Origin of the sequence: uncultured Ilumatobacter sp. (assembly GCF_963980585.1) — a bacterium.
Taxonomy (GTDB): Bacteria; Actinomycetota; Acidimicrobiia; order Acidimicrobiales; family Ilumatobacteraceae; genus Ilumatobacter_A.
Window position 1 is genome coordinate 1 of record NZ_CAXCAM010000014.1, and the last position, 57,671, is coordinate 57,671.

At 64.0% G+C, this 57,671-nt stretch carries 50 protein-coding genes (1 of these 50 running past the window's edge); 25 read left to right on the top strand and 25 right to left on the bottom strand.

The window, feature by feature from the left end:
• A partial coding sequence (locus ACH2DW_RS06390; RefSeq protein ID WP_394928892.1) for a flavin-containing monooxygenase occupies positions 1 to 1,193 on the bottom strand: 1,193 nt, incomplete at its 3' end.
• Positions 1,194 to 1,295: 102 nt separating this feature from the next.
• Here ACH2DW_RS06390 and ACH2DW_RS06395 point away from each other — a divergent pair.
• Both ACH2DW_RS06395 and ACH2DW_RS06400 read left to right on the top strand, forming a co-directional pair.
• Positions 1,296 to 2,570 (top strand): MFS transporter, encoded by a 1,275-nt coding sequence (locus tag ACH2DW_RS06395; protein ID WP_394928893.1) that lies wholly within the window; start codon positions 1,296 to 1,298, stop codon positions 2,568 to 2,570.
• Positions 2,571 to 2,968: 398 nt separating this feature from the next.
• Entirely contained in the window at positions 2,969 to 3,397 is a 429-nt protein-coding gene (locus tag ACH2DW_RS06400) for a hypothetical protein (protein ID WP_394928894.1), read from the top strand.
• 377 nt (positions 3,398 to 3,774) lie between these two features.
• Here the strand turns inward: ACH2DW_RS06400 and ACH2DW_RS06405 are convergent, their stop codons facing one another.
• From ACH2DW_RS06405 to ACH2DW_RS06415, 3 genes are read right to left on the bottom strand one after another with little or no spacing between them, the layout of a single operon-like run.
• Positions 3,775 to 5,565, bottom strand: coding sequence for an ABC transporter substrate-binding protein (locus ACH2DW_RS06405; RefSeq protein ID WP_394928895.1), 1,791 nt, complete (start codon positions 5,563 to 5,565; stop codon positions 3,775 to 3,777).
• A 29-nt stretch (positions 5,566 to 5,594) separates the two neighbouring features.
• Complete coding sequence (locus ACH2DW_RS06410) at positions 5,595 to 7,856, bottom strand: arylsulfatase (protein WP_394928896.1); 2,262 nt, start codon at positions 7,854 to 7,856, stop codon at positions 5,595 to 5,597.
• Positions 7,857 to 7,870: 14 nt separating this feature from the next.
• A complete protein-coding gene (locus tag ACH2DW_RS06415; protein ID WP_394928950.1) occupies positions 7,871 to 8,707 on the bottom strand; it encodes an MBL fold metallo-hydrolase in 837 nt (278 codons plus the stop codon).
• A gap of 129 nt (positions 8,708 to 8,836) precedes the next feature.
• Here ACH2DW_RS06415 and ACH2DW_RS06420 point away from each other — a divergent pair, with 129 nt between their 5' ends.
• The 4 genes from ACH2DW_RS06420 to ACH2DW_RS06435 are packed head-to-tail and all read left to right on the top strand — an operon-like array spanning position 8,837 to position 12,847.
• The gene (locus tag ACH2DW_RS06420) at positions 8,837 to 9,595 is read left to right on the top strand and encodes an SDR family NAD(P)-dependent oxidoreductase (RefSeq protein ID WP_394928897.1); all 759 of its coding nucleotides are present in this window, start codon (positions 8,837 to 8,839) and stop codon (positions 9,593 to 9,595) included.
• The gene (locus tag ACH2DW_RS06425; protein WP_394928898.1) at positions 9,595 to 10,821 is read left to right on the top strand and encodes an alkyl sulfatase dimerization domain-containing protein; all 1,227 of its coding nucleotides are present in this window, start codon (positions 9,595 to 9,597) and stop codon (positions 10,819 to 10,821) included. Before ACH2DW_RS06420 ends, ACH2DW_RS06425 begins: the two co-directional genes overlap by 1 nt.
• Positions 10,818 to 12,257 (top strand): sulfatase, encoded by a 1,440-nt coding sequence (locus tag ACH2DW_RS06430; protein ID WP_394928899.1) that lies wholly within the window; start codon positions 10,818 to 10,820, stop codon positions 12,255 to 12,257. The genes ACH2DW_RS06425 and ACH2DW_RS06430 overlap by 4 nt, the downstream gene beginning before the upstream one ends.
• Positions 12,254 to 12,847 carry a TetR/AcrR family transcriptional regulator gene (locus tag ACH2DW_RS06435; protein WP_394928900.1) on the top strand — a complete coding sequence of 198 codons (594 nt, stop codon included), beginning with the start codon at positions 12,254 to 12,256 and terminating at the stop codon, positions 12,845 to 12,847. Before ACH2DW_RS06430 ends, ACH2DW_RS06435 begins: the two co-directional genes overlap by 4 nt.
• A gap of 234 nt (positions 12,848 to 13,081) precedes the next feature.
• Here ACH2DW_RS06435 and ACH2DW_RS06440 read toward each other — a convergent pair whose 3' ends face one another.
• The 3 genes from ACH2DW_RS06440 to cysS form a co-directional block, all read right to left on the bottom strand.
• Positions 13,082 to 14,302, bottom strand: coding sequence for an acyl-CoA dehydrogenase family protein (locus ACH2DW_RS06440; RefSeq protein ID WP_394928901.1), 1,221 nt, complete (start codon positions 14,300 to 14,302; stop codon positions 13,082 to 13,084).
• A 62-nt stretch (positions 14,303 to 14,364) separates the two neighbouring features.
• Entirely contained in the window at positions 14,365 to 15,576 is a 1,212-nt protein-coding gene (locus ACH2DW_RS06445; RefSeq protein WP_394928902.1) for a Rieske 2Fe-2S domain-containing protein, read from the bottom strand.
• An 82-nt stretch (positions 15,577 to 15,658) separates the two neighbouring features.
• Positions 15,659 to 17,008, bottom strand: coding sequence for a cysteine--tRNA ligase (cysS, locus tag ACH2DW_RS06450; protein ID WP_394928903.1), 1,350 nt, complete (start codon positions 17,006 to 17,008; stop codon positions 15,659 to 15,661).
• Positions 17,009 to 17,158: 150 nt separating this feature from the next.
• Here cysS and valS point away from each other — a divergent pair, with 150 nt between their 5' ends.
• The 3 genes from valS (at position 17,159) to ACH2DW_RS06465 (ending at position 21,948) form a co-directional block, all read left to right on the top strand.
• Positions 17,159 to 19,702, top strand: a complete 2,544-nt coding sequence (valS, locus tag ACH2DW_RS06455) for a valine--tRNA ligase (RefSeq protein ID WP_394928904.1) — start codon at positions 17,159 to 17,161, stop codon at positions 19,700 to 19,702.
• An 83-nt stretch (positions 19,703 to 19,785) separates the two neighbouring features.
• Entirely contained in the window at positions 19,786 to 20,502 is a 717-nt protein-coding gene (locus ACH2DW_RS06460) for a L,D-transpeptidase (RefSeq protein ID WP_394928905.1), read from the top strand.
• 69 nt (positions 20,503 to 20,571) lie between these two features.
• Positions 20,572 to 21,948 carry an LCP family protein gene (locus ACH2DW_RS06465; RefSeq protein ID WP_394928906.1) on the top strand — a complete coding sequence of 459 codons (1,377 nt, stop codon included), beginning with the start codon at positions 20,572 to 20,574 and terminating at the stop codon, positions 21,946 to 21,948.
• A 57-nt stretch (positions 21,949 to 22,005) separates the two neighbouring features.
• Here ACH2DW_RS06465 and ACH2DW_RS06470 read toward each other — a convergent pair whose 3' ends face one another.
• From ACH2DW_RS06470 to ACH2DW_RS06480, 3 genes are all read right to left on the bottom strand, one after another.
• Entirely contained in the window at positions 22,006 to 22,809 is an 804-nt protein-coding gene (locus ACH2DW_RS06470) for a VWA domain-containing protein (protein WP_394928907.1), read from the bottom strand.
• A 161-nt stretch (positions 22,810 to 22,970) separates the two neighbouring features.
• The gene (locus ACH2DW_RS06475; RefSeq protein ID WP_394928908.1) at positions 22,971 to 23,939 is read right to left on the bottom strand and encodes an AAA family ATPase; all 969 of its coding nucleotides are present in this window, start codon (positions 23,937 to 23,939) and stop codon (positions 22,971 to 22,973) included.
• The gene (locus ACH2DW_RS06480; protein WP_394928909.1) at positions 23,932 to 25,095 is read right to left on the bottom strand and encodes an NDMA-dependent alcohol dehydrogenase; all 1,164 of its coding nucleotides are present in this window, start codon (positions 25,093 to 25,095) and stop codon (positions 23,932 to 23,934) included. The genes ACH2DW_RS06475 and ACH2DW_RS06480 overlap by 8 nt, the downstream gene beginning before the upstream one ends.
• A gap of 92 nt (positions 25,096 to 25,187) precedes the next feature.
• On the opposite strand from ACH2DW_RS06480, the gene ACH2DW_RS06485 reads away from it, so the two are divergent.
• Positions 25,188 to 26,312, top strand: coding sequence for a trans-sulfuration enzyme family protein (locus ACH2DW_RS06485; RefSeq protein ID WP_394928910.1), 1,125 nt, complete (start codon positions 25,188 to 25,190; stop codon positions 26,310 to 26,312).
• A gap of 24 nt (positions 26,313 to 26,336) precedes the next feature.
• On the opposite strand, the gene ACH2DW_RS06490 is transcribed toward ACH2DW_RS06485, so the two are convergent.
• Complete coding sequence (locus ACH2DW_RS06490) at positions 26,337 to 27,452, bottom strand: NDMA-dependent alcohol dehydrogenase (protein WP_394928911.1); 1,116 nt, start codon at positions 27,450 to 27,452, stop codon at positions 26,337 to 26,339.
• Positions 27,453 to 27,578: 126 nt separating this feature from the next.
• On the opposite strand from ACH2DW_RS06490, the gene ACH2DW_RS06495 reads away from it, so the two are divergent.
• Positions 27,579 to 28,157, top strand: a complete 579-nt coding sequence (locus ACH2DW_RS06495) for a hypothetical protein (RefSeq protein WP_394928912.1) — start codon at positions 27,579 to 27,581, stop codon at positions 28,155 to 28,157.
• Positions 28,158 to 28,166: 9 nt separating this feature from the next.
• On the opposite strand, the gene ACH2DW_RS06500 is transcribed toward ACH2DW_RS06495, so the two are convergent.
• Complete coding sequence (locus tag ACH2DW_RS06500) at positions 28,167 to 31,166, bottom strand: M16 family metallopeptidase (protein WP_394928913.1); 3,000 nt, start codon at positions 31,164 to 31,166, stop codon at positions 28,167 to 28,169.
• A 98-nt stretch (positions 31,167 to 31,264) separates the two neighbouring features.
• Between ACH2DW_RS06500 and ACH2DW_RS06505 the strand changes: the two genes are divergently transcribed.
• Positions 31,265 to 32,125, top strand: coding sequence for an ABC transporter ATP-binding protein (locus tag ACH2DW_RS06505; protein ID WP_394928914.1), 861 nt, complete (start codon positions 31,265 to 31,267; stop codon positions 32,123 to 32,125).
• Positions 32,122 to 33,738, top strand: coding sequence for a hypothetical protein (locus tag ACH2DW_RS06510; protein ID WP_394928915.1), 1,617 nt, complete (start codon positions 32,122 to 32,124; stop codon positions 33,736 to 33,738). The genes ACH2DW_RS06505 and ACH2DW_RS06510 overlap by 4 nt, the downstream gene beginning before the upstream one ends.
• Here the strand turns inward: ACH2DW_RS06510 and ACH2DW_RS06515 are convergent.
• Positions 33,735 to 34,463 carry an MOSC domain-containing protein gene (locus tag ACH2DW_RS06515; protein WP_394928916.1) on the bottom strand — a complete coding sequence of 243 codons (729 nt, stop codon included), beginning with the start codon at positions 34,461 to 34,463 and terminating at the stop codon, positions 33,735 to 33,737. The genes ACH2DW_RS06510 and ACH2DW_RS06515 overlap by 4 nt on opposite strands.
• A gap of 94 nt (positions 34,464 to 34,557) precedes the next feature.
• On the opposite strand from ACH2DW_RS06515, the gene mftA reads away from it, so the two are divergent.
• Genes mftA through mftC form a run of 3 tightly spaced genes read left to right on the top strand, consistent with a single transcriptional unit; the run spans position 34,558 to position 36,099 of the window.
• The gene (gene mftA / locus ACH2DW_RS06520; protein WP_394928917.1) at positions 34,558 to 34,695 is read left to right on the top strand and encodes a mycofactocin precursor MftA; all 138 of its coding nucleotides are present in this window, start codon (positions 34,558 to 34,560) and stop codon (positions 34,693 to 34,695) included.
• Positions 34,696 to 34,723: 28 nt separating this feature from the next.
• Positions 34,724 to 34,975 (top strand): mycofactocin biosynthesis chaperone MftB, encoded by a 252-nt coding sequence (gene mftB, locus ACH2DW_RS06525; RefSeq protein ID WP_394928918.1) that lies wholly within the window; start codon positions 34,724 to 34,726, stop codon positions 34,973 to 34,975.
• Positions 34,972 to 36,099, top strand: coding sequence for a mycofactocin radical SAM maturase (gene mftC, locus ACH2DW_RS06530; protein ID WP_394928919.1), 1,128 nt, complete (start codon positions 34,972 to 34,974; stop codon positions 36,097 to 36,099). The genes mftB and mftC overlap by 4 nt, the downstream gene beginning before the upstream one ends.
• A gap of 33 nt (positions 36,100 to 36,132) precedes the next feature.
• Here the strand turns inward: mftC and ACH2DW_RS06535 are convergent, their stop codons facing one another.
• On the bottom strand, positions 36,133 to 36,756 hold the full coding sequence (locus tag ACH2DW_RS06535; RefSeq protein WP_394928920.1) for an MSMEG_1061 family FMN-dependent PPOX-type flavoprotein: 624 nt from the start codon (positions 36,754 to 36,756) through the stop codon (positions 36,133 to 36,135).
• Between the two features lie 39 nt (positions 36,757 to 36,795).
• Positions 36,796 to 38,739 (bottom strand): HelD family protein, encoded by a 1,944-nt coding sequence (locus ACH2DW_RS06540; RefSeq protein WP_394928921.1) that lies wholly within the window; start codon positions 38,737 to 38,739, stop codon positions 36,796 to 36,798.
• 116 nt (positions 38,740 to 38,855) lie between these two features.
• Here ACH2DW_RS06540 and ACH2DW_RS06545 point away from each other — a divergent pair, with 116 nt between their 5' ends.
• Positions 38,856 to 39,455 (top strand): glycerol-3-phosphate acyltransferase, encoded by a 600-nt coding sequence (locus ACH2DW_RS06545; protein ID WP_394928922.1) that lies wholly within the window; start codon positions 38,856 to 38,858, stop codon positions 39,453 to 39,455.
• A 6-nt stretch (positions 39,456 to 39,461) separates the two neighbouring features.
• Entirely contained in the window at positions 39,462 to 41,357 is a 1,896-nt protein-coding gene (locus ACH2DW_RS06550; protein WP_394928923.1) for a mycofactocin system FadH/OYE family oxidoreductase 1, read from the top strand.
• 64 nt (positions 41,358 to 41,421) lie between these two features.
• Here the strand turns inward: ACH2DW_RS06550 and ACH2DW_RS06555 are convergent, their stop codons facing one another.
• Positions 41,422 to 42,414: a 1-aminocyclopropane-1-carboxylate deaminase/D-cysteine desulfhydrase gene (locus ACH2DW_RS06555; protein ID WP_394928924.1), complete on the bottom strand. Its 993-nt coding sequence runs from the start codon at positions 42,412 to 42,414 to the stop codon at positions 41,422 to 41,424.
• A 20-nt stretch (positions 42,415 to 42,434) separates the two neighbouring features.
• On the opposite strand from ACH2DW_RS06555, the gene ung reads away from it, so the two are divergent.
• A complete protein-coding gene (gene ung / locus ACH2DW_RS06560) occupies positions 42,435 to 43,133 on the top strand; it encodes a uracil-DNA glycosylase (RefSeq protein ID WP_394928925.1) in 699 nt (232 codons plus the stop codon).
• 6 nt (positions 43,134 to 43,139) lie between these two features.
• The gene (locus tag ACH2DW_RS06565) at positions 43,140 to 44,024 is read left to right on the top strand and encodes a YihY/virulence factor BrkB family protein (protein WP_394928926.1); all 885 of its coding nucleotides are present in this window, start codon (positions 43,140 to 43,142) and stop codon (positions 44,022 to 44,024) included.
• 42 nt (positions 44,025 to 44,066) lie between these two features.
• On the opposite strand, the gene ACH2DW_RS06570 is transcribed toward ACH2DW_RS06565, so the two are convergent.
• From ACH2DW_RS06570 to ACH2DW_RS06580, 3 genes are read right to left on the bottom strand one after another with little or no spacing between them, the layout of a single operon-like run.
• Complete coding sequence (locus ACH2DW_RS06570; RefSeq protein WP_394928927.1) at positions 44,067 to 44,606, bottom strand: DinB family protein; 540 nt, start codon at positions 44,604 to 44,606, stop codon at positions 44,067 to 44,069.
• Positions 44,603 to 45,679 (bottom strand): flavin monoamine oxidase family protein, encoded by a 1,077-nt coding sequence (locus ACH2DW_RS06575; RefSeq protein WP_394928928.1) that lies wholly within the window; start codon positions 45,677 to 45,679, stop codon positions 44,603 to 44,605. Before ACH2DW_RS06575 ends, ACH2DW_RS06570 begins: the two co-directional genes overlap by 4 nt.
• A 28-nt stretch (positions 45,680 to 45,707) precedes the next feature.
• Entirely contained in the window at positions 45,708 to 46,967 is a 1,260-nt protein-coding gene (locus ACH2DW_RS06580) for an alpha/beta fold hydrolase (RefSeq protein WP_394928929.1), read from the bottom strand.
• Positions 46,968 to 47,100: 133 nt separating this feature from the next.
• Here ACH2DW_RS06580 and ACH2DW_RS06585 point away from each other — a divergent pair, with 133 nt between their 5' ends.
• On the top strand, positions 47,101 to 48,960 hold the full coding sequence (locus ACH2DW_RS06585; protein WP_394928930.1) for a cation:proton antiporter: 1,860 nt from the start codon (positions 47,101 to 47,103) through the stop codon (positions 48,958 to 48,960).
• 7 nt (positions 48,961 to 48,967) lie between these two features.
• Here the strand turns inward: ACH2DW_RS06585 and ACH2DW_RS06590 are convergent, their stop codons facing one another.
• A complete protein-coding gene (locus tag ACH2DW_RS06590) occupies positions 48,968 to 50,227 on the bottom strand; it encodes a DUF3179 domain-containing protein (protein WP_394928931.1) in 1,260 nt (419 codons plus the stop codon).
• A 133-nt stretch (positions 50,228 to 50,360) separates the two neighbouring features.
• Between ACH2DW_RS06590 and ACH2DW_RS06595 the strand changes: the two genes are divergently transcribed.
• Positions 50,361 to 50,744 (top strand): gamma-glutamylcyclotransferase, encoded by a 384-nt coding sequence (locus tag ACH2DW_RS06595; protein WP_394928932.1) that lies wholly within the window; start codon positions 50,361 to 50,363, stop codon positions 50,742 to 50,744.
• A 14-nt stretch (positions 50,745 to 50,758) separates the two neighbouring features.
• Here the strand turns inward: ACH2DW_RS06595 and ACH2DW_RS06600 are convergent, their stop codons facing one another.
• Entirely contained in the window at positions 50,759 to 51,502 is a 744-nt protein-coding gene (locus ACH2DW_RS06600) for a DJ-1/PfpI family protein (protein WP_394928933.1), read from the bottom strand.
• A 40-nt stretch (positions 51,503 to 51,542) separates the two neighbouring features.
• Between ACH2DW_RS06600 and ACH2DW_RS06605 the strand changes: the two genes are divergently transcribed.
• A complete protein-coding gene (locus ACH2DW_RS06605; protein WP_394928934.1) occupies positions 51,543 to 52,442 on the top strand; it encodes a TIGR03620 family F420-dependent LLM class oxidoreductase in 900 nt (299 codons plus the stop codon).
• Between the two features lie 33 nt (positions 52,443 to 52,475).
• On the opposite strand, the gene ACH2DW_RS06610 is transcribed toward ACH2DW_RS06605, so the two are convergent.
• Both ACH2DW_RS06610 and ACH2DW_RS06615 read right to left on the bottom strand, forming a co-directional pair.
• On the bottom strand, positions 52,476 to 53,954 hold the full coding sequence (locus tag ACH2DW_RS06610) for an ATP-binding protein (protein ID WP_394928935.1): 1,479 nt from the start codon (positions 53,952 to 53,954) through the stop codon (positions 52,476 to 52,478).
• A complete protein-coding gene (locus tag ACH2DW_RS06615; protein ID WP_394928936.1) occupies positions 53,951 to 54,613 on the bottom strand; it encodes a response regulator transcription factor in 663 nt (220 codons plus the stop codon). The genes ACH2DW_RS06610 and ACH2DW_RS06615 overlap by 4 nt, the downstream gene beginning before the upstream one ends.
• A gap of 172 nt (positions 54,614 to 54,785) precedes the next feature.
• Between ACH2DW_RS06615 and ACH2DW_RS06620 the strand changes: the two genes are divergently transcribed.
• Positions 54,786 to 55,592 (top strand): hypothetical protein, encoded by an 807-nt coding sequence (locus ACH2DW_RS06620; RefSeq protein ID WP_394928937.1) that lies wholly within the window; start codon positions 54,786 to 54,788, stop codon positions 55,590 to 55,592.
• Between the two features lie 106 nt (positions 55,593 to 55,698).
• Positions 55,699 to 56,517, top strand: coding sequence for an alpha/beta hydrolase (locus ACH2DW_RS06625; RefSeq protein WP_394928938.1), 819 nt, complete (start codon positions 55,699 to 55,701; stop codon positions 56,515 to 56,517).
• Positions 56,518 to 56,544: 27 nt separating this feature from the next.
• Here ACH2DW_RS06625 and egtD read toward each other — a convergent pair whose 3' ends face one another.
• On the bottom strand, positions 56,545 to 57,555 hold the full coding sequence (gene egtD, locus ACH2DW_RS06630) for an L-histidine N(alpha)-methyltransferase (protein WP_394928939.1): 1,011 nt from the start codon (positions 57,553 to 57,555) through the stop codon (positions 56,545 to 56,547).
• A 9-nt stretch (positions 57,556 to 57,564) separates the two neighbouring features.
• Positions 57,565 to 57,671, bottom strand: the final stretch of a protein-coding gene (gene egtB, locus ACH2DW_RS06635) for an ergothioneine biosynthesis protein EgtB (protein WP_394928940.1). It continues 1,180 nt past the right edge of the window; the window shows 107 of its 1,287 coding nt (coding positions 1,181-1,287); the start codon falls outside the window, past its right edge; it ends in the stop codon at positions 57,565 to 57,567.

Below are 57,671 nucleotides of genomic sequence, written 5' to 3' on the forward strand. Positions count from 1 at the left end.
CGCTTGCAGAACTGGCGGTAATACGGCTTGAGCGACTCGGCCACGTTTGGGTCATCGACGATCTCTTGTGCCCGACGGCGCACCGTCTCCATCTTCCGGTAGTCGGCCATCTCCATCAGCTCGCCACGCTCGGCAGGCGTGAGCCTCCGACCGAGCTTCTTCGACGCAGTCTTCGCGGCAATGCCGGTGAGATTGCGCATGATGTCGGTCCAGCCATCGTTGACCAGATCCTCATCCTGGTCGGCACCGGTGACCAGCTTGTTGAAGTTCTCCATCCGCCGGTACTGCCAGCCGGACTCTTGCCCTGCGAGGAAGTCGTCGGGGGTCTCGCGGTTGTTGCGCACGTCAACCGACGACGGCGTGCGTTGGAAGACGTACAGCTCCTTGGCCGACGCACCGAGATGCGGAACGCACTGCACAGCGGTGGCGCCGGTGCCGATGATGCCAACGCGCTTGTCAGCGAGGCCATCGAGACCACCCTCGTTGGTTCCGCCGGTGTAGTCGTAATCCCAACGGCTGGTGTGGAAGGTGTGGCCCTGGTAGTCGTTGATGCCGTCGATACCCGGCAGCTTGGGCCTGTTGAGCGGACCATTTGCCATGGCGATGACGCGGGCGGTCATCTTGTCGCCCCAGTCGGTATCGATGACCCAGTGACCGGCGTCGTCGTCCCATTCCACGTGAGTGACCGCAGTCGACAGCAGAGCGTTGTCGTACAAGCGGTAGTGGCGGGCGATGTTCTTCGAGTGCTCCATGATCTCAGGAGCGAAGGAATACTTGTGCTTCGGGAGATAGTCGAGCTCCTCGAGCATCGGCAGATAGCAATACGACTCGACGTCACACATCGCACCCGGGTAGCGATTCCAGTACCAGGTGCCGCCGAAGTCGCCGCCCTTCTCGATCAAACGGATGTCGTTGAAGCCGGCTTCACGCAAGCGGCCGCCCATCAGCAACCCACCGAAGCCACCGCCGACGACCACCACATCCACGTGATCGAACACAGGCCCGCGATCCGCTGCTCGTTCATACGGGTCGTCGACGAAGTCGGAGAAGTCGCCAGTGACCTCGATGTACTGCTCGTTGCCATCGGTCCGGAGCCGCTTGTCGCGCTCGGCAAGGTACTTACGCTTCAGTTCATCGGGGTCGAAGTCGATCCCACCCAGCGTCTCAATCAGCACGTCTTCGAATTCGGCCATTGCCCACGATGCCATCGCACCCGCCACATCTGCGAGCCGGATGAAAACCGTCGGCGCCGTCCGCCCGCGGGCAGCGTCGCAGGCGATGGATAGGTTGGCGCAGTGACCAACGCAGACGCGGAGACCGGTCTGCTCCAGAATCACTCGGTCCGCCGATACCTCGCTTCGAGCGCGCTCTCGACGACCGGCATCTCGCTGATGCTTGCCGTCCTCTTCAAGCAGGCGTTCGACATCACCGGCGATGCGTTGACGATCGGCATCATCGGGCTCCTGCAGTTCATCCCTGCCGTACTGCTCGTCATGGTCAGTGGCTACGTGGCCGACCGTTTCGACCGACGGCGCGTCACCGCGTTGATGACGGTCGGGCGTGTCGCCTGCGCCATCGCGTTTGTCCTCTACAGCCGAGACGTGGGCGACGTATCGGATGGGTCCAACGCAGCGATATGGCCGATGTTCTTGATCCCACTCGTTTTCGGCGCGTTCGACGCCATCGCCATTCCAGCCCGTCATGCCATCGCCCCACTCGTTGTCACGCGCGAGTTCCTGCCGAACCTGGTCGCGGCGGCTGCAGTCACCAGGGTGCTCGCCACGATCGTCGGTCCGGTCGCCGCTGGATTTCTCTACACGGTGGGACCCGACCTCGCCTACTTCGCTGTTGCCGTCCTCTTCGCAGCATCGATTCCACCGATGCTGCGGACCGGCTACGCCGTCACGCCAACCAGGCTGACCGACCGACCGTCGTTGAAACTCGCATTGGAGGGCCTCCGATTCATTCGGCGGTCACCGATCGTCTTGTCCGCGATCTCACTCGACATGTTTGCGGTGTTGTTCGGCGGCGCGATCGCCTTGATTCCGGTGATCGCCGAAGAACAACTCGACGTCGGCGACATCGCGTACGGCTGGCTTCGTGCCGCACCTGGCATCGGCGCAGGCTTAATGGGCCTCGTGCTCGCACGACGGCCCGTGACCCGGCGCGTCGGACCGACCTTGCTCGCCGTCGTTGCAACGTTCGGCGCGTTCCACGTCACGCTTGCAATGACGACCAATTACGTGGTCGCATTCGTCTCGCTCGTCATCGCCGCAGGCGCTGACATGGTCTCGATGACCATCCGTTCGACGCTGGTGCCACTCGCCACGCCAAACTCGCAGCTGGGTCGCGTGACAGCAGTCGAGAGCGTATTCATCGGCGCCTCGAACGAATTGGGCGCGTTCGAGAGCGGCGTCGCTGCCCGCGCGATCGGGGTGCCGTGGGCCATTGCCGGCGGAGGCATTGCAACGATGGCGATCGCCGCCGGGTTCGCCGCGTTCGTTCCAGCGCTGCGCAACATCGACACGTACAACGATGTCCGGCCTGTCCAAGCACCACCGAGAACTTAAAGGACCCCGTTGGCAGCTGTTTCTCGGTTACTGCTGGCAGCAGGAGCTGGCTGAGCAGCAATATCCGAGTCGCACGCTGAAAGCAGACTTGCTACGACGAGCGCTGCACCACAACGCGATGTCCACCTGTGCTGGCTACATTCGCCGTAGCGCGACGGGCTGGCGAAGCTTCTCACGTGTTGTGACAGGGTGTCTGTGAATTTGATCAGCTCAGTTTTTTCAGGTGGTGCTTTGGACCGACTCGTCTTTCCACCACAAAAAAGCCTAGCCAGCCGTTACGTCAAAGCCTTAGAACCCAACTTGTTAGTCTTTAGGAAATGGTAATGAGACTGACCTTTGCGACCGAGACAACCGAGGTTGGGCCACTCGGCGGTCCGACGTACAAAGTCCCAACCGAGGTGAACATCACCATCAGAGAGACCGACACTTACGACGTTGATCTCCAACTCAAATGGAGTTCACGTGAAAGCAAACTGGTCCCGACCAGGGTCACCTTCACCTCGGACCCTAACGGTGAGCCAATAAGCGTCAGTCGCATTGCAAGGATCTCAATGCGTCAGGCCATTCAAACCGACCTTGAAATCAAGCTTCTTGGCGAAGGCGGTTGGCAAGGAATCGTGAAAGATAACGAAGGCTCCGACCCGTTTGCAGTCGACGCACTGGTCTACTTAATCGCCATAGCTGTAGACAGCCCACATCCGTCGGCAACAGTCGCCACAGCACGGGGACTAGCGCCGTCGAGCGGGCCGAAGCGAGTGAGCGACGCCCGTAAACGGGGTCTCATCCCGCTGACCAAGCCAGGCAAAGCGTCAGCCTCATCTGTCTGAACGAATCAGTCCAGCCTACGAACATCGTGCCACCGATCCTGGATGTCGGGCGCCGCCGCCTTATCAACGGGTGCCGACGTGGTGGAGTTCGAATCGGAGGATGCGCGGGTCGGCGACTAAGTCGTCGTCGACTTCTCCCTGCGACCGGGCGAGTACATCAACGCCAGGTCCGGGTGACTCCGTTTCCCACGCCGCGTGACGAACTCGTCCCCCACCGGGCCACACAGGACCCCGCCGTGGTCCCCTACGGCGGCGCGACAATTTAGGGTCGCTCTGCCGCAGCCTTGACACTGTGGTTGTTGATCCCGCAGCCGGGCTGTGAGGGCGGGAGCAGCAACTGAACCGGATCGCCTCAACTTTGCCATGACGGCGATCGGTCAGTCGCTGAGCCAGACCGAATCGAACCAGTTGACTCCGTTGACGACGCACCGCAGTGGTACACCATCGGGTGACGTGCGCTCGCACACACCGCGAACCGACTCGCTGAACGCGTTGTCCCAGATGGTGTGGACGAGGAAAATGCGGGTGGAGGCGTCGTTCATGTCCTGAACAACCGCCTGCCAATTAGCGGCGCGGTCCGCTTTGTCGGGCTGGGCCTGGGCGTCGAGAATCAGGTCGTCGCGCTCCTCGGAGCAGAACCTTGTCCCGTTGAGCGAGATGCCTTCGCCGATCGTGCGACACATCAACGTCTGGCGGTTCGTCGCCGGCTCGAGGGACCCGAACCCTCGCCACAGCGTTGCCTGATACTGACCCAACACGGTTTGCACGATGTGTTGGTCTTGGGCGAGTTCGTCGAAGTTGACGTTGAACGCCGCGCTCCACCCCTGGTCGAGGATGTCGGCCTGGCGCGCCCCGACCACCCCGGCGGCAGGAAATTGGAACTCGACGTCGATCCGTCCGTCAGAGCAGCCGTCGGGCACGTCGGCGCAGTATTGCGCGGAGAGGGCGGCCGCTGCGGCGGGATCGTCACCCTGCTGCACGACGTCGGGATTGTAAAAGTCGCTCCCTGGAACGAACATCTGGTCGGCGTCGCGGGCGATGCCCAACCCGATCAGATCGCGGTAGTCCCGCAACGGGGTTGCGAGCGCCAAGGCCCGCCGAGCCCGCACGTCGTCGAACGGCGGCGAGGACGTGTTGAGTTGGACGAACTGTTCCTGACCGGTCTCGTCGACGATGTTCTGCGCGCTGTCTTCGTCGCGTAGATCGCCCACGGTGGCGGGGTCCGTGGTGTGGAGGCCTTCAACGTTGCCCGAGAAGAAGAGATCAGCGCGAGTCGATGCGTCGGGGATGGGTCGGAACTCCAACGCGTCGAGGTGGACGTCGCCACCCCACCATCCGCCGTGGCGGACGAGCCGGGTGACCGAGTCCAGCGAGCGAGACTCGAAGACGAACGGTCCGGTGCCGACCGGTTCCTGGTTCAGCGTCGGATCTGCGGCGGCCGCCGCAAGCCAATCCGGTGAAGCAACCATGCCGAGCTGCGTCGACAACCAGGCAGGGAACACTGCGTTCGGCTCGAGCATCGAGAACTCGATCGTCCGCTCGTCGACCACGGTCGACGGTCCTTCGGCCGGGTAGAACGGGCGCTGGGCCAGCCCGACAATCGGGCTCGCCAGCTGGGCATCGAAGTTCGCCTGCACCGCCTGGGCGGTGAGGGGCGCGCCGTCGTGGAATGTGATCCCCTCCCGCACGACGACCCGCCACCTCGTCAGGTCGCCGTCGACCGGCTCGACCGACTCGGCCAGATACGGCACGACGTTGCCGTCGACGTCCAACGCGGTCAGCGTGTCGAACACCGCGAGGGCCATCATGCGGCCGGGTGCCGACAGAGACGAGGTCGTCGGGTTCAGCCCATCGACATCGGCCTCAAGGGCGAACCGCAACGTGCCACCCGGAATCGGTCCGGCCTCCTCATCAATGTCCTCGTCCTCGGCAACGTCCTCGACGATCTGCCCCTCGCTGACGACAGGAGCGACGGTTGCGGCTGGCGCATCAGTGGCAGCCACGTCGTCGCTCCCCGCTGGCTCGCCACCACCACTCACCGTCGCCCGCGGGCCTTCGGATGCGCTGTCGCTGCTCGCGGAGCCACCACTGCACGCTGCGGCGACGACCGCCAAACAAGCGAACGCGGCAACGGCCATCGTCGCCAGTGGAAGTCGTGTTCTGGTCATGGGAGCTCCAGTCGAGATTGTGCGTTTCGTCATTGGCGCGACCATTCGCGAGCGGCGATGACCTCATCGGCGTCAGCGTCGCGCCCGTCAGGGAGTTGGACGGAGACGTCGTGCAGCGTGCCGCTGTAAGCGAAAGGCGCTGAGTATCGAGCCGATACGGCCGATCGGTGGTCCTCGCCGACGCTGATCCCAACGGAGGTGAACGTCACCAAGTACCGCGGCACCGTCTCTCGACCACAGGCCTGCCCGTCGATCAACACCTCGACGAACCCGTCGATACCGGTGCGCTCGAGGTGGACACCTAGCGTGCAATCACCCGCAGGCACCTGGATATTTGACTCGACGATCGTGTGGTCGCCGAACGCGTTGTAGTCGACGATGAGCTTGCCGTCCTGCACGAACACCGAACAGCCGGAGTTCTCGTTGCCCGTCGCGATGAGCACTCCCGCTGCGTCAGCCGTCCCGGTCACTCGGGCGGTGATGTCGACTTGCGTATCAGTCAGCGAGGCGGAGGTTCGCGTGGGGATCTGGGTCATCGGCGTCCGGTACACGTACCGACGGTCGGGTCGATGCACCGAGTGCTCGTCCAAGCGGGGAATGAACAACTCGATGCGACGCTCGTCGAGCGGAAGCACCCCGTGGACCTCCGCCTCCTGCCACCACAGCTCGATCAGCTGCGCCAAGCGATCTGGCTCGGCCTCCGCAAGGTCGTGGCACTCCGACGGGTCGGCCGAGAGATTGAACAACTCCCACGGTTCGGTCTCGAAGTCGGCGCCGGGGAAGTGCCGGGCAACCGCCTTCCACAGCACACCATCGAGATCGGCAACGAGAGCGCGGTTCCCGGCGAACTCGAAGTACTGGAGCGTGTTCGTCGCAGGGGCGTCAGCATCGTCGAGGATCGACGCAAACGAATGTCCGGTCACCGGCATTTGTTCGACCCCTCGGTACACCTCGGGTGGCGTCACGCCGAGCAGTTCATAGATTGTCGGCACCACGTCGGAGATGTAGGTGAATTGGTTACGCTTCGTGCCGGCGTGCTCGCCGAGACCGGCGGGCCAATGCACGACCATCGGCACGTGCACGCCGCCCTCGTGCGTATGTGTCTTGTACCAACGGAACGGAGAGTTGCCGCACTGCGACCAACCCCACGGATAGTTCGTGTGGCTGTTCGGCCTGCCGATGTCGTCGATCTTCTCGACCGCTTCGTCGGGCGATTCGACGATGCCTTGGAAGTGCTTCATCTCGTGCATCGTCCCCGCGGCACCGCCCTCCTGGGAAGCGCCGTTGTCGGACATCAGCACGAAGATCGTGTTGTCGAGCTCACCCATCGCTCGGAGCCCATCGACGAACCGGCCGATCTGATCATCGGTGTGATCAAGGAACGCGGCGAAGGCTTCTTGCAGGCGAGCGGCGAGCAGCTGCTGATTGTCCGACAGGTCGTCCCACGGCTCGACACCTGGGTTGCGTGGCGCGAGCGAGGTATTCGACTCGACCACGCCGAGCTCGACCTGACGCTCGTACCAGCGCTGGCGCACCACATCCCAGCCTTCGTCGTACCGGCCGCGGTACTTCTGCAGGTACGCATCGGGTGCCTGGTGCGGCGCATGCGTCGCACCGAAGGGCAGGTAAGCGAAGAATGGCCGATCGGGGCGCAACCCTTTGTTGTCGTTGACCATCAGCAGTAATTGATCAACCAGGTCTTCGGAGAGGTGGTATCCCTCGTCCGCGCTAGCCGGCGGATCGATGAAGCTGTTGTCGCGCACCAACTCAGGGTTGAACTGATCGGTCTCGCCCGGCAAGAACCCGTAGAAGCGCTCGAACCCGCGGCCTAACGGCCACTGGTCGAACGGACCCGCTGCAGAGATGTGCGTGCCCGGCATCAGGTGCCACTTGCCCGCACACAACGTTGCATACCCCTCGTCGCGCAGCACCTCGGCGACAGTTGCCGCAGCGTTCGAGATGTGGCCCGTCGCGTGAGGGAACCCGGTAACCCAGCCCGACAGGCCACGCATCCCGACCGCGTGCTGCGACCGACCGGTGAGGAGCGCTGCACGCGTGGGCGAGCACACTGGCGTCACGTGGAAGTTGGTGAACTGCACGCCGCCGGTTGCGAGTGCGTCGATGTTCGGTGTGTCGATGTCCGAGCCGTAGCAGCCGAACTGTGCGTACCCGAGGTCGTCGAGCAGCACGATCACCACGTTGGGCGCACCACGACCGGGATGGGGTCGCTCGTCGAAGTGCGGAACAGAATCGGCCAACGTGCGGCCGATGGTTCCCTTGAAGTCGTTCATGCGAAGTCCCTCTCTCAGTTGTGGTGCTCAACGATGATCGTGGTGAGGTCGTTGCCGATGACGATCTCACCGTCGTAGTGCTCGGCGGCCAGGGCGATCCACTCGGGGTACTGCTCGGGCGTCGGCGCCGGGACCATGTGGGTCAGTGCGAGTCGCTTCGCGCCGACACGCGCCGCAGTCTGTGCCGCTTCGACGACACCCGAGTGGTACTCGAGGATGTCCTGGGCCATCTCGCCTGGCAGCAGTTCGACGATGTCCTTGCGGAGGACGGTCTGCACATAGACGTCAGCACCGGCGGCGAGCTGATCGACGCCGTCGCACGGAATCGTGTCGCCCACGAGTGCCGCAACTGCGCCCTCGTGTTTGAGTCGGAATCCGATCGTCGGGTGGACCGGCGCGTGCTGCGTCGCTGCGGTGATGATATCGACGTCACCGATGCGGAACTCGTCGCCGGGCTGCAGCTCGGTGACCTCGACCTGCGGGCCGCGCACGAGCGGGTCATGGTGTTCCACCCGGTAGCCGATGTCGTCCTCCAGTGCGTGCAGTTGCCGCTCGACGAACCGCGCGATGCCCACCGGTCCGAAAATCTTCAACGGTGTGATTTCGCGGGTTCTGACCCAGTGCGTGGTGATCACGTCGTTAAGCGCGCAGATGTGGTCGCTGTGCAGATGGGTGATCAGCACACCCGCGAGCAGAGCGGGATCTGACCCTGCTGCCGCCAGGCGCATAACGACACCTCGACCTGCGTCGACAAGGATGTGCGTGCCGTCCGCCTTCACGAGACTCGATGGGCCGGCGCGGTTTGGGTCGGGCAACGGCGATCCGGTTCCGGTCAGGATGATTTCCATCAACGCGGAACCTAGCATGTTAATTTCACAGTATATGAAACTATATTTCGCAGGGAAGAAGCTGGCCCCAGTCGTGCGTATCCGCGGTGAGCGCGACGGTGTGTTCAAGATCCAACCAGAACCGGAGACCGTATGACCACCACCCCACATGAGATGGGCCGCCGTGTCGCACTCATCGCGAACACGAGCTTCTACGTCGGCCCGCCCCTAGCGCGTGAACTCGCTCGGCGGGGCCATGACCTGGTCATCGGGGATCCGGAGCCCGGTCTCGTCGACGAGCTCGAGGCCCTCGGTGCCACCGTTGCGGTCGCCGAGCACGTCTGGGAACTCGCCGACGTGGAGGTCGCCGAGCGGCTCGTGCAGACCGGCCTCGATCGATTTGGTCGTATTGACGCGGCCACTGCATTCACTGGTGAGATCGTCACCGGTCGCTTACTGAAGTCGACTACGGCCGACCTTCACAAGCTCGAACGCGGCCTGATCGACGCCCCGTACCAGTTCATGAAGGCGGTGCTGCCCTCGATGATCGAGCGCGGCGAAGGACAGGTGCTGATGATCACCAGCTCGGCCGGCAATCGGGTGTTGCCGGCGGCGCCGCTCTACTCGGCGCTGCGCGCAGGGGCCACCCACCTCGTGAAGAATGTCGCCGCAGATGTGGCCCGCCACGGCGTTCAGGTCAATGCGCTCGGCACCAATTTCATGGACTTCGACGGGTTCATCGCGGCCAACGGGGCCGATACGCCCGAGGGGCTCGAGAAGGTCGTCTCGCGAGTCCCGATGAAGCGCCTGGGTTCGGTCGAGGAATGCGCGGCGCTGTGTTGTGCATACCTCGACGGCACGTGCGGATTCGTCACCGGGCAGTTCGTCGCCCACGATGGAGGTTGGTCCTGATGAGTGCAGCAACTCCGCAAGCAACTCCGGTGACGCCCGGCGTCTGGGTACTGCCGTCGCAAGGCAATGGATTCGCCGTCGACACGCCCGACGGCGTGGTGGTGGTCGACACCGGGCCGGGCGGGCGCAAGACCGACAACATGATTGCTGCGTTGCGGGTAGTCACCGACTCGCCGGTGAGCGCGATCTGTTACTCGCACGGTCACTTCGGCTACAACTTCGGCGTCCCACAGTGGCTCGAGCACAACGCAGAGCGTGGCGACGCGGCACCCCGGCTCATCGCACACCGCAATTTGCCGCTGCGCTACGAGCGGTATCGCGAGACCGAGGGCTACCAGATGATCCTCAACGAAATGCAGTTCCCCGGCATCTCGGCGCGATTCGACCCGGTGCGGCACGATCCGACCGAGACGTTCGACGACCATCTAGTGCTGCGCGAAGCCGAGCCGCGCATCGAGCTGCTGTGGGTGCCTTCCGAGACCGATGACGCTCTGGCGATGTGGCTGCCCGAGACCAGCACGCTGTTCACCGGCGCGGCCGTGCCCGCCGAGTTCATCCCCAACGTCGGGACCCCACAGCGGTCGCTGCGCCTGACCGGACGTTGGGCCGACACGATCGACCGGCTTGCCGAGTTGCGACCTGAGATTCTGGTGATTGAGTTCGGCGACTTCGTCGTCGGCGCGGAACTCAACCTCAAACGGATGACCACCACATCACGGGCACTGCGCTGGCTCCGAGCAGAGGTGATCGACCGCCTCAACCATGGGATGAACGAGCGCGATATCCTCGCCGACATCTCCTACCCGCCCGAGATCTTCGACTACCCATGGCTCAGCCACGCCTACGGCAGCCCCGACTACATCGTCCGCGACCTGATCCGCGAGGAGAGCGGCTGGTGGGACCGCAACCCCACCTCGCTGCACCCATCAGCACCGGCCGAGGTGGCTCGCGTCACGTTCGATGCCATCGCCGACCCTGATGCCGTGATCGCTCGAGCCGAAACGCTGGCCGCCGACGGGGACCCACAGCTGGCGATGCACGTGATCGACCTCGTCGCTCTTGGCCCCGACGACGAACCAGCGGTCATCCGGGCACGAAAGATCAAGTCCGACCTCTGCCGCGCTCGCTCCAAAGAGATTGCCCCGTATCCGAGCAAGGGGTTGTACAAGTCAAGCGGCATCCGTCTCAAGCAGGGGATCATCTCGTGGGAGGGTGTGGTGCAATGAGCGAGCCAGACCACCAGAGCCGACCCAACCTCCTATTCATCTACGCCGATCAGCACCGCGCCGATGCGATCGGTTGCGCCGGCAACGACGTCATCGTCACGCCACACCTCGACCGCCTCGCAGCCGAAGGCGTGCGCTTCGACCACGCGTGGACCGAAAGCCCGATCTGCCAGCCCGCCCGTGCGTCGCTGCTCACCGGCCGATACCCGAACGACCACGGGGTGCTCGGCAACTTCGCCGGCAACTGCAGGCCGGAGTGGGACACCTTCCCCCGTCGTCTGCAGGAGGCGGGATACACCACGGCCTCAGTCGGCAAGACACACTTCGACGCCTGGCCAATGGGCGCCGAGCCTGGAACGCCGCTGCCGACCGAGGAGTGGATCGGCAGCTTCGGGTTCGATCACGTCGTCGAGGAGTTCGACAAGTACGTCCACCTCTTCGACATCGACACCCCGTACATGACGTTCCTGCGCGAGCACGGTGCATTCGAGGCGTACCAGCAGGTGGTGCGGGACAACTTCCGCGGCGGCGACGGCCACTGGAAGGGCATCACGTCACCCGTCCCCCAGGAGTTGGACCTCACCTGCTTCCTGGCCGACGAGGCCCAACAGTGGATCAGCCGCCAACCAGCCAACCGGCCATGGTTCATGCAGCTCTCGTTCGTGCAACCGCACGTGCCGCTGATGGGCGACCCGATCTGGGCCGAGCACTACGCCAACGCCCACATCGAACGCACCGCGCGGTCCAAGCCCGTCGCGACGACCGACGACTGGGCCCAACAACTCAAGTTCCTGCGCATGCACTCACACAGCGAACTGCTGACCGACGAGTTCGTGCTGGCCGGCGCACGCCAGTACTACGCAATGGTCTCGTTGATCGACCAGCGCATCGGCGACCTCCTCGCTCTCCTCGAACAACGTGGCCAACTCGACAACACGTGGATCGTCTACTCGTCCGACCACGGCGAGATGCTCGGCGACCACGGCGTTATGGCAAAGATGAACTTCTACCGATCATCGGTCCGAGTCCCGCTCATCGTGCGGCCACCTGCTGGCACTTCCGACATCGCCGGCCGGGTCGAGTCGGCTCCGGTGCAGGCATTCGACGTCGCCGCCACGCTCCTCGACGCCGGCAACGCCAGGCCTCTCGACGGCGCACCATCACAGTCGCTCGTGCCGTTCGTGATCGGGAATGGCGCACCGACCCGCGACCACGTCGCGAGCATGATCCGGATGCGGCCGGACCTGCCGACGTGGCACGCGATCACCGACGGCCATTGGCGCGCCACCATCAACGCCGACACCGGCGATGCCGTCGAACTCTTCGACCTCGACGCCGACCACGACGAGACGACCAACCTCGTCGAGCATGCTGATTCAAGCGATGCGCTCACCCAACTGACAACTGCACTGGTCGCTACCGTCGGTACCGCATGACGGAGACGAGCGACGACGGGCGCCTCGCACGCGGTCAACGCACCCGCGAGGCCGTGATCGACGCGCTCTTCGACCTCTACGCAGAAGGAAACCTCACCCCGACGATCGAGGACATCGCCAGTCGTGTCGGACGGACGACCCGTTCCATCTACACCCATTTCCAGGACAAAGAAGCGCTGGCGGTCGCGATGGCCGAACGACTTCTCGAGCTCCACGGCGAGCTGTTCCGGGCTCGCCCGCTGACCGGCACTCAAACACAACGGATCGACGGCATTGCTGCCCACCGCGCCGAGTTCTACGAGACCGTCGCGCCGGTACGCCGCTCCACGCTCGTGCGGATACATCGCTCGCCCGAACTTCAGCAACAGCAGGCCTTTCTGGCCGCACACTTCCGCAAGCAGCTGACCCGGACCTTCGAACACGAACTCTCCACACTCGACGACGACGTCGCCGCCGAGGTCCTCGAACTCCTCGATCTCCACACCAGCTGGGAGACGTGGGACCGGCTCCACGTGTGGCAGAAACTTCCGGTCGACACGAGCCGCAAGATCGTGACCGGACTGATCCGACAAGCCCTGCGACGCCGCTGACCGGCGGCAAGGCTGGATCCGCCTTGGCGTGTGACACTGCGCCGTTATGGTCACTTATATGAGTGATTTTCAGCGATCCGGTGGCTGAGCGACGACCGTCAAAAACGGTTCGCGGGCGGCTTGGACCACAAACCCTCCGTTTTGGACCACAAACTCGACATCAGGTACTTCAGCAACGCAACCCACAAGTCCGCAGCAACGGACCGTCAGCGCTGCATCACCCCAGCTCAGAGGTCATTCGATGCGAAGATCAGAGATGGCCCGAGAGATCACGAGCTGCTGGATCTGCTCGGTGCCTTCGAAGATGTCGTGGATCTTGGCGTCACGGTGCCAGCGCTCGACGGGGTACTCACGGGTGTAGCCGTAGCCGCCCAGGATCTGGATGGCACGTTCGGTGACCCAGGTGGCGGTGCGTGCAGCCTTGAGCTTGGCCATCGAGCCTTCGGCGTTCTTGAAGCCCTTGTTCTTTCCCAGCCAGGCAGCCCGGTAGATCAGAAGGCGAGAGGCCTCGATCTCGGTCGCCATGTCGGCGAGCATGAACGCAATCGACTGGTTCATGATGATCTTGCGACCGAACGCCTCGCGTTCCTTCGCGTACTCAAGGGAGTACTCGTAGGCGGCGCGGGCGACACCGAGCGCCTGGGCGCCAACGGCCGGCCGAGTGGCCTCGAAGGTCTGCATCGCTGCCTGCGAGTTGCCCTTCTCACCGCGACGCACGCGGGCGATGCGCTCGTCCAGCTTCTCCTTGCCACCGAGCAAGCAGCGGCCCGGAACACGCACGTCGTCGAGGACCACCTCGGCGGTGTGGCTGGCACGGATGCCGTGCTTCTTGTACTTCTGGCCCTGCGACAGACCCTTCGTCCCAGGTGGGACGACGAACGATGCGTGCCCTTTCGATCCCAGCTCGGGGTCGACGACGGCGACGACGACATGAATGTCAGAGATGCCACCGTTCGTGATCCACGCCTTGGTGCCATTGAGCACCCACTCGTCGGTCTTCTCGTCGTACTTGGCTGATGTGCGGTAGCCACCGACGTCAGATCCGGCGTCAGGCTCCGAAGCGCAGAACGCGCCGAGGGCCAACTTGCCGGTGTCGGCATTCTCGTAACACTGCGGCACCCATTCCATCAGCTGCTCGGGCGTCGCCGACGACGCGATGCCTGCAGCAGCGAGACCGGAGCCCATGATGGCCATACCAATGCCTGCGTCGCCCCAGAACAGCTCTTCGATCGCAATCGGCATCGACAGCCCAGTCGGGTCGTTCATCATGGCTTCGGCCATGAACTCCCAGCTGTACAGGCCAATCTCCTTGGCCTGCTCGACGATGGGGTACGGGAACTCTTCTTTCTCATCCCACTCTTCACCCGCTGGACGAACGACGTTCTCGGCGAAGTCGTGCACCCACTTCTGGAGGGTGAGTTGATCCTCATTGAGCTTCATGGAGAAATCGGTCATGTCTTTAAATTACCGGCGGGTAACCAGACTTTCTACCTGCCGGTAACTTCGCGGCAGAAACGTTACGAGTCCAACGTCTCCGCAATCGGAACGACGGAAAAATCGGTGTCGCCGTCGATGACGTAGTTGCCGGCAACCAGCTCAACGGGCGCAGCATCAGCAAACGTCACTCCCATTGGGTCACCACCTGCAGCAACGATGCGGATCTGCTCCTTGTACTGCCGGCGCACCATCGACACCCCCCGGTCACTCGACGACAGCCGCTCCTCGGAGTGCAAGGTGATCGGCCCTTGACCGACCTGTGTCTCGTAGTCGCCGGGGTAGGTCTGGTGCTCCTCATCCGTGAGATCGAACCATCCCTTGGCGTCGGGCCCGTATGTACCGAGTCCCTGCGGCGGTGACCCCTTCGGGATGCGGAGGATGCAGAACACGCGCGTGTGCGTGTCGTCGATCGGCTGTGCCCACGACATGTTGTTCGTCTTGCCGAGATACGCCAGCGTTGGCGTCGCAACCACTCGAATGTTGGGCAGACGCGTCTCGGTAATGCGGTGCAATGTGGTGCCATCTGGCAGCTCACGATCCTGCGTGGCCGTGACCCCCCACTCGTGACGCTGCCAGTCGATGCGCGGCCAGATCTCGAGACGGGGATCGAACTGCGGTCCGCTGATCGCGTTGTGCAAGATGAACACGTGGTACGGATCCATCACGTTCTCGTGTGTCTGGAACCAGTTGCACGGCGCCACGTTCGGGCCACCGAATGCGAAGTGATCGACGACGTGAAACTCCTCGTCATGGCCAATGTCTTCGAAGATGTCGTAGCGCGGGAAGTCAGGCTGCTTCTCGGGCGGACCCATGTACGTGAAGATCACCCCGCCGAACTCCTGAACCGGATACCACGGCTGCCGATACGAAGACTTGTTGCGACCACGGTCCGGCTCGCACGGCTGGTCAGTGCAGGTGCCATCAGCACTGAATGCCCACCCGTGGTACGGGCAACGGATGCAATCCTCTTCGACCCGCCCGTAAAAGAGGCTGGTGCCGCGATGGCAGCATCGGGGTTCGAGCAGGCCCGGCGTTCCATCGAGCGATCGATACAGCACGAGGTCTTCGCTGAGTAGCCGCACCTCGCGCGGGATGGACGTCGCCTCGCTCGACAACGCCACGGGCTGCCAATAGCGACGCAACAGTTCACCCGACGGCGTGCCGGCGCCAGTCTGAAACAACTCTGGGTCGGAAACACCCACTGGCCGTCCGTAGGCGCGTCCGTCATCCATCACTGCAGATCACCACACCAGAGAGCGCTCGGACGAGGCGCGAAATGAACTGTTCATGCCAAGCATGGGATCCGTCGAACGCTCAGCGACGAACGGCGGTGCCGTTCTTGGTCGTCTCGACGATCCAGCCAGCCGCCTGCAACTCGTCGCGGATCGCATCAGCCACACCGAAATCCTTCGCCGAGCGAGCAGCGTCCAGCGCTGCCGCCTGGGCCGCGATCTCGTCGGGCACGTCGGATCCAGCCGACAGCTCAAGGCCGAGCGCAGCGCACATCTCGTGGACCGCAGCGACCAGACCAGCCACGTCCTCACCCGCTTCAAGGCCAACGTTGGCCCGGCGGGTTGTATCGAACACGAGCGCCATCACCTTGGGCGTGTCGAGGTCGTCGTCCATCGCTGTGCTGAACGCTGCAATCACGTCATCGTCTGGCTCGGCAGCGAGGCCCGCCGTTCTTGCGGCGAACCCGTCGAGACGCTCGAGCGAGGTGACCGCCGCATCGATGGTGGCCTGGTCCAGGGTGATCGGGCTGCGATAGTGCGACTGCAGCAGCACCAAGCGGTAGGCACGCTGGTCGTAGTGCTCGATGAGGTCGAGCAGGTTCGACACGTTGCCGATCGACTTCGACATCTTCTCGCCCTCGCCGTCGACGATGAAGGCGTGGTGCATCCAGTGGTTGGCGAACTTCTTGCCGAGCGCAACGGCCTGCGCGCGTTCGTTTTCGTGGTGCGGGAACCTCAGGTCTTGCCCGCCGCAGTGGAGATCAAAGCCCTCACCGAGCAGGTCAAGGCTCATCGCCACGCACTCGCTGTGCCAGCCTGGCCGACCCTCGCCCCAGGGTGATGGCCATGCCGGCTCACCGGGCTTCGAGAATTTCCACAGCACGAAGTCGGCAGGGTGCCGCTTCTGACCGGCGCCGACGACTTCGCGCTCGCCGCCACCGGCTCGCATGTCATCGAGCGTCTGGAATGCGAGCGCGCCGTAGTCGTCGACCGACTCGACGTCCATGTACACCCCGTCATCGGTGGCATAGGCCTTGTCCAGGTCCACCAGCTCGCCGATCATCGCGACCATGCCCTCGACGTACTCGGTCGCACGCGGGATGTCGGTCGGACGCTTGACGTTGATGCCGTCCATCGCCTCGAACCACATTGCCTCGCACTTCGTGGTGATGTCCTTCCACGGCCGGTTTTCGTTGTTGGCGCGCTTGATGATCTGGTCGTCGATGTCGGTGATGTTCGACACCAACCGCACCTCCAGGCCAGTCCACTCAAGGTAGCGGCGCAGGATGTCGTAGCTCAGCGTGGCGCGGCCGTGCCCGAGGTGCGCCGGACCGTAGACCGTGGGCCCACACAGGTAGATGCTGACTTTGCCCGGGTCGCGAAGAGCCAGCTCACGCGCGGATCTTGATGCAGTGTCATACAGGTGCAGCACGTCGCCGATTCTACGACGGACCCTCGACCAGCCCACGCCCTCTCTCCACACCCCAGTGCAACGTGATGACGAACACCCCCACAGACGCAGGGCTTCGTCATCGCAACGTCCTGCGGGCGGGCCGACAGCGGTGGATAGCCTGGCCCACTTATGGCGAACATTCCTGACAAGCCGACACTCGACGGCATCGAGAACCGCTGGGCAGACCAGTGGGACACCGATGGCACGTACTCCTTCGACATGTCAGCGGTACGGGACGACGTCTTTTCCATCGACACGCCTCCACCCACCGTCAGCGGGTCGCTGCACATGGGTCACATCTTCAGCTACACCCACACCGACATCGTCGCCCGCTACCAACGGATGAAGGGCAAGAAGGTCTTCTACCCGATGGGGTGGGACGACAACGGCCTGCCCACCGAACGTCGCGTGCAGAATTTTTTTGGCGTGCGTTGCGACCCGAGCCACTCCTACGAAGCCGGCTTCGAGCCGCCGTTCCGCGGCGACCCACCGAAGAAGCACCAAGCCGTGCCGATCTCGCGACCGAACTTTCTGGAACTGTGCGACGAACTCGTCGAGCAAGACGAGAAGGTCTTCGAAGCCCTTTACCGCCGCCTCGGCGTCAGCGTCGACTGGGAGCAGCACTACGCCACTATCGATGAGCGCAGCCGCCGCGTCAGCCAGCGCGCCTTCTTGCGGAACGTGCAGCGCGGCGAGGCCTACAGCCAGGTAGCCCCGACACTGTGGGACATTGATTTCCGGACTGCCGTCGCCCAAGCCGAGATGGAAGACCGTGAGCGGCCCGCCGCGTATCACAAGATCCCGTTCCAGAAAGCCGACGGAACCGGCTCGATCGACATCGACACCACGCGCCCTGAGCTGCTCGCTGCCTGCGTGTCACTGGTTGCGCACCCCGATGACGAACGTTTCCAGCCGCATTTCGGCACGAAGGTGATCGTGCCGCTCTACGGCCAAGAGATCGAGATCCGCGCTCACGAGTTGGCCCAGCCCGACAAGGGCACCGGCATTGCAATGATCTGTACGTTCGGCGACACCACCGACGTCACGTGGTGGCGGGAGCTGAACCTCGAGATGCGCGCCATCATCGGCCGCGACGGCCGACTCTTGCCCGACGCACCGCACGACGTCGATCCCGAGGCCTATGCGCTGATTGCCGGCAAGTACCCAAATCAAGCGCAGCGTGCGGTGGTCGAACAACTCACTGAGCAGGGCATCCTCATCGGTGAGCCCCGGCCCCTGCAGCACCCCGTGAAGTTCTACGAACGCGGCGACCGGCCCCTTGAGATCGTGACGTCGCGTCAGTGGTACATCCGCAACGGTGGACGCGACGCAGACCTGCGCGCCGACCTCGTCGCACGTGGCACCGAGATGGATTGGCACCCAGGCCACATGCAGCACCGCTACGACAACTGGGTCGAGGGTCTCAACGGTGACTGGCTCGTGAGCCGTCAGCGTTTCTTCGGCGTCCCGGTGCCGATCTGGTATCGCCTGGACGCCGCTGGGGAGCCGATGTACGACGAGCCGTTGCTGCCGAGCGAGGACCTCTTGCCGATCGATCCGTCGACCGACGTGCCGAACGGCTTCAGCGCAGACCAGCGTGACCAGCCGAACGGCTTCGCGGGCGACCCTGACATCCTCGACACGTGGGCGACATCATCACTCACGCCTCAGATCGCCGGGCATTGGGAAGAGGGCGACGGTCTGTTCGAACGTGTCTTCCCCTACGACATGCGCGCTCAAGGCCACGACATCATCCGTACCTGGCTCTTTTCCACGATCACGCGCAGCCACCACGAACATGGCGTCGCACCCTGGAGCCACGCCGCGCTCAGCGGATGGATTCTTGACCCGGACCGCAAGAAGATGTCGAAGTCGAAGGGCAACGTTGTCACCCCGATGGACCTGTTCGACCAGTACGGCACTGACGCCGTGCGCTACTGGTCTGCTTCGGGCCGCCCGGGCGTTGACACTGCGTACAGCGAAGATCAGATGAAGGTCGGCCGCAAGCTTGCCAACAAGCTCCTCAACGTCACCAAGTTCGTCTTGACCTTCCCGGAAGCAGACGCGTCGATCCCGCTCGCCGATGCAGTGACCGATCCGGTCGACCTGTCGATGTTGGCCAAGCTCGACGAGGTCATTGCAGAGGCAACCGCCGGCTTCGAAGCATTCGACTACGCCCGAGCGCTCGACCGGACGGAATCGTTCTTCTGGTGGTTCTGCGACAACTACGTTGAACTCGTCAAGGGCCGCGCCTACAACTCGCGTGGGCCCGAAGCTGCGAACTCTGCACTGCGTGCGCTGCGAGAAGCACTCGGATCCGTTCAGCGCCTGTTCGCCCCGATGATCCCATTCGCGACCGAGGAAGCTTGGAGCTGGTGGAACACCAACAGCGTCCATGCAGCCTCGTGGCCCGTGCCGAGCGCACTCACTGGCGACGCAACGTTGATCGACCCAATCATCGACACCCTGGCCCACGTCCGGCGGGCGAAGACCGAGGCGAAGCAAAGCCAGAAGGCTGCCGTCGAGAGCCTCGTGGTCACGGCCCCAGCCGCGCTGCACGCCGCCGTCATCGCAGGCGACGGCGACCTCCGCGACGCTGGTTCGATCGCAACGGTGTCCCTTGTCGAAGGCGATGGGTTCAGCTGTGCGATCACCCTGGCACCGACTGACTGAGGGTCGCGCCCAGCGACGGGCGGAATCACGCTTGGTCCTAGCGGAACCTAAGTCATATCCTATTCCCTGTATCGTCTTGTCTTATGCGCACGAAGTTGGGTCTTGCCGTCGCGTCGATGACCGCCGCCTCCATCCTGGTCTTCAGCGCAGCCTCCGGGGCCGCGCCGTCAGAGACCGATCCGCCGCCCGACAGCGCTGAAGCCCCGCTCACAGATGCGTCGACGACGACCACAACGCTTCCGCCCGTCATCGTCGGTCCGGCCATCATGCAGGGCGATGACGCTCTTGACGGTGTCCCCAGCGCGCCGGACCGCGGGACGCAGGTCGTCATCAATCCGCCACCAAGCACCACGACCACAACGCTCCCCCCAGGACCTGACTACAGCCTTCCGGCCAACTCCGGAGCTGGTCGCCGTGCGGTGTATTCAAAGTCGCTGCAAAAGGTCTGGGTCGTCGACGGCAACAATCGGCTCATCAAGGAACACCGAGTTTCCGGCAAACTCAGGTATTGCGACCCGTACCCCGGCACTTATCGTGTGTATTCCAGGTCGAAGTACACCCATTCCATTCAGAACCCGCGGATCCAATGGATGTACATGGTCCGGTTCGCCAAGAGCTGCAACGGCGGCAATATCGGCTTCCACGAGATCCCGACCGACACGAGCACGGGCTACAAGCTGCAGTCGGTCAGCCAGCTCGGCACGCCGCTCTCCGGAGGGTGCGTGCGCCAGGCCGTCTCCGACGCTGTCTGGATGTGGAATTGGGCGTACGTCGGCACAAAAGTCGTCGTACTCCCCTGACGAGACCTGCCATGATTGAGCTTCGTTGCGGTCCACCTTGCCGCGACCGAAGCTAGTGTCGCCAGCTTCATGTCCGTCGACAATCTATCGCCCGAGTCGTTCCCTCCCGCGAGCTCCTGCGAGCCACCGTCCCCGATCCAACTCCGCCGCACCTGGCCCCAACGACTGACCATCGCCGGCGTCATTCTTGCTGCCTTCGGTTCTTTTGCTGCTGGATCGGTGCTCTTCGCAGCGCAGCGCGTCGTCGAAGACCGCAACGTCGTCGTGCTCGACGACAACAATGCCGCAGGATCACCCGACGGTGAATCGTCGTTCGCCGCAAGCGAGGGCGATGGCAGTGCTACCAATCAGCCACTGCAACCTGTCGAGACATTCCCGCCGGCCGAGCCTGCAGCCCGCAATTTCTTGATCACCGGCGCTGACAACAACGCCTGTATCGACCCTGACTCGCCATATGCCGGGGCATTCGGCGAACGAGAGAGCTTCGGTGCACGCAGCGACACGATCATGCTCTGGCGCGTCAACCCCGCCACGTCTCAGGTCGCTGTCTTGTCATTCCCGCGTGATCTCTGGGTGACCATTGCCGGCCGGTCCAGCGAGCAACGCATAAACGTCGCATACGAACGAGACAATCCACAACGCCTGATCGACACGATCTACCAGAACTTTCTGATCGAGGTCGATCACTACATCCAGGTCGACTTCTGCGCCTTCAAGATTCTCGTTGACGCGGTCGGTGGCGTTTCGGTCCCCTTCGATTTCCCGGTGCGCGACCCAAACACCGGCCTCAACGTGCCCGAGGCCGGGTGCTTCAACTTCAACGGCGACCATGGACTGGCCTACGTCCGATCACGCAAGCTCCAGTACCTGACCGAGAGCGGCGAATGGAAGCAAGACGGCACCTCCGATCTCGGACGCATCTCGCGCCAGCAGGACTTCATTCGTCGAACCGTTGATTCGTTGCTGGCCGCCGGCGCCTTCAACCCCAGTGTGATTCGAGCCCTGATCCGCACCAGTGACGACTACGTCGTCGTCGACAACAACTTGTCAATCAACAAGCAACTCGAGTTCGCCGGCGTGCTACGTGAAGTGGACCCCGCAGACATCACGACGTATCAGATCGAAGCACGAGGCGCCACGATTCAGGGTCAGTCCGTGCTGATCCCGCAGACGGGCGGGTCCAACATGCAGGCCGTCTTCGCAGTATTCCGCGGCGACGCAACGTTGGCCAGCGCTCCCGAGCAGGTGTTTGAGACCACCACCACGGCAGCCCCCGACGAGCAAGTGACCGACACCAGCGGTCCTGCCACAACATTCGATTCACCCGTCGATCTCGTCGATCCGACGACGACGGTCGAGGCAGTTCCGTTCGTGACACTGCCAATTGTCGAAGCCGAAGTGAACAGTATGGGCATCTTCCCCGACCCCAACGTCAGTTGCTCCTGAACCCCACCCGAACGGCGAGGCAACAGCGTCACCGGTGTCGTCGACCCAAGCTGAACATCAGGTGTCGAGGACCCGCGCCAAGGCAGCAGCGGCGTCTGATGGACCCGTCACCGTGGTGATCCGGCTGCCCGTCGCCGCCGCGAGCTCCCGAGCCGCCTCGTCGTCGTCGGCAGGCGCGATAATCAGCAGCTCCTCGACCTGCCGTGCGGCAACCGCCACGCCGATCGCCGACTCGGCATCGCCCGATCCATGGGCAGTCGCTCGACAATCCGACAGCAGAATCGTGATCTTCCGCGCTGCCCGCGACCGGCCAAGCTGCTCGCAAGCAGCAGCGAGCGCACCTGCCACGTCCGTGGTGCCGAAACCGCGGAGCGCCAGCACCGCATCGACCACGCCCTCGTTCGACTTGTGGGCATCCTGCGACTTGGCGGCAACGACCTCCTTGCCGAACGAGAGCACCGAGTAGTCGTTCGGGGAACGCCAAGCAATCGATGCCGCTGCAACCGCTGAGGTCGCCAGCGGTTCGCCACCCATCGAGCCGCTCCGATCGACGAGCAAGCAGATCGCCGTGTCTGGCGTCGTCCAGGCTCGAACCCGCAGCTCCTCTGGGTCGACGGCTCGCTGCTCGCTGCGCGCCGACACCAGCGCATCGATGCTGGCATCAAGATCAATATCGCCGCCGTCGGGCCGATAGCGCTGCGTCTCCAATCGGCCGACGCCACGCGGGCGAGTCGGGCCACGTTTGGCGAGATCGAGAAACAGCCTGCCCGCCAGCCGACGAGCGAGGTCGCGCAGCACCTGATCGGTGGCCCCCGTCAAGTCGGCCAGCAACGCCATCGTCTCGTCGGGGTCGTCTTCCATGGCCCGCTCGATTGCTTGCTCATCAAGTTCGCCGACCTCGGGCGAGATCTCCTCGAACCGATCGTTGCGTTCGAGCTCTCGGCGCGACGTGGACTTCTTCCGCGCGTCGCTGACAGCCTCGTCAGCCTCGTCGCCTTCCTTGACGCCGGGCGGCGGCGACTTCAGCTGGAGGTCGTGCCCCCAGTCGGGGCGCCAGCTTTTCCCTCGCCGTCACCTCCGTCGGACGTCGACCGGCCGAACACGGCCTCCCAGAGTTCACGGATGACATCTTCGGCGGTTCGGCTGGTGCCCTCCCGCAACCGCACCCGCCCTGACAGTGCCACAAGAGCCGCGTCGAGCGACACGCTCGGCGTGTGCGGCTCGGCATCGCGAATTGCCGACAGCGAATTCGCCACCATGACCATGTCGATGGCTCCACGTACCGACGAGCCGATCCGCAGGTCAGGATGCTCGCGCGTTGAACGAACCAACGCGACCACGCCGTCCCGCCACGCCGCATCGACGTCGTTCAACTGCCCAGGCGTGGCGGTGACCGTCTCCTTGCGGACGATCATCGCCTCGTCCTCCAGCGACTGATAGTCGACCGAAATTCGACACACCCGGTCGTACACCGCACTCGAGATGCGCGCCGTGCCGACCGCGTCGAAGGGGTTCATCGCCGACACCAGCCTGAAGCCAGGCGCTGCCTCAATCCGTCCGAGTCGAGGCACGTTGAGTTCACGCTCACTCATCACGGTAATCAGCACGTTGAGCGTCTCTTCAGGGACCCGGTTGAGTTCCTCGATGTACAGCAACGACCCGTCCTGCAACGCAGCGGCAAGTGGACCGGCAACGAAGACGTCCGGGTCATATCCCTCGCTCAGCACGCGGGCCGGGTCGAAGTGACCAACGAGGCGCGCCGGCGTGAGTTCGGCATTGCCCTCAACAAACTCGAAACCAATGTCCATCTCGCGAGCGACACCGCGGAGCAGGGTCGATTTGCCGGTGCCGGGCGGGCCCTCGATCAGAATGTGGCGGTTGGCGTCGATCGCGGCGATCACGAGCTCGATTTCGCGGACGCGGCCGACCACACCGGCTCTCAGCCGGTCGAGCAGGGCACGCAGGTCAGCAGATGCAGCAGTGTCAGACATAGGTGACCACTCCGCGAATGTTCTCGCCGTCGCGCATTGCCCGGTAGCCCTCGTTGATCTCGTCGAGGGCATACGTCTTGGTGATCAGCTCATCGAGCTTGAGCTGTCCTTCGCGGTACATCCCAAGCAGCTTCGGGATATCCGCACGGGGATTCAGCGACCCGAAGATCGTCCCCTTGATCTCCTTGTTCCACATCGCCAACTCGAACAGGTTGACCGATGATGTGCCATGGTCCATCGGCGCAATGCCGGTCACGACGATCGTTCCGCCCTTGCCGGCCAACTTGGTCCCGAGCTCCATCATCTCGCCGTACAGCACGCCGGGCGTCATGATCACCTTGTCGGCCATCATCCCCCACGACAGTTCGTTGACCTGCGGGAAGGCTTCTTCCATCGACGAGAACGTGTGCGTCGCACCGAACTCCATCGCCTTCTCCCGCTTGAACTCGATCGGGTCGACCGCAATGACGTGCCGCGCGCCCGCCATCGCCGCTCCCTGTACGGCGTTCATCCCGATACCTCCGATGCCGACCACCACGACCGTGTCGCCAGGTTCGACGTTGGCACGATTGGTCGCCGAGCCCCAGCCAGTGGCGACACCGCACGACACGAGTGCGACGGCTTCGAGGGGTAGGTCCTTTTCCACCTTGATCACCGAGTCGGCAGCAACACAGGTGTACTCCGAGAACGTGCCCAGCTTGGCGAACAGGTTCAGCTCGGTTCCGGCCTTCGGACCACTGACCAGCCGATGGCGGCTCGTGCCGTCGGTGATCATTCCTTTGAGAAAGGTCCCCCCGCTTGAGTCGCACAGATTCTGGCGACCGGTCGAGCAGTAACGGCAGCGTCCGCACGACGGAACGAACGAGGCCGAGACGTGATCGCCGACCTCGACGCTCCTCACGCCGGGCCCGACCTCGACGATGACACCCGCGCCTTCGTGACCACCGATCATCGGGAACAGGTCGGTGATACCCATCGCGTCCCACGCCTCGCGTGGCGGCACCATGTCACCGGTGACGATGTGCTCGTCGCTGTGGCACAGACCAGCGGCCTTCCACTGCACAAGTACTTCGTTCGCCTTCGGCGGGTCGACTTCGATCTGTTCGACAACCCAGGCCTGACCTTGGTCATACAACAACGCTGCGCGGCTCAACATGACCGCAAACTACTGCTCACTTCTGTTCCCGCTCGCACCGGTCAGTGCAGACTCGGGGCGACGGACGATTCGAGCGCAGGTACTCTGCCCCCGTGCGCGAATCGACGACTGGGACCCCCGACTGGACTACCGACACGTGGCTGATCGCAGGAGGGCGAGACCGCACCCCCGGCGAGCCGTTGAACGTTCCACCCGTGTTTGCCTCAAACTTCTACCTGCCCGACGATCGCCTGTACAGCCGATCCGATGGGACCCCGACCACCGACGCACTCGAAGACCTGCTCGGCGGTCTGGAAGATGGCCGCGCGTTGGCCTTCGCATCTGGGATGGCAGCAGCGGCCGTCATCTTCCAGCGACTTCACGTCGGTGCAACGATCGCTGTCCCCGAGGACCCCTACCACGGCGTCGCAGGCATCGTCGCCGAAGGCGAAGCCCAAGGTCGATGGACGGTGCGCCGTCTCGACCAGGCGGACACTCCCGCCTGGCTCGATGCGATGCGAGAGTGCGATCTCGTCTGGCTGGAGACCCCGGAGAACCCGCTGATGACAGTCGCCGACCTCCCCGTGATCTGCGGTGCTCCGCGGGGCGACATGACGCTAGTCGCTGTCGACAGCACGTTTGCGACGCCGCTGAATCAACGACCGCTCGACCTCGGCGCCGACGTGGTCATGCACTCGGCCACGAAGTTCATCGGCGGACACTCAGACCTGCTGGCAGGCGTGTTGATCACGCGCTCAGCCGAACTCCACGACGAGTTCCATCACCGCCGACTCCTCCACGGTGCGACGATCGGCGCGATGGAGGCATTCCTGACGATTCGAGGTGCGCGAACGATGAGCCTTCGCGTGGAGCGCGCCCAAGCCAACGCAATGGAGTTGGCCCAGCGGCTCGAACAGCACCCCGAGATCACCCGGGTGCTGTATCCGGGCCTCCCGAGCCACAGCACGCACGCCGTCGCTGCGACGTTCATGTCCGGCTTCGGCGCCATGATGTCGTTCGAGACCACCGGGTCAGGCGACCGAGCGACCGAGGTCTGCGCCCGCGCCGAACTGATCAATCACGCGACATCACTCGGCGGTGTCGAGACGACCATGGAGCGTCGAGCCGCGATCCCCGGTCAGGAACGCATCCCGCCGACGTTGATTCGCCTCAGTGTGGGGTGTGAAGACGTCGACGACCTCTGGGCCGACTTCAACCACGCCCTCCGCCCCACCTGACGACAACCGGCAGAGACAGAATCGTCAGCTGTACACCATCACGCCGCGGATGTTCTTGCCCGAGCGCATGTCGTCGTAGCCGTCGTTCACACCGTCGAGCGTGTACTCCTTCGTGACGAGGCCATCGAGGTCGAGCTGGCCTTCACGGTAGAGACCGAGCAGCTTCGGAATGTCGGCTCGGGGGTTACCCGAACCGAAGATCGAACCGACGACCTGCTTCTCCATGAGTGTGAGGTCGAGCAGGCTGACGTTTGCCGACATCTCCATGGCAGGGTGGATGTTGGTGACGACGACGCGGCCACGCTTGGCAGTGAGTGCCAGCGCCGAGGCGAGCAACTCGCCCGAACCGACACCCATGGTCATGACGACCTTGTTGGCCATGGTGCCCCAGGACGCTGCACCGATCGGCTCGACGGCTTCTTCCATCGAGGCCGCCGTGTGGGTGGCGCCGAATTCCATTGCCTTCTCACGCTTGGACTCGACCGGGTCAATCGCCCAGATCTGCTTGGCGCCGGCGAGCTTGGCGCCCTGAATCGCGTTGGCGCCGATGCCACCGACTCCGACGACGGCGACCACGTCACCCGGCTGCACCTCGGCGGCATAGACCGACGAGCCCCAGCCAGTGACCACGCCGCAACCGAGCAGGCAAGCACGGCTGAGCGGCACGTCCTTCTCGATCTTGATACAGCTCGCCTCGTTGACCACGGTGTCGTGGGCGAATGTGCCGAGCATGCACATCAGCTTCAGGTCCTCACCATTCGCGGCATGGTGACGCGAGGTCATGTCGGATGCCTGGAGACCGGCAGCCATGATCGCGCCCAGGTCACAGAGGTTTTGGTGACCGGTCGAACAGCTCGGGCAGCGGCCGCAAGATGGGATGAAGCCGAACACGACGTGGTCGCCTTCTTCGAGCCAGCTGACTCCCGGGCCAACCTTGGTGACGACGCCGGCGCCCTCGTGGCCACCGATGATCGGCAGCTCGAACGGTAGATCGCCGGTGACGAGGTGTTCGTCAGAGTGACAGAGGCCAGAGGCGGCCAGCTTGACCATCACCTCACCTTCCTTCGGATCATCGAGTTCAATGTCCTCGACGGCCCACGGCTTGTTGACTTCCCAGAGAATGGCGGCTTTGGTCTGCATGGCGCGATCGTAGGCCATCCTCCCCCGCCGTGTGCCACCGGGCACTGCACGTACAACCGCGGCCGTACGCACCGAGGATCCGTGCCCCAGACAACTCGGTGACAGTGAGCTGACACACTGACTTCAATGGACGAATCCGATTGCTCCGACAACGCCGCAGGCTTCGGCGATCTCGACATGGAAGCGATGCAGCGCGAAGCGATCGCCGGGCTCGTGCGCGAGCTCAGCGACGACGACCTCCATCACGTCGCTGACCTCATCCGGCAGCTCCAGACCGAACGGGCCATCGCCGACGGCGACCATGACGCAATCATCAACGCAGCGTTCGAGATCGGCTTCGGACGCGACGGTCTCGGTGTGCTTCCCTGGGTCGAGGGCAACCTCATCATCTGTCCAGGCGGCATGGTTTCCAAATCACGGGCGAGTCACCGATGTCGATTCGTCAGTGTCGACGACTGCTGGGTCTGGGACAGCGGAATGCTGCTGCGCGAAGACAAACGGTCGTCGCCCGGCACCGACGAGGGGTTTCGCGCCATTGCGCTGCTCCCATTGGTCAACGGTCTTGAACTCGATGTCGTTGCCGGCCGCGCCAGGCAGGGGCAGCACTCAGTCGAACACGTCGTGAGCTACGCGGTCCGTGGCGGCGAACTCGTCGAGGTCAGCCAACGCACGGTGAACGCAAACCACGGCGGCCGCCAGATCTAACAGCACTGCTCAGCGTGGCAGCACCCAAATCTCGATGTAGTCAGCTACGGGCAGCCAACGATCGATCGAGTCGTCCAGGTCGCCTTGGCTGATGCTGTTGATCAGCTCGGCTTGATTCTCAAAGTCGGCCAGACTCGGGTTGCCCGCAGGGTCGGTCAGCACATTGAGAATCTCGTCGTTGAGTTGCTCGTTGCTGAACAGTTCCAGCTCGTTGCCGACCGTGCTGATCGCGGCCGCGTACTCAACATCGGTGACGCCGTTGGCGCGCAGGTCGGCCACCTGCTCCAACACCGCGATCGACACGTCTTGGACGCGGTCGGGGCCAGTGGAGACGGACAGGAATGTCTCGGCCAACGGAGTGGCCCCGCCCGTCAGTTCGATTGCCGCGAAGGGTGAGTACGACTCGCCCAGTTCCTCGCGAATCACGTCGGTGAGGCGGGCGGTGATCACTTGCTGCAGCAGTCTGGCGACGACGTCGTCTCGGCGCTCGATAGTGCCGTCCCCGGTAAAGAGGAACGTGACGCTTGCCTGATCGCCTTCGCCGGCCTGTGTCGTGTCGACAATGGCTCCGGCGGGCGGCAGCGGTTCGGCGAAATCGACGGACTCGACGCGACCCGTCGCCGGCAGCGTGCCGAGGTAGACGCGTGTCAACTCGGCTGCTTCAGAGATGTCGAAGTCCCCGTTGAAGGAGAATGCCCAGTCCGACGCGTCGCCAAACCGGTCGCGAAACACCGCTTCGACCTGCGCCGGCTCGACCGATTCGAGATCGTCGACGCTGAGGAGCTGGTATCGCGGATCGGTGTAGCGCGTCTCGGTCAGCAACTTGAAGCGCGCGTAGTTCGGATTGATCGAGGGATCCTCGGCAAGCGGCAGTTCGTTGTCGATGTACTGCTCAAGGGCCACGGGATCGACGCGCGGTTCGGTCATCACCAGGTGGATCAACTGGAACAGTGTCTCCATGTCGGTCGTCGCAGCGGACCCGTTCAAGCCCTCGGTGAAGACATCGATTGTCGCGTCGAGGACCACTTCTTTGTCCGCCAGGAACGCATCGATTGCGACCGGGTCGAACGACCCGACCCCGCTGTTCTCGACGACGTTCTCGGCAACCGCTGCGGCCGCGACATCTGTGTCGTCAAGCACCGTCGACCCTCCGGGGCTCCGGCCTTCGAACATGACCACGCCGTCAGTGATCGGGGTGTTGTTGAACGCGACGCTGACACCGTTCGGGAAGGTGAGCAGCGCCGGTTCGAAGAAGCTGATGACCGTGCCATCGGCGAGCTGTGTCACACCGATCTCATCGACCGGCGCTGGTGGCGTGAGGAGAGAGTCGCCGATCGCAGCAGCATCGGGTCGCGGCTCGACCTGACGCGATGACGCGTTTTCAGCCTGGGTGACGAACACGTCAGCCGCGGGTACGTCGCCGATCTCATCGGCAGGCGCCGTGACGAAGATGTGTGGCCCCGCAGCCTCGTAGCGGGTCACGAACATGTATGCGAGCGTCTCGGGAGTGGCGCGGTCGAGCACGGCGGTCACGTAGTCGAACCAGCGCTGAGCGGTCGGCAACGACTCTCCCTCGAGGACGTGGCGGACGTACTCATCGGCGTATGAGGCGTCCTGGCGCGAGTCGCGGCCATCGAAGTCGACTTGTGCGGCGCTGCGGCGAGCAGCGACGGAACGGTCGACCTCGTCCTGGGTGAAGCCATAGCGCAGCACTCGCTCGTACTCGTCGAGCACCGCCTGTGTCGAAGCTTCGAGGTCCGCTCCGTCAGCGGAGACGAAGATCTCGGGAGCATCGAGCAGGCGGACGAACCCACTGCCATCGACCGCGGCATCGTCGAACGGCGCCTCACCGCGCAGGGCATCATTCGCCAGGCGTGTGCCGATGATCTCGAAGGCGAGTTCCTGGTAGATGTCGCGTTGTACGACCGCCTCGCGGGAGCCGGACAGGTCGCGCGCGAGCGGGAGTGTCACGAACGCAAAGCCCTCTGAGACGTCCGGATCGTCGAACACCACCGCCCGCGCGTCGGTCGCAGGTTCGACGACCAGGTCGACGCGCTCGGGCGAATCACCTCGCGCATCCGCTGGCTGAAATCGTTCGACAATCTGGCGTTCGATGTCAGCAACATCGATGTCACCGACGACCACGACGGCTGCATTGTCCGGTCGGTACCAATCGTCGTAAAAGGCCCGCAGCGGACCGTCCGTGGTCGAACTGATCTCGTCGTCAGTACCGATCGGCTTGCGGTCCTCATAGGGCGACCCATCGAGAAAGAACCGCTGGATCTCGTCGAAGACTCGACCGTTGACGCTCTGCGCCGAGCCGCGCCATTCGTCGAGTACGACACCGCGCTCGGCCAGGACCTGGTCAGGATCGATCGTCGCTGCCGACAGCCATTGCTGCAGCACGTCGAGACCCGTGCTGACGGTCGACGGATCCGCCGTCGGCATCGTCAACTGGTACACGGTTTCGTCGTAGCTCGTGTATGCGTTGATGTCCGCACCAAAGCTGGCGCCGAAGCTACGCAGGACGGCGATGAGTTCGTTCTCCGGAAACTGCTCGGTGCCGTTGAACAGCATGTGTTCAAGGAAGTGAGCGCCGCCGCCCTGATCAGACTCTTGGAGTGCTGAGCCCGCGTCGATGCTCAGCCGCATTTCGACGCGGGCACCAGGATTGTCGTTCCGGCGGATCAGGTACCGCAGTCCGTTGTCGAGCGTGCCCAGCGTGATCGCCGGGTCGATGTCAGCGAGCGCAGGGAGCCCATCGGGGTCAGGTGCCACGATCGGCGTGGATGAGCCGTCGTTGACCGTTGGTGTGCCACCTGGGGTTGTGGTGCTGTCCGGAGGTTCGGTGGTCTCCGGTTCATCGATCGACGGCGTCGAGTTGCTCGACTCTTGGGTGACGCCCGACGATGAGGTGCACGCCGCGACGAGCAGACACGTCGCCACTCCGAAGGCGGTCGATCGTGCAACGGAACGACGACAGGATGGACCAGAGCGAGCGCCGAACATGATGCGGAGGCTAGATCCCGCCTCTCTGTCTTCGGTCAAACGACACCAGCGCCACGCACGACGAGCGGGAGACTGAAACCCGCGGCAGACTACGTCTCGTGGATTTGCCGCCCCCTGAACCGGCGCCGACGAACAACTTGCTGGCACCCGCCACCTCGGCTCGCGCTGATCTCCCCGCGCCAACATCGACCGCACCCAGCGTGCTCTCATCTCCACTTCGGGTCACCGGATTGACCAAGTCGTTCGGCACCAAGCTGGCGATCAACAACCTCTCGTTCGCCGTGCCGCAGGGCGCCTGCTACGGATTGGTCGGCCCGAACGGCAGCGGGAAGTCGACCACCATGCGCACCGTTGTCGGCTTGGTTCGACCCGACGCCGGTTCCATCGAGGTGTGCGGGATCGATGTCGCGCACGACGTAATGGCGACTCGACGCGCCATGGGGGTCATGCTCGATCCGCTCCAGCTGTTCGACCGGCTGACCGCGTGGGAGTTCGTCGACACCATCGGCGTGCTGCGCGGTCTTGACACTGCCACTGTTCGCGATCGAGCGACCGAGCTGTTCGACGTGCTCGATCTCAGCGAAGATGCACGTCGACCGATTGCCGGCTACAGCCACGGCATGCGGAAGAAGACAGCGTTGGCGGTGGCCATGCTTCCCCGCCCACAACTGGTGATGCTCGACGAGCCGTTCGAGGGTGTCGATCCGGTGTCGACTCGCGCCATGCGGCGCATGCTCGACCGCTTCCGATCCGGCGGCGGAACCGTGGTGCTCTCCACGCACGTGATGGACATCGTCGAGCGAGTGTGCGACCACGTCGGCGTCATCAACCGCGGCCAGCTCGTGGCATCTGGCCCGATCGACGAACTCCGCGATGGCCGGCGGCTCGAGGACGCATTCATCGACGTCGTGGGCGCCACAGACATCGACGACAGCGCCCTTGACTGGCTCGACCGTTGAAGATCGGGTCCGCGCAACTCGGGCGGCTCTTTGCCCGTCTGCGCTGGCGCATGCTGCGCGGCTCACTGCGCACACCCGGGGCCCAACGGTGGACCGTGCTGATCGGGTTGCTGGCCTCGGTGTTCCTGGGCGTGACGGGTGCTGTGGGACTCGCCGTCGCGGGTCAGCTCGCTGAAGACGGCACCGCACTGTTCGTGATCGCTGCAACCGGGATCACCCTCGCGGTCGTTGCGCTCGGCGTGGTCGCGGGCATCAGCCAACCGATCGATCCGCGTGTGCTTGCGACCGAACCATTGTCCGACAGACAGCTTGCAACCGGCCTCCTCGTCGGTTCAGCCTCCGGCCCACCCGGCCTCTCGGGTGGCCTCGTCGCGTTCGGAATGTTTGTTGGCGGCGTCCGCGGCATCTCCTCGGTGCCCGTTGTCGCCCTCGCTTCCATCGCCTTCGCAGCCACCTTGTTGCTGGCCTCGAGATCGACGATCAACGCCCTTGGCCTGTTCGCGACGCGTTTCCCGCGCGCAGGTCAGATCGTGGTGGGCATCATGAGCCTCGTCATCTACGGCGGATTTCAGTTCGTACCTCGCCTGGCCACCGGTTTGGACGGCAACGAACAACAACGCATCGCGTCGGTGCTGCAGTACACGCCGCCTGGTCAGCTCGGCCGGGCCATCGAGAACGCCGATCAACACCCACTCGCGGCAGTCGGGCACCTTGTGCTTGGGGCGCTCTGGCTTCCTGCGCTCGGCGCACTGTTCGTGTGGACGACGCGGGCACTGATCGTCGCGGTGCAGCGTCCCGATGCCACAGGTGCTGACCGATCATCGAAAGGGGCGGCTCGACGTCAACCGATTCGATCTCTGGCCCGCTGGGCCTGCGGGCGCGGAGCGATGGGCGCGTTGGCATGGCGCAGCGTGCTCACCCGGTTACGCACGCCCCGCACAGCGCTCGAAACCTTCACCGGGGCTGGCGTCGGTTTGGCCATCGTCCTCGTGCCGGCACTCCTGCGCGACGAGGTCGGCGCGGGCGCCGTGCTCGTCGGTGGTGCCGTGCAGCTGGCCGTGTTGTTCATCGCCGGCAACTCCTTTGGCTCCGACGGCCCCGCTCTGAGCAACGAACTGCTGTGCGGTGTCGACCCGGTGCTGTTCGTGCGCGCCAAGGCACGTTCGGTCCTCGTTGTCACTTCCCCCTTGGTCGTTGTCGGCCCACTGCTCGCCGCCTCGGTGAGCGGCGAGTGGCGATATCTGCCGGCGGGCTTCCTCGTCGGCGCCGGCGGACTGCTCGCAGGAACGGGCGGCGCGATGGTGCAGTCGACAATCGTCCCGATCGCCATCCCGGAGGGCGACAACCCGCTGGCCGGCGGCGACTCCGGCAAAGGGTGTCTTGCCGGCCTGATCCTTGCTGCGGTCGTCATGTCGCTCGCCGTCGTGACGCTGCCCGTTGCGCTCGGCTTGTTCTGGGCTGTCAGCTTCGGTTCGCTCTTCTGGGTGACCGCCTTTGCCGGCGCCACCGTCGCTGCCGGTGCGGGCGTTCTCGAACTCGGCATTCGGTACGCCACACGCCACTGGCGTCGCAGCGAGCCCGAGATCTACGCCGCGGTGATCCCGACCAGTTAGTGGTCTACCGAGAGGTGCTCGACGCTGTCGCCGACGCGCACCTCGCCTGGACGAGCGACGATCGCGCCGATCGAAAGAAAGGTGTCACGCTCAGCGTTGATCTGCTTGAGTAGCTCGATGTCGCGATCGAGACCGGGCTGCGGACGGGTGACCATGACACAGCGATCGATCTGCTTGCACACCGCCAACTCGGCGCCGTCGTCGCCACCGAGACGAATGTGGTCCCCGACGAAGTCGTCTTCGCCGGATCCATCCACGACGATGTTGGTCCGAAAGCGGCGGATGTCCCAGTCGCCGAGCGATCCGGTCGAGACCAGAGACAGTCGGCTCCACTTTGAGTCGTGCCATGCGCCTTCCGGACCGGTCCACGACACCCAGTTCGCGTCGTTCTCGAAGTCGATCGGCGCCTCATAGGTGCCTCCTTCGTCACCCGCCTTGCGGAGTTGAACTTCCTGACCGAGCCAACGCGAGAGCGCGGCGCTGGCAGAGCGCTCGTCGACATCACCGGTCTCAGGCAGCGTGAGCATCAGCTCGCCGTCTTCGATGCGCGCCGACGCAAAGAGCAGTTGAGGCGAGCGGCGAGCCGTGAGGACCGTTCCCGTGGCAACGTCGAAGACACCCCAACCTCGATCACCAACGATGCCCAGCTCGTCGATGGACGCTGATTCGAGCTGCTCGCCTCCAATCGACTTCACCGGATAACGCCAGAGCTGAGTGACCTGCATCCACTCCAAGGTAGGCGAACGTCCGGTCCCATTCTGTCGGTGGAGAATGCGACTGCGTCTGGCCGCATCAGACCGGGTTGGGTAAACTCCTTCGATGAGCGAACCCACCGACACGATCAGCCAGGCCGACGTCGACGAGGCTGGCGCCGCGCCGACCAATTCCGCCGTTGAGCTGAACGAAGAGCTGCTCGTCGAGGAGATCTCCATCGACGGCATGTGCGGCGTCTACTGAGCCCACGAAGCATCTCAGTCAGAATTTCATGCTCGACGCCACGCTGACCCTGCATCCACAGGTCGCGCTGCGCCCCGAACCTTTCGGCGCGCTGGCGTACCACTACGGAAACCGCAAGCTGATCTTCCTGAAGCACCCCGACGTGGTCCGCGTCGTCGAGTCCCTCGATGGCACCGCAACGGTTGCCGAGACCCTTGCCGCCTGCCACATCGACGAGGCCCGTTGGCCGTCGTTCGAACAGGCACTCACCAACCTGCAGACATCGGAGATGCTCCAATGAGCAAGACCCAACTCGTTGAACAGCTCAAGGGCGGCCTTGATGCCCCCATTTGCCTGACCTGGGAACTCACGTACGCGTGCAACCTCGAATGCGTGCACTGCCTGTCGTCGTCAGGGCAACGCGACCCGCGGGAGCTCACGACCGACGAGGCCAAGGCGGTACTCGACGAGCTGCACGACCTCCAGGTCTTCTACATCAATATCGGCGGCGGCGAGCCGATGATCCGGCGCGACTTCTTCGAGCTGCTGGAGTATTCGATCGGCCGCGGCATCGGTGTGAAGTTCTCCACGAACGGTGCGTTCATCGACGCAACCAAAGCCAAGCGCCTCACCGAGATGGACTATCTCGACATCCAGATCAGTCTCGATGGCACCGACGCAGTCACGAACGATGCGGTCCGCGGCGAGGGCTCGTACGACACAGCGATCGCAGCGATGCAGCACTTGCAAGACGCCGGGTTCGGCGAATTCAAGATTTCCGTCGTCGTCACACGCCACAACGTCGATCAGCTGGACGAGTTCAAGGCGCTGGCCGACGAGTACGGCGCACAGCTCCGCATCACCCGCCTGCGTCCGTCAGGCCGCGGTGCCGACAGCTGGCATGACCTGCATCCGACACAGGCACAGCAGCGACAGATCTACGACTGGCTCATCCTGAACGGCGAGAACGTACTCACCGGCGATTCGTTCTTCCACCTGAACGCGCTCGGCGAAGAGCCCCTGCCCGGCCTCAACATGTGTGGCGCAGGCCGCGTGGTGTGTCTCATCGACCCGATCGGCGACGTGTACGCATGCCCCTTCGTCATCCACGACGAGTTCAAGGCCGGGTCAGTGCGCGACGAGGGCGGATTCAGCCACGTGTGGAAGCAGAGTGACCTGTTCACAGAGCTGCGCGAGCCGCAATCTGCTGGTGCTTGTGCCTCATGCGGCAGCTACGACGCCTGCCAGGGCGGTTGCATGGCCGCCAAGTTCTTCACTGGCATCCCGCTCGATGGCCCTGACCCTGAGTGCGTGAGCGGCCACGGTGAAGCTGCGCTGCTCGCGGCGTCGTCAATTCAAGCTCCGAAACCGATGATGGATCACTCCAAGCCATCACGCGTCGCGGTCACGATCGGCCGCCGCTAACGACGACTTGGTGCCAGGCACCAAGTCGTCTCGTCAGTCCAACGTGAGGTCGTGTTGATACGACTTTTCGAGTGTGGTGCGCATCCGGTCGCCCTCCAGGCCCAACTGGGTGCTCGCAATTTCGGCGAGATCAGGCGTTGCGGCATGTCCGACCCACGACTCGACGTTCCACACTTCGCCACGACGGAAGGCCTTGGCGCAGTGCACGTAGAGTTCCGCCACCTCAACGACGATTGCAAGCTTGGGCCGACGCAGTTCGGTCGTGAAGCTGTCCAGCACGGACGAGTCAGTCGTGAGCATCGCTGGACCTTTGATGCGGAGTGTCTCGTCCTTGCCCGGCATCACCAACAGCAGTCCCACGTACGGATGTCTCACGATGTTTTCGAGGCTGTCGAGCCGATTGTTGCCGTTCAGGTCAGGAATCGCGACGTGGCGGTCGTCAAGTCGTTGGACGAAGCCGGGCGGACCACCGCGCGGTGACGTATCAATGGATCCCGCGCCGTCAGTGGTCGAGATGACCACGAATGGGCAGCGGTCGACGAACGCTGCGGACGACTCGTCGATCGTGTCAAACACTTTGTTCGCAGCAACGGCGCTCGGCTCGCGATACATCTCGCGCAATCCATCGATGTCGTTGATGCGGTTCATGATCTCCATCTGCTGAGCTTCTCACAGCGGCTGGCCCTCCGAGGGGCGTCAGGGAGCGATGACCGCCGGCGGGGCATCGTCGGTGACGAACTCGACCTGCTGCACTGCCCGGGTCATCGCGACGTACAGCAGGCGGGCGCCGCGCGGCGTGGGAGTGCTGCCACCCTCGTGCAGGATGGCGTGCGGGTTGACGACGATCACCCCATCGAATTCGAGGCCTTTCACAGCTTCCGGGCCGAAGATCGGAATCTGGCTGCGGTCCAACTCATGCACGTGATCGGTCGCGCTCAGATCATGTTGGGCAAGTGCAGTCGCAATGGCATCGTGCAGTTCGAGGGGGGCGACAACACCGGTGTTCCTGTGGCGTGACTTCATCGCCACAACGGCTGCGGCGGTCGCAGCCGGTAACTCCGTCGAGGCGCTGCGGTGCCAACTCGGCGCTGCCCCGGCGAGGCGCACGCTCCTACTCTCGGTGGCGTCAACAGCGGTGAGTGGCAGGAGACGATTCGCCACCGTGAGGATCGGTTCAGGCACGCGGTAGCCGATGGTGAGATCGGCAATCGTGCCATTGGTTCCGGCCGGACCAAGGTGGGCGAAGACCTCGGACCATTGTTCCTGGCCCGCAGGCGTCGTCGATTGAGCAACGTCGCCGACGAGCGTCATCGAGGTCGACGGGCTGCGACGACCGATCACGCGCAACGCCACAGCGGAGTGATCCTGAGCCTCGTCGACAATCACGTGCCCATAGGTGAAGGGCGACCCGTTCAGGAGCGAGTTCGCTTCGTCGATGAGTAGTTGGTCGGCGCTCGTCCAAGCGCGCTTCTTTCCTTTCGGGCCGGCCACCATGTTGTCGACGAGTTTGGTCGGCTTCTGCGTTGGCCACGCCTTGTTGATGGCCGTCTTCAGCGGGCCCGCGCTCGACCACGCTGCGTCCTCTCCGGTTCGTTGCAGGAGCGCTCGTTTCGCCAGAGCCGTGACACGAACACGCCGCTCGTTGATGGGACTCGTCCCGCCCTTCGCAGTCTCGAGCCAGGTTGAGATCTCATCGACGGTGAAGATGTGATTGCGTGCACCGATCGGCACGGCAACGTCGTCGGGCGGTGGCTGAATCGCGGCGAGCGCAGCCGTTTCTAGGTCGCCCAGCCGGTCGGCGGAACCCTTCCAACGTGCTGACTCGACGTCGTCGACCAGGGTGACCTCGACACGCGGGATACAGAGATCGTCGATTGTCGATTGACGAACGCTGCGCTCGCCGAGTGACGGCAACACGTTGCCGATGTAATCGAGGAACGCCCGGTTCGGGCCGACAACGAGCACCCCGTCGCGTGCGAGACGACCGCGATGTTCGAACATGAGATAGGCGGCACGGTGCAGTGCGACAGCGGTCTTGCCGGTTCCTGGCCCGCCCTGCACGATGAGGACCTGATCAATGTCGGAGCGGATAACGACGTCCTGTTCGCCCTGAATCGTGGCGACGATTTCGCGCATCTCACCACTGCGCTCGGCACCGATCTCAGCGAGTACCGGGTCAGGGATGCCACCGGCGACGTCGCTCCCGTCAGGGTCATCGAGTTGTTCGTCGAGATACGCGATGAGTTCGCCGTCGTCCAGCGTGAACCGACGCCGAAAATCAACACCGAGCGCGTCGACCGCAGTCGCGCGGTAAAACGGCGCGGCAATCGGGGCACGCCAATCGACGACCACGGGGTCATGGTTGTCGTCCTCGATGTGCCGTCGGCCGACGTACCACCGGTCGACACCGCCGCGATCGTCCCCACAGTCGATTCTTCCGAAGAAGTCGCCAGCACCGGGCCCACCAAGATCCTCAATGGCATCGGCGACGGTGACTTCGATGTATTCCTTCGTGATCTCATCAGCCGCGCTCTCAGGATCGACTGCGGAAAGCCGCTCAACCATCCGACTCCGCGACTGTCGCGAGAAGGCGAGGTGGGCCTGCTCCGCGGCGAGATCGGGAAACAGTTCGGCGTCCACAGGGCAAGCGACGCTACCCGATCCCATCATCGGCACCCTCCCACCCTTCGGCGGTCGACAGTGAGGTGTGAGCCGGGTCGCGGGATCCGACGGCGGACGTGCAAAGATCCCGCACTGTGTTGGCGGTACTGCTCATCATCGTGTCGTACGTGCTGGGCACGTTCCCCAGCGCGATCCTCATTGCGCGCGCCAACGGCATCGAGATCTCTTCCTTCGGCTCGGGCAACCCGGGAGCGTCGAATGTCACTCGCGCCCTCGGTTGGAGGAAAGGCATCTGGGTCTACATCCTCGACGCGCTCAAGGCTGCAATCGCCACTGGTCTCGGGCTTGGCATGGGGTTCGACTGGGCTGGCACGGGTCGCCCGCTTGCCTACGCCTGTGCCGCAGCGGCGATTCTCGGCCACATGTTTCCGGTCTTCCGCCACTTCAAAGGCGGCAAAGGTGTGGCGTGCGGGTCCGGCGTGATCATGGTGTTACAGCCGGTGCTCGGCCTCGCCATTCCGGTGGTGTGGTGGACCATCAGCAAAGTCACCGGCAAAGCCGCCGTCGGGTCGATTGTGACCGTTGCTCTGGTTCCCCTCGGGCTCGCATTGCTCGGACGGCCGGCCTGGGAGTTCGTTGCGACGGCCGGATTGTCGGCGCTCATCCTTGTCAAACACTGGCGAAACTTCGGCCGGCTAATTCGGCGCGAAGAACCCTCGCTCCGCGACACTTAGCACGTGATGCAACTGCTCTCACCGCTCCACATCGGCGATCGCACGGCTCCCAGCCGAGTGATGTTCGGTCCCCACGTCACCAATCTCGGCGCGGACGACCGCAGCCTGACCCGTCGGCACACCGCGTACTACGAGCGGCGCGCCAGCGGCGGCGCCGGCATCGTGGTCGTCGAAGGCGCCTCGGTCCACCCGAGCGACTGGCCGTACGAGCGCGCACCCCTGGCCGCAGAGTGCACGGACGGGTGGTCAGCAATTGCCGCCGCCGTGCAGGCTCACGGCGCGCTGGCCGTTGCCTCCCTTGACCACGCGGGCGGGCAAGGATCCTCGGCATACAGCCAGGCGCCCCTCTGGGCGCCGTCGCGTGTCCCCGAGGTGAACGCCCGCGAGGTGCCGAAGTGGATGGAGGCCGATGACATAGACGCAGTCATCGCCGGTTTCGTGGCCGGTTCGGCTCGCGCCTGTGCTGCGGGAATGGACGGCGTCGAGATCAATGCCGGTCAGCACAGTCTCGTTCGCCAGTTCATGTCTGGGCTGACCAACCATCGCGACGATGAGTGGGGGACGGACAAACTGCACTTTGCGCGCCGAGTGATCGAAGCCATCCGGGCAGGCGGCCTCAGCGAAGGATGCGTCCTCGGACTGCGGCTCTCTTGCGATGAGCTCGCCCCGTGGGCCGGCATCACCCCTGAGATGGCTCCGGCCATCGCGGTCGAACTGGCCGCCGCCGGCCTCGACTACCTCGTCGTCACACGTGGCTCAATCTATTCGGTCGAGAAGACGCGACCCGATTTCCATGAGGGCACCGGATTCAACATCGAGGTGTGCCGTGCGGTACGCGCTGCGCTCCGTGCTGCGGGGCACGAAATCCCCGTCTTTCTCCAAGGGTCGATCGTCGAGTTCGGCCAGGCCGAATGGGCGCTGGGCGGCTACGACGACGATGCGCTCGCCGATGGCATCGAGATGACGCGGGCACAGATCGCTGACCCCGACCTCGTCACGAAGTTGCGCCACGACGCGGGCGACCAGGTCCGGCCGTGCACTCGCTGCAACCAAACCTGCCAAGTGCGCGACGCACGAAATCCGATCGTCACCTGCGTCGGTGAACCGACAAGCGGCCGCGAGACCGAAGACCCTGACTGGTACGAACCGACATCGTCGCCGCAGACCGTCAACGTCATCGGCGCAGGGCCGGCCGGCCTCGAAGCGGCTCGTGTTGCACTGTTGCGTGGACACCGAGTCCAGCTCATCGAACGCTCCGACGCTCTTGGTGGGGCCGCCGCAGTCGCTGGTCCTCACGGCGAACTGATCGAGTGGTATCGACGTGAGCACGAGCGACTCGGCACGCCGATCCACACGGGCGTGATGAGCTTGGACGACGACCCCAACGCGGTGTGGGTGCAGTGCACCGGAGGCCAGCCCGGACGGCGTGACTATTCGGTCGCCGACGATGCCGTGCCACTCCTTGACGTCCTTGACGTCCGGCGTGGCGCTGAACTGCCAGAGGGAATCATCGTGCTGCTCGACTTGATCGGCGGACCGATTGCCGTCTCGCTTGCCGAGGAACTTGGGGACCGCGCGGTGCTGGTGACCCAGGACAACATTGCCGGCAACGAATTGTCTCGCACCGGCGACCTGGCCCCCGCCAACTCACGCCTCGCTCAGCAGGGCGTCACTATCGAGCGACGTTCCATCGTTCGTGCGATCACGGCCGAGGGCGCAGTACTCGAAGATCGTTTCAACGGTGAGCGTCGCACGATCGCCTGCGCAGCCGTTGTCGATTGCGGATTTCGGCTCCCGACCGACCCGATCGATGGGGTGGCGCTGCGCGCCGGCGACGCGGTGGCGCCACGAACCGTGCACGAAGCGATCCTCGAAGCCCGCCGCGTCGCCCACTCGATCTAACAACGCCCGTTTGCGTCCGGATTTCTGCGGACCGGTCCGCAGAAATCCGGACGCAGACGACGTCTCAGGCGGGAACGCCGTCGGCGGCAAAGAGCGCCGGCCAGCCACCGGTGTGGACAAAGACCACATCGCTGTTGCCAAAGCGTCCCTCGTCCGCCAGGCCGAGCGCACCGGACAGACCCTTGCCCGAGTAGGTCCGGTCGAGCAGCCATCCGCCGTTCGTTGCCGCCCAACGGATCGCCTCATCGCCCGCCTCGGCCGGCACGGCGTAGTCGTCGCCAATCCATCGGATGTCGACTTCGACATCGGCCGGATCGACCCGGACATCGGGCAACTGCATCAGGTCCAGCGTCTCATTGGCCAGCTCTGCCACGTCGGGCCTGCCAATGTTCACTCCCTTGGCCACGCCGATACCGATGACGTCGGGCACGACCCGACCAGCGGCAATGAGCGCGGCCCGTCCGGCAAGCATGCCTGCATGCGTGCCACCGCTGGAGGAGGTGAACACCACCGTGGAGGGCATCATGAGTCGGTCAGCGCACTGATCGACCAGTTCAACGAAACCGGCCGCGTACCCGAGCGCACCAATGGCAGTGCTGCCGCCGATCGGAATCGAGTACGGCTCGAGCCCCCCGTCCGCGAGCTGGTTGGTCAGCGCCTCGCGCGCAATTTCCAGTTCGCCCCAGTGACTCTCGGCGGCGCCGGTGAAGTGCAGCTGTGCCCCGAACAGCGACGACAACAGCTGATTACCGGTCGCCGTCTCAGGTTCATCACCCGCCAGAATCAGGTGGACTTCCATGCCGAGTCGGGCCCCAGCTGCAGCGGTCATTCGACAGTGATTCGACTGGGCAGCGCCGACGGTCACCAGCGCTCGGGCGCCGACACGCTGGGCATCACCACACAGGAATTCGAGCTTGCGAGCCTTGTTGCCACCCCCACCCAGGCCAGTCAGATCATCCCTTTTCACCCAGAGTCGAGCGCCGCCACCGACGATCGGGCCCCGCTCGAGCGCGGTCGGAGTCGTCGCAAGGGAGGCTCTGTCGAGGTGCTCGAACATGACTGGCATGCTAGGCACACATGTCAATGACCACGGACTGGAACCCGCTACTACGTGATGAATTCTCGAAGCCCTACTGGGTCGACCTGCAGGCGTTCATCGCTGAAGAACGCGCTGAGCACTCGGTGTACCCGCCTCACGACGAGGTGTTCGCCGCACTGCGCCTGACGCAGCACAGCGACACCAAGGTGATGGTGTTGGGCCAAGACCCCTACCACGGCGCCGGCCAGGCGCACGGCCTCGCCTTCTCGGTCCGCCGAGACGTGCGCATTCCACCGTCGTTGCGGAACATCTATACAGAACTCCACGATGATCTCGGCATCCCCATCGCCGATCACGGCAACCTCGAACGTTGGGCACGACAGGGAGTGCTGCTCCTCAACACCACGCTGACCGTTCGCGCCGGCCAGGCCGCATCGCATCAGAAGCACGGCTGGGAGGAGTTCACCGATCAGGTCATCCAGACGGTCAACAACAAGACGGAGCCCGTGGTGTTCATGCTGTGGGGCAATGCGGCACGACGCAAGGCCGACCTCATCGACGTGCAACGGCACACCGTGATCGAATCGCCACACCCCTCACCGTTCAGCGCACGCAACGGCTTCTTCGGCAGCAAGCCGTTCAGCCGGGCCAACGCTGCATTGATCGCTGCGGACCGCGAGCCGATCGATTGGCGAGTCGACGACTTGGCTGATCAGGTGCCGGAACAGGCAGACTGACCCATCATGGGATGGCAGACCAGCACGCGGGTGATGAAGGCCCGCGCGAGGAACCACACGATCGACATCATCGTCGAGATGCTCGACGGGTGGCGCCGTCATCTCTCGGGGCGCAACGCATCTCTGTTGGCCTTCTTCACGTTCCTCTCGATCTTCCCGCTCATGCTGGCGGCAACCAGCATTCTGGGACTCGTGCTTGAAGACAATGACGAGCTCCGTAACCGGATCATCGACAGCGCTGCTGACGAGATCCCGGTCATCGGCGCCGATCTCAAGTCCGACCCCGATTCGATCAATGGTTCGCTCTGGGTCGTCGTCGTCGGCATCGCCGGCGCCCTGTGGTCGTCGACGAAGGCGTTTGTCGGACTCCAAGGCGCACTCGACGACACCTGGGAGGTTCCAGTCGATGACCGGCACGGCATGCCAGAGCAACGCGGGCGCGCCATCGTCGGACTCCTCATCCTCGGTACCGCTCAAGTCGGCAGCATCACGATCACGGCGATCGTCAACGCAGCGAATCTCCCCGGCATCAGCCAACTCCTGGTGGCCCTCGGAACCGTGGTCGTCAACATTGTGGTGATCGCGTCCATGTATCGATTCCTGACCAGCGCCAGCCCCAGCTTTGGCGACGTGTGGCCAGGCGCGATCATGGCCGGCATTATCTTCAGCGTGCTCCACTACTTCGGGCCACGGTTGGTCGAGACGATCACAAAGAACGCCAGCGACACCTATGGCACGTTCGCCATCGTGCTCGGCTTGATCACGTGGCTCGGCTTCGTCGCCATCGGGACGCTGATGGCCGCAGAGCTGAACGCTGCGATCGTTCGCCGCCGCAACGCAGGGCCCTACCCCACAATGGGTCCCGAGTTTGACCTTCCGATCCGAGCCTGAGTGACGTCGGGGTCTGGCCTCGACGTCAGTGACTGACGCAACTCAGGCACCAACGACGAGGTAGCCGTCGATCTCAGTGAGAAGATCCGACGTCGGCCGGCTCGGGAGGGGGTGGCCCAGGTCCCTGGAGCGCACTTCGCCGATCCATTGGCTGTGCTGGTACTCGTGGTTGGTCACTGCCAGCAGGAGCCCGACGGCAATGAATTCAAGTTGCTGCGGGGCCCCAACGTCACCGCTCGCGATGTTGCCGATGCGGAGGTGGAGTCGTTCAGCAGCAGTGTTGCGGTAGCCGCGGAGGCGGGCCAGGTCGGGCAAGTCGCCGCGATCGGGCTCGGGGGTTGCGCTGTCCATCAGGCGGTCGAGCGCATCGTCGATCGGTGGCTCGGCTGCAGTGAGGTTGCGCACCATGTAATGCGACACCGCTGCTTGGTGGCCGAGATGCCAACCGATCGCACTCGAGTTCGGAGAGGGACGCCAATGCACTTCGTCCTGCGTGAGGTCCGCCCAAAGTTCGTCGGTGTAGGCAACCGCACGATCGTGTTCAACGAGCAGCTCAGCAATCGAGAAGCGAGAGGTGGTCATGAGGCAGTCTCCGTCGTTGGCGCCATGAAAATGTCGGCGGTGATCGTTTGAGCGGCGCGTTCGGCAGCGACCAGCGCGCCTTCAATGTGGCCAGGAAATTCTGGAGCCGTCTCCGTCGAGGCCCAGTGCAGCCGCCCATCGGCTGCGGGCTGGCAGTACCGAGGGTCGCCGAAGTGCTCGTAGGTCGTGAGTCGTTCGACATCGGTTGGTGATGTGTCGCGTTCAGCGCGCCAATCCCGAATGTGCAGGGCATCGACGTCAGCAGCGTTGGAACCGAACATGGTGACGAGCTGTTCGAGGACGGCCGACCGAGTGACCGTTGGTTCACCGACGCGACCAGCCGGAACGAACCCGAACAGCGCGCCGGGCACGCCATCGACGCCGCTCATGTCGTGGACTTCGCGTATCGGACCCACATGGCTGATGGCTGATCCCGACAGCCCAGCGCGCCTCCAGAACGCATCGGGGTACCGAGCCACGACCTTCGTGATCCCTCCCATCCACACCGGCGTGCGTCGGGCAAGACTCACGAGCCCGGCGGGAAGGTCCGGGTCGAACGTGAGCCGTTCCATGGCGAGGGCCGGCGGAAGCGCCAGCACGACGTGCCGGGCGGATACGTCGCCAGATGTTGTCACGACGTCGACCAGGCCAGCACGCTGGAACGAGATCGTCGTGGCTTCGGTCGACAGACGAACGGTGCCGGCAGGGAGTTCAGCGACCACGGCCCGGGTCAGCGAATCGGCGCCGCGGACGAATCGGCCGGAGGGCACGTCAATCGGATTGCCGTGCAAGCGCTGCACCCCGCTCGGGTCGTGATACGTCGCATCCCCCGCAAGGTGTTGCTCATATACCGGCACGCCGAGCTCGGCGATCAACCGCTGAACGCGCGGCTCGTTCGGCCAAAACCATGTTGCGCCAAGGTCGAGCCCATCGACTGAGTCGAGACGACCTCCCACTCGGTTGCGAGCTTCGAGGACCGCGACCGACAGACCTGCCGCATCGAGATGTCGGGCAGTTGCCAGACCCGAGATACCTGCGCCGATGATCGCCACATCGACGTCGGGAGCCTTCACGCAGGGAACAACCCGCCCGGTCACGGATTTAGTCCGCCAGGCGGGTGGCAATCGCGCTCGCGCTCTCAAGGGTCCGATGAACCGGGCACTTGTCGGCAATGGCGAGCAGCTTCTGCTTGTCCTCGGCGGTGAGGTCATCACCCTCGATGGTGATCACGCGCTCGAAGCGGTCGATCATCGTGGCCCGGCCGGTCGCGATCTCAGCGAACACGTTGTCGTTGTCAGCGCATTCGGCGCAGTCGTCGGCATGCACCTTTCCATGACTCACCTCGACGGTCACCCGATCAAGCGGCAGCTTCTTGCGGTCGGCGTACATCCGCAGCGTCATCGACGTGCACGCACCGAGCGCAGCGCCCAGGAAGTCGTAGGGCGCTGGGCCCGCATCGAAGCCGCCGATCGAGGTCGGCTCGTCCGCGAGGAGTCGGTGTTGCCCGACGACAACGTGGTTGAGGAATGGACCTTGCGCCGTTTCGGCCACGACGACCGGAGCCGATGCAACTGGCGCAGCCAAGGCGCCGCTCTGATCGTCGACGTATCGCTTTGCGAAGCCCGCAATCATCGATGCAGCGAACGCAGCGTCAATCGGATCGGTGAGGAGGTGATCAGCACCGTCGAGCGACACGAAACTTTTCGGGTGCCTGGCCGCATCGAAAATGTCACCCGCATTCTCGATGCCAACGGTGTTGTCGACCGGAGAGTGCAGGATGAGGTTGGCCTTCCTCGACTCGGCGACTCGGTCCGTCACGACATGATTGCGGAGATCGTCGAGGAACTGCTGTCGGATGGTGAATGTGCGTCCTGCAAGTTGCACGTTGGCCTCGCCCGTCGCGGCGATCTCGTCGACAGCGTCGGCAAAGACGCCGGTGACGTGTTCCGGGTCCGCCGGTGCGCCAATCGTCGCAACAGCGCGGACTTCATCGATGGCATCGGCGATTGCCAAGACCGCAGCACCGCCGAGCGAGTGCCCAATCAAGAGCTGTGGGGCTTGGTGCGCGTTGCGGAGCCACTCCGCGGCAGCCAGAACATCGTCGGTGTTCGACGTGAAGTTCGTGTTGGCGAACTCGCCGTCACTCTTGCCGAGGCCGGTGAAGTCGAAGCGCAGGACACCAAACCCTGAGTCGGTCAGCGCCGTCGCGATTCGCGACGCAGCCTTGACGTCTTTCCCACATGTGAAGCAGTGCGCAAACAAGGCAAAAGCAATCGGCGGCCCCGCTGGAAGGTCAAGCCGAGCGGCGAGTTCGTCGCCCTGCGAGCCGGGGAACGTAATTCGTTCGATGCGTGCACTCATGTTTCGAACGTATCGGGCGCTCGCACCGAGCGCCCGAGAACAGCACAAGGAACCTGTGCCACCCGTGCGGTTCAGCCCGCGCGCTTCGGGCGCGGGGACTACCATCTCCCCGGATGGCAGCGAGGACTGACGCATGAGCGCCGCGATTCTCGCCGCTGGCGAGTCGACGATCGGCCCGACACTCGCCGTGATCGTCGGGGCCGGCATGGTTGCGCAGTGGTTGGCCTGGCGAGCGCAGGTGCCTTCGATCATCGCGCTGCTGCTCGCCGGACTGTTGCTCGGCCCGGTCACCGGTGTGATCGACCCGGACGAACTACTCGGCGGCACGCTCTTCCCGCTCGTCTCGCTGTCAGTGGCCATCATCTTGTTCGAGGGCGGACTCGACCTGCCGCCACGCGAGCTCCGAAACACCGGAACGGTTGTGCGTCGACTGATCACTATCGGTGCAGTCCTCACCTTCCTCGTCGGCTGGTACGCCTCACGCGAAATTTTCGGCATCTCGAATCAGGCCGCGATCGTGCTCGGCGCAGTGCTGGTCGTCACCGGGCCGACCGTCGTCGGGCCGCTGCTGCGTTTCGTCCGGCCGGCTGGGCGAACCGGACCAATTCTTCGTGCCGAAGGTGTACTGATCGACCCGATCGGAGCCACGGCCGCACTGCTTGCATTCGAGATCGTGCTGCTCGAAGACGCCAACGAAGCCCTCCTCCGAGTCGCCGGCATCCTGGTGCTCACCCTCGTGGCCGGGGCCGGAATCGGCCTCTTGGCGGCCTACGTCCTCGATGAGGCCCTGCGCCGGTTCCTCATTCCTGATCAGTTGATCGTGCCCGTCACGTTCGCTGTCGTGATCGCGACGTTCGTGGCGGCCAACGAAATCCAGGAAGAGTCAGGCCTCGTCACGGTGACCGTGCTCGGCATGTACTTGGCGCGACGCGAGACCTCGACGGTGCGACACGTCCTCGAGTTCAGCGAAAGCTTGCGCACGCTGCTGATCTCGGCACTCTTCATCTTGTTGGCAGCCCGTATCCAGGCTGATCAACTGCGTGACGTCTTACTCCCGGCACTCGGCTTCCTCGCCGTCATGGTCTTCGTCGCACGCCCGTTGTCGGTGCTCGTCTCGACTGTTCGCACCGCACTCACGTGGCGCGAGCGCATCTTCCTCACGATGATGGCGCCACGCGGCATCGTGGCCGCGGCCGTGTCGGCGATCTTCGCGATTCGCATGGAAGAGGAGAACATCGCTGACGCTGACCAGATCGTGCCGATCGTGTTCCTCGTCATCATTGGCACCATCGTCGTCTACGGATTTTTCTCGGGCCCTGCAGCCCGATGGCTCGGTCTCGCCGAGGCCCAGGTCGACGGTGTGCTGATCGCCGGAGCCCATGCGCCATCGCGTGGAATCGCCTTGCAGTTGAAAGCGCACGGCATCAAGACGTTGCTGATCGACACCGATCCGTACAACGTGACGCGATCGATCTCGAACGGGTTGCAAGCGCGGCGTCTCAGCGTGCTCGCCGAAGACGCAGCACACGACCTTGACCTGCGCGGCATTGGGCGAATGCTGGCGTTCACGTCGAACGACGAGGTCAACGCGTTGGCCACCGCGCGGTTTGCACGCGTCTTCGGCCGCCGCGAGGTGTTCCAGCTCTCACCGGGCAAGCGACGCTCCGGCGAGCAGGCGGTTCCGAGCGAGTACCTCGGCCGTCAGATCGGTATCGAGGGGCTCACGTATGCCACCGTCGATGAACGGGCTCGCCAGGGTTGGAAGGTCCGGACGAGTCCGGTGGGCAGCGTGCTTGAGGCTGCGGTCGAGAACGATCTGTTCATTCCGATCATCAGGGTGATCGACGAACGGATGGCGTTCCTCTGCCGCAACGACGCGTTGCCCGTTGCCGGAACGGTGATCGGTATCGCCGCGCCGTCGTTCCAGCACGAACTCGACAACGCAGCTCGCGATGCGACTGAACCGGCACCCGCCGAGACGCCCACACCCTGACGCTGACTCAGTCGCCTGCGGCGCTCGCAACCGAGCTGTCAGGGTGAAACGCGATCCACGCGAACCAGAAGGTGTCAACGTGGACGACCTGATCGAGATGCGCGCCGGCGAGTTCGCCATCGATTGCTTTGCCGAAGATGTTCCAAGTCGATCCAGTTTCGGCGTCAGTGATCACACCATCGATTGCAGAGAAGGTGAGCGTCTCATCGCCGACCACGGGGCTGAACACGCCGGTCGCGCCAACGTCGACGCCGCCTGATACCTCGCTGGCGTCAAGTGCCGACGCGCTCCCCGGCACCCAGAACGCAACCACGGGTTCACCGGCGAGCTGGGTCTCGATCGCCCCGGCGGCGCGGAGCTCCAGAAGCGGAAACGCCGTAGCGGCGGCGCCGGAGGTCGTGCCGACCATGCGGGTCATTGCTGTGTACCGGCCATCCACCTCACCCTCGAACAGGAACGGGTCGGCTCCGACGTCGTCGTAACCCGGATACGGATTGGTCCCGTAGGGGCGATCCGCACCGGTGTCGCGCGAGAGAACGAGACCGTCAGGGTAGGCATCCCGCCACTCCTCGAACCCGACGATCGTCGACGGGTAGTCGACCAGTTCGGCCTCACCAAGCGCTCCGTACAGTGGCCGACTTGCGAAGTGACTCCAGAGCGTTCTCGTTTGCCGGTCGTACATCACCAGACTGGAGTTGTAGAGCAATCCGGACACTCCGAACTCAAGAACGCGACCCTCAACGCGCCGGTCAACGACCGTTGCGGAGTTGCACAACGGGCAGTACTGCACCGCAACCGGAACACCACCGACGGTGTCGTTGACGATCTCGTGCCAGACCATGACATCGATGGGATAGGCCCGAGCATCGCCGTTGATCTCCACCGCCAGCACGGGTGACGTCGGCGCGAGGTAGTCGACACTCGAGGCTGCATGAAAGACGGGATTGCTGATCGATGGGATCCCGTCCGGCGGCGGCCCACCGGACCGCAGCTGAGACAGATCAATCGTTGGCTCGGGCAGTTCCGGGAGGGGGTCTCTGAACGTGGTGAGCCCGGGACGCGTGTCCTCCCTCGGGCTCGGTTCCGTGCGCTCGACCTCGACGACAACGGGTCCCGCCTCGCCGTCACCAGTGATCGGTGACGACGCTCCGCCACCTGACTCGTCGGCGTCGACCGGGCCGCACGCCGCAGCCAACAGGCCCGCGACCGCCACACCGACGACGAGTCGACCGGTGGCTTTCTGACGGGTTGACGATGTGCGCCTCATGCATCTACTCAACTTCGCCCGCGATCCCCGCGTTCCGCGCGACCGCGAACCGTTTGCGAAACACGGACTGCCACCGAACTGAGCTGAGCCGGCGGGATGTCGTCGATCGCGGCCATGTGCCATTGTTCCAACCGTGTTGAACGCCCCCGCAACCATCTCGTCTCTCTTCGTCTACGGCACGCTGCGACCCGGAGACGTCCGCTGGCACCATCTCGCACCGTTCGTTGTTGACGAAGGGTGGGACGACACCGCCGCCGGCTCTGTGTTCGACACCGGCCTCGATTACCCAGCAGCAATGTTCGACAACTCCGGCACAATCCGTGGCCGGACCTACTCGCTACTCAGCGTGTCCATCGATCAGTGCCTTGCGCTCCTCGACGATGTCGAGGGCGTCGTCGACGGCGGCTATCGCCGGGTCCAGATCACCACGGGCACGGGGACCAGAGCGTGGGCATACGAATATGGCTCCGGGCTCGAACTCACCCTCATCGCATCAGGCGACTGGTTGAATCGCTGATCACTGCATTGTCCTCAGGACGGCCGGTCCCATGGCGAGCGAGTTGCGGGGGCCGGTTCCTGCGATTCGAGTTCCAGCTCAACCCAATCTGAGCTGATGAGTTCTGTGTTCGGCGGTCGAGCCGGGATCGGGCCGCCACCCCGCTCGGTCCACCACTTCCGAAGTCGCGCTGGAAGCGACGGTGCGCTTCCAGCCACGCCGTGCTGAGCGTTGAGTAACTCGCGGCGCACCTGGGCGGCTGTTGCCCGATTGAACAATCGGAGAATCATCAGCAGGGCGACGTCCATTGCCGAGATATGCCCGTGACACGTGAGCACGTGGCCCACCTCGACAATGCGCTCCGCTGACGCCGCACTGCCGAATTCGGCCAGCTTGTCCCCCGCCAACCAGTGCGTGGCCGCAGGGTGGTCACCAAGCAGACCGGCCGCCGCCACCACAACGGTTCCGGTTGAGCTCGCCGCGATCCACTGACTCGACGGCTCGACGGCACGCAGCCAGGCAATCAGGTCGTCGTCGCGTGCCGTGCGATCAACGCCGAGGCCACCGGGCACCAGCACCACATCGGGCGAAAGGATCTCACCGAAGGTGGCATCGACGTGTCGCCGACCGCCCACACCCACGACCTCACCACGCTCGGCGCCAACACTCACGAGCTCACAGTCCCCGAGACCGGCAGCGCTGAGCTGCCGGAAGGCCAGTGAGAATGCCTCACACTCGTTGATCGACACACCCGGGAAAACAACGAGTGCGATCTGCACGGCTTCAGTGTCTCACACGCAGATCTCTAGGGTCACCGCCATGACCACAACCACAACCAGCGCTCGAGACCGTTTGTCCACCACCGGCGTTTGGTACTTCACCGACGCGCTGACCAGCGGTCAAGCCGCCGACACGGCTGGCAGAATCGAATCACTCGGGTACTCGACAATGTGGATGCCCGAGACGGTCGGCCGGGACCCGTTCGCGCACATCGCCTGGCTCGGGTCACAAACCGAGACGCTGCAGTTCGCCACGGGGATCGCGAACATCTTCCATCGACACCCGGGCCCGATGAAACAGGTCGCCAACACATTGGCCGAGCAAACCGCTGGACGATTCGTGCTCGGCTTGGGTGTGAGCCACAGTCCCTTGGTTGCCGGTCTGCGCGGCCTCGACTACTCCAAGCCACTCACGAAGATGCGCGAGTACCTGGCGGCGATGGAGACGCAGCCGTTCGCAGGTGTCGCGCCGGAACACGAACCGCTCGTGCTGTTGGCCGCCCTCGGGCCGAAGATGCTGGAACTCTCTGCCAGTGCTGCTGATGGCGCCCACCCCTATTGGACCACCCCCGAACACACGGTCATGGCGCGTGAGACGATCGGACCCGACGCTCTGCTGTGTGTCGAGCAGAAGGTGATTCTGACGACCGATGCCGACGCGGCCCGCGCCGCTGGCAACAAACAGATCGACCGGTACGCCGCACTGCCGAACTACCGCAACAACTGGAAGCGGCTCGGCTTCACCGAAGACGAAATTGAGCATCGCGAACATCGCTTCGTCGACGCGGTCGTCGTGTGGGGTGACGAAGATCGCGTTCGGGCGGGCGTGCAGGCCCACTACGACGCAGGTGCTGACCACGTGTGTGTGCAACCGATCAACCCCGACGGCAGCGTCGACATCGACTGGAACGTGCTCGAGGTTCTCGCGCCGACGTCCTGATCGCGATCACGTCGCCCACCACTCAGCGTGTGGTCACGGCGCCGGGAGCGACACCACGAATCGAGCACCACCGAGATCGCTTGACTCCACCGACACCGATCCGCCGCAGCGGTGCACGACGCCAGCGACCACGGCGAGTCCCAGTCCTGCGCCCCCGGCATCGCGGCTTCGCGCCTCGTCGAGTCGCGTGAACCGCTCAAAGATCGCAGCTCGCTGCGCCTCGGGAACGCCGGGGCCGTCGTCGTCGACCAGCAGCGTGACGGCCGCAGCGGTCGACGTCAACGACACGGCGACTCGTTCGTTCGCGTGACGGGTGGCGTTGTCGAGCAGATGGGCAACCACCCGGGCCAATTCGTCGGGACGCCCGAGCACCCGCCCCGCTGACACGGCTGAGACGTCGACCGGGACGCGTCGAAGCCGGCTCGCTTCGGCAAGCACGATGTCGTCGAGATCGATTTCCGTGGTCGGCGCAGCGACACCCTCGTCGTGACGGGCCAGCGACAGGAGATCATCGATGATCGTCGCCATCCGCGTTGACTCTTCGAGGACTCCTGAGGCCAGCGCCTCGACGTCGGTACGGTCCGGTGAGCGCAAGGCCACTTCGGCCTCGCTCTGCAACACGGCGACCGGCGTCCGGAGTTCGTGACTGGCATCGGAGACGAATCGCCGACGCCTGACGTCGTTGCTCTCCAGCCGATCGAGCATGCCATTCACGGTGATCGCCAGGGTGGCGATCTCGTCACCGCTCGCCGGGACCGGCACTCGTTCACTCAACGTGCCTCCGGTGATCGTGGATGCCTGCGCAGTGATCGCTCGCACCGGTCGAAGTGCTCGGCCGGCGAGCAACCACGTCGCGAGTGCGCCAGCGAGCACTGCAAACGGAAATGCCAGCCACAGTGCTGTGCGGACTCGCCCGACCGTTCGATCGACCGAGCCCGCATCGCCTGACACGAAGTACTCGACGCCGCCGACTTCTCGGACACCCGTGACGGCCCGGCCGGTTTCGTCAAGTTGTGCAACGAGCGAGTCGCCGAACACTCCGACGTCGACCGGAAAGTCGTCGAACAGCGACACCGTGGACGAGAAGCCACCATCAAAGAGCCCAAAGAAGGTGAGAATCGGCTGGTTCACGGCAGTCGGATCGATCGACACAAACGTCTGAGAGCCCGAGGCGTCGACGCGCAGGAACTTGTCGCCGCCGATCGCCACAACGAGGTCATCGCTTCCGCCCGTTGCGATGAGTTCCTTCAAGTTCTCGTCACCGATTTGATTGACCACGATGTCGCCGGCAATGAAGTCGAAGGCATCGATGAACTTGCTGTCGCCAAGGAATCCGTCGTCGAAGAACCCCGGCGAATCGTCGAAGAACAACGACTGCGATTCGGCATCTGCATCGAGAATGTCGTCGACGAGTACCCGCTCGACGAGCGATGGTGCCAGTACTGCGGCAGCCGCGGTGATCGCTGCGATCAGGCAGCCGATCACGATCGTGAGTCGAAGGCGAACACTCATGCTGCGACCGCCAGCTGGTATCCAGCCCCGCGCACGGTCCGGACGGCGTCCTTGCCGAGCTTCTTGCGCAGGTAGCCGACATAGACCTCGACGATGTTCGGGTCGCCATTGAAATCGATGCCCCACACGCTGGCGAGGAGCGCCGTCTTCGACACCACGTTCGGGGACCGACGAACCAGCAGCTCGAGTACCGCAAACTCGCGATGCGTCAGTTCCACCGTCCGCTCTCCTCGAACGCATTGCAATCGACCGGGCGACAGCGTGAGATCGCCGACGGTCATAGTGTCATCGACCGCTCCGACTTGGCGGCGCAGCAACGCCCGTAGCCGGGCGTTCAGCACGACGTGCGCAAACGGTTTGCGGAGGTAATCGTCCGCACCAGTGTCGAGCCCCTCCGCCTCGTCGTACTCGCCATCTTTCGCTGTGAGCATCAAAATGGGCGTGGTGTTGCCCGCAGCGCGCAGTTCGCTGCACACCACGTAGCCGTTCTTGCGAGGCAGCATGATGTCGAGCACGATGGCTGCGTAGTCGACTTCGGTGGCCTGCCAGACCGCGTCAAGCCCGTCGTGCACGACATCGACGTCGTATCCCTCGGCACGCAAGCCCCGCGCAATGGAGTCGGCGAGTCGCACCTCGTCGTCGACCACCAGAATTCGCATCAGGACAGTCTGGCCCGACTTGCTGAGCGAAACCTGAGAACTGCGGACCAGCAGTGAGGCCAAACAGTCGCCAACGGCAGCGAATCTCAGGTTGTTCTCAGGTAGCACCGGCAGGATGTTCGACATCGCCACACCGGTGGCGAGGCTCCATCGAAGCACTCAAAGGATCGCCATGACATTCCCCCCACCGAACGCCGATCAGCAGATCAATCCAGTCCCCTCCCCCAGCACGGCTCCTCCTGGACGCTCCCCCCGCCGAACCGCCTCGATTGTCGCCCTCACCTCCGGCCTGCTCGTCGGCGGCGTACTCGTCGGCAGCCAGTTCGTCTCCGCGAACACTCCCAGCGTCGGCGACGACACGACTGAGCCCAACACCGACGACACGACGGAGCCAGACGCCGACGACACAGCTGACTGGGACAAGGCTGACTGGATGGACTTGGGCGGCATGTTCGACCTCGACCCCGAAGTCAAGGCTCAGTTTGACGAGTTCGAGGCGTGCATCTCCGAGCAACTCGGCGACCTGGATGTGTTCGGCGGCGTCGATGTGATCGGCGAGACCGGCGTCATTCCATCGCTCGAAAAACTCGAAGACTTCGACTTCGACATGCTCGAGGACTTCAAGATCCCATCGGGCGTGTTCGTCGAAGCTGGTGACGACACCGGGTTCTACGAGTTCGGTGACGGCGACGGCACGATCACGATCACCAAGTCCGGCGACGACATCAAGGTGAACTCAGACGGCGACGTCAGCGTGCAGACCTTCGAACTCTCCGACTTCGGCGTCGACAAGGACTTCTCGTTCCCTGAAATCACCCCCGAGCAACAGACCGAACTCGACTCCAAGTGGGCCGAGATCACGACCACGTGGGAAAGCGTGGAGAACGCGTGCGGCGATCTCCTGCCGGGCGACTTCCTCGGCGGCATGCTCGATGGCGTCTTCAGCAACGGGCCCTTTGCCGTCCCGTCCAACGACTGACATTCGAGGGACTGCCAACACCCGACGTTCTCCTGCATCTCTGCATTCCGTCATTCCGTCATTCCGTCATTCCGTCATCACTGCCGCGGGACTATCGTCAGCGGCCGTGACTGCATCGACGGCCAGCTTCGGAACCACGCGCGACGGGCTCACACAGCGCCGCCGCCACTGGGCCGCATCCAGCCCCAAGGCAGCCATCTTGCTCGTCCACGGGATCGGTGAACACTCGGGCCGATACGAGCATGTCGGCAATGCGCTGTCCGACGCCAGCTTCGACATGCTGTCGTTCGATCAGCGCGGCTTCGGCGAGACCGCCGGACGGCGAGCGTTCGTCACGGACTTCTCGGAATACACCGATGATGTTGCCGACCTACTCGCCGAGCGCCGCAAACTTGGCGTCCCCGTCGTCCTGATGGGGCACTCCCTTGGCGGCCTCATCGCAGCGACATACCTCGTCGGAGCGGATCCCCAGCCGGACTTCGCCGTACTCAGCGCACCTGCGCTCGCCGCCGAGATCCCGCGCTGGCAGCGCGTCGCCGTTCCCGTGCTGAGCCGGGTGACGCCGCGGCTGCACGTGAAATCCGACTTCGACGGCTCGATCCTCAGCCGTGACGAGGCAGTCCAGCAGGCGTACGACAACGATCCGCTCCGCGTCGACGGTGCCACCGCGTCACTGGGCCGCCAAATCATGACGACGATGGCTTCGACGTCGGATCAGATCAACCGGATCTCTGTGCCGACCTACGTTCTCCACGGAGGCGACGATGCGCTGGTGACACCAACTGCGTCGGAGCCAATCGGCCAACTGGACAACGTCACCCGCAAGGTCTGGCCCGGATTGCGCCACGAATCCATGAATGAGCCCGAATGGCCCGAGGTCGTCGACGGCATCTCCACCTGGCTCGACGCTCAATTGTCAGCCTGACTGTCTCCCCCGCTGTTGCCCCGACTGTCAGGGCTGGCGACGGACCAAAGCGATGCCGAAGTCGTTGGCAGGATCAGTAAAGAATGCGCCGTCGGCAAAGCCGACTTCGGCGAGTTCGGCCAACAGCCTGCCCTGACTGAACTTCGTGGAGATCTCGATACGTAACTCCTCGCCAGATTCGAGTTCGACGTCGAGATCGAGAGCTTCAATCCGTGCCCGCTCGGGCTCACACGCGCGGAGCCGCATATCGATCCGCTCTTCGCGTCCGTCCCAGAACGGCACGTAGTCGAAGTTGCCGACATCGATGTTGCCGCCAAGTTCACGGTTGATGACGCTCAGCGCGTTGCGGATAAACGCATCGGTCGTTCCCGCGCTGTCGTTGTAGGCAGACAGGAGTCGGTCGACCGGCTTGATCAGGTCGACACCTAACAGCACCCAGTCGCCCGGGTCGAGCACATCGGCCAGGGCACCAAGAAATGCTGTGCGTTCCTCCCGATAGAAGTTCCCGATCGTTCCGCCGAGGAAAGCAACGAGGCGCGTACCGCCTGTTGGCAAGCGATGCAGGTGTTGGTTGAAGTCACCAATCACCGGTGACACGTCAAGATCGGGATATCGCTCGCCGAGCATCGCGGCTGCATCGAGCAACGTGGCCTCGCTCACATCGAGCGGCACGAAACGTTCGATCATTCCGCGTGCAGCGAATGCGTCGAGCAATGTCCGCGTCTTGTCGCTCGTTCCTGATCCAAGTTCGATCACCGTGGTCGCGGCGGTCATCTCGGCGATCATCGTCGAGTGGTCGGCAAGAATCTGACGTTCGGCCTCAGTTTGGTAGTACTCGGGCAGCCGGGTGATCTGGTCGAACAGGTCGCTGCCACGGTCGTCGTAGAGCCAGCGGGGCGGGACAGTGCGCGGACGGCGTTGAAGTGCTCGACGCAATTCAGCATGTGCCTCGGCGGACGGCGTCTCGGTCTCGGCACGCTCGTCGGCGCTGAACGTGTTGTCAGCGGTGTCGTCGGCGGTCTGGTCGCTGTGGTGCATGGAAGGCTTTCAGTGCCGATCGGCAGCGAGTCGGACACCCGACGCATGCCACCGCGTGTGCGGATGGAAGAAGTTTCGATAGGTGGCTCGGGTATGGGCCGGCGGGGTGAACACCG

Bases quoted from the DNA above. Each gene is read 5' to 3' on its own strand.
- ACH2DW_RS06405 (WP_394928895.1), bottom strand. From the start codon at position 5,565: ATGACCAGAACACGACTTCCACTGGCGACGATGGCCGTTGCCGCGTTC.
- ACH2DW_RS06410 (WP_394928896.1), bottom strand. From the start codon at position 7,856: ATGAACGACTTCAAGGGAACCATCGGCCGCACGTTGGCCGATTCTGTT.
- ACH2DW_RS06420 (WP_394928897.1), top strand. From the start codon at position 8,837: ATGACCACCACCCCACATGAGATGGGCCGCCGTGTCGCACTCATCGCG.
- ACH2DW_RS06425 (WP_394928898.1), top strand. From the start codon at position 9,595: ATGAGTGCAGCAACTCCGCAAGCAACTCCGGTGACGCCCGGCGTCTGG.
- ACH2DW_RS06430 (WP_394928899.1), top strand. From the start codon at position 10,818: ATGAGCGAGCCAGACCACCAGAGCCGACCCAACCTCCTATTCATCTAC.
- ACH2DW_RS06435 (WP_394928900.1), top strand. From the start codon at position 12,254: ATGACGGAGACGAGCGACGACGGGCGCCTCGCACGCGGTCAACGCACC.
- ACH2DW_RS06440 (WP_394928901.1), bottom strand. From the start codon at position 14,302: ATGACCGATTTCTCCATGAAGCTCAATGAGGATCAACTCACCCTCCAG.
- ACH2DW_RS06445 (WP_394928902.1), bottom strand. From the start codon at position 15,576: ATGGATGACGGACGCGCCTACGGACGGCCAGTGGGTGTTTCCGACCCA.
- valS (WP_394928904.1), top strand. From the start codon at position 17,159: ATGGCGAACATTCCTGACAAGCCGACACTCGACGGCATCGAGAACCGC.
- ACH2DW_RS06460 (WP_394928905.1), top strand. From the start codon at position 19,786: ATGCGCACGAAGTTGGGTCTTGCCGTCGCGTCGATGACCGCCGCCTCC.
- ACH2DW_RS06465 (WP_394928906.1), top strand. From the start codon at position 20,572: ATGTCCGTCGACAATCTATCGCCCGAGTCGTTCCCTCCCGCGAGCTCC.
- ACH2DW_RS06470 (WP_394928907.1), bottom strand. From the start codon at position 22,809: ATGGAAGACGACCCCGACGAGACGATGGCGTTGCTGGCCGACTTGACG.
- ACH2DW_RS06475 (WP_394928908.1), bottom strand. From the start codon at position 23,939: ATGTCTGACACTGCTGCATCTGCTGACCTGCGTGCCCTGCTCGACCGG.
- ACH2DW_RS06480 (WP_394928909.1), bottom strand. From the start codon at position 25,095: ATGTTGAGCCGCGCAGCGTTGTTGTATGACCAAGGTCAGGCCTGGGTT.
- ACH2DW_RS06490 (WP_394928911.1), bottom strand. From the start codon at position 27,452: ATGCAGACCAAAGCCGCCATTCTCTGGGAAGTCAACAAGCCGTGGGCC.
- ACH2DW_RS06495 (WP_394928912.1), top strand. From the start codon at position 27,579: ATGGACGAATCCGATTGCTCCGACAACGCCGCAGGCTTCGGCGATCTC.
- ACH2DW_RS06500 (WP_394928913.1), bottom strand. From the start codon at position 31,166: ATGTTCGGCGCTCGCTCTGGTCCATCCTGTCGTCGTTCCGTTGCACGA.
- ACH2DW_RS06515 (WP_394928916.1), bottom strand. From the start codon at position 34,463: ATGCAGGTCACTCAGCTCTGGCGTTATCCGGTGAAGTCGATTGGAGGC.
- mftA (WP_394928917.1), top strand. From the start codon at position 34,558: ATGAGCGAACCCACCGACACGATCAGCCAGGCCGACGTCGACGAGGCT.
- mftB (WP_394928918.1), top strand. From the start codon at position 34,724: ATGCTCGACGCCACGCTGACCCTGCATCCACAGGTCGCGCTGCGCCCC.
- mftC (WP_394928919.1), top strand. From the start codon at position 34,972: ATGAGCAAGACCCAACTCGTTGAACAGCTCAAGGGCGGCCTTGATGCC.
- ACH2DW_RS06535 (WP_394928920.1), bottom strand. From the start codon at position 36,756: ATGGAGATCATGAACCGCATCAACGACATCGATGGATTGCGCGAGATG.
- ACH2DW_RS06550 (WP_394928923.1), top strand. From the start codon at position 39,462: ATGCAACTGCTCTCACCGCTCCACATCGGCGATCGCACGGCTCCCAGC.
- ACH2DW_RS06555 (WP_394928924.1), bottom strand. From the start codon at position 42,414: ATGTTCGAGCACCTCGACAGAGCCTCCCTTGCGACGACTCCGACCGCG.
- ung (WP_394928925.1), top strand. From the start codon at position 42,435: ATGTCAATGACCACGGACTGGAACCCGCTACTACGTGATGAATTCTCG.
- ACH2DW_RS06565 (WP_394928926.1), top strand. From the start codon at position 43,140: ATGGGATGGCAGACCAGCACGCGGGTGATGAAGGCCCGCGCGAGGAAC.
- ACH2DW_RS06570 (WP_394928927.1), bottom strand. From the start codon at position 44,606: ATGACCACCTCTCGCTTCTCGATTGCTGAGCTGCTCGTTGAACACGAT.
- ACH2DW_RS06580 (WP_394928929.1), bottom strand. From the start codon at position 46,967: ATGAGTGCACGCATCGAACGAATTACGTTCCCCGGCTCGCAGGGCGAC.
- ACH2DW_RS06585 (WP_394928930.1), top strand. From the start codon at position 47,101: ATGAGCGCCGCGATTCTCGCCGCTGGCGAGTCGACGATCGGCCCGACA.
- ACH2DW_RS06590 (WP_394928931.1), bottom strand. From the start codon at position 50,227: ATGAGGCGCACATCGTCAACCCGTCAGAAAGCCACCGGTCGACTCGTC.
- ACH2DW_RS06605 (WP_394928934.1), top strand. From the start codon at position 51,543: ATGACCACAACCACAACCAGCGCTCGAGACCGTTTGTCCACCACCGGC.
- ACH2DW_RS06610 (WP_394928935.1), bottom strand. From the start codon at position 53,954: ATGAGTGTTCGCCTTCGACTCACGATCGTGATCGGCTGCCTGATCGCA.
- ACH2DW_RS06615 (WP_394928936.1), bottom strand. From the start codon at position 54,613: ATGCGAATTCTGGTGGTCGACGACGAGGTGCGACTCGCCGACTCCATT.
- ACH2DW_RS06620 (WP_394928937.1), top strand. From the start codon at position 54,786: ATGACATTCCCCCCACCGAACGCCGATCAGCAGATCAATCCAGTCCCC.
- egtD (WP_394928939.1), bottom strand. From the start codon at position 57,555: ATGCACCACAGCGACCAGACCGCCGACGACACCGCTGACAACACGTTC.